At 71.1% G+C, this 55551-nt stretch carries 52 protein-coding genes (1 of these 52 only partly in view); 20 read left to right on the top strand and 32 right to left on the bottom strand.

Annotated features, from left to right (window positions below; all coding sequences use genetic code 11):
- The 10 genes from sctJ to ACFW16_RS19355 all read left to right on the top strand — a co-directional run.
- A protein-coding gene (gene sctJ / locus ACFW16_RS19400; RefSeq protein WP_380307972.1) for a type III secretion system inner membrane ring lipoprotein SctJ crosses the window boundary here: on the top strand, positions 1–514 show its 3' portion. The gene continues 251 nt to the left of window position 1, outside the view; 514 of the gene's 765 nt are visible here — the last part of the coding sequence; the start codon falls outside the window, past its left edge; it ends in the stop codon at positions 512–514.
- Positions 511–1134, top strand: a complete 624-nt coding sequence (locus ACFW16_RS19395; protein ID WP_380307970.1) for a SctK family type III secretion system sorting platform protein — start codon at positions 511–513, stop codon at positions 1132–1134. The genes sctJ and ACFW16_RS19395 overlap by 4 nt, the downstream gene beginning before the upstream one ends.
- Positions 1127–1738: a type III secretion system stator protein SctL gene (gene sctL, locus ACFW16_RS19390; protein ID WP_380307968.1), complete on the top strand. Its 612-nt coding sequence runs from the start codon at positions 1127–1129 to the stop codon at positions 1736–1738. The genes ACFW16_RS19395 and sctL overlap by 8 nt, the downstream gene beginning before the upstream one ends.
- Entirely contained in the window at positions 1735–3096 is a 1362-nt protein-coding gene (locus ACFW16_RS19385; protein WP_380307966.1) for a FliI/YscN family ATPase, read from the top strand. Before sctL ends, ACFW16_RS19385 begins: the two co-directional genes overlap by 4 nt.
- Positions 3093–3578 (top strand): YscO family type III secretion system apparatus protein, encoded by a 486-nt coding sequence (locus ACFW16_RS19380; protein ID WP_380307964.1) that lies wholly within the window; start codon positions 3093–3095, stop codon positions 3576–3578. The genes ACFW16_RS19385 and ACFW16_RS19380 overlap by 4 nt, the downstream gene beginning before the upstream one ends.
- On the top strand, positions 3575–4669 hold the full coding sequence (sctQ, locus tag ACFW16_RS19375; protein WP_380307962.1) for a type III secretion system cytoplasmic ring protein SctQ: 1095 nt from the start codon (positions 3575–3577) through the stop codon (positions 4667–4669). Before ACFW16_RS19380 ends, sctQ begins: the two co-directional genes overlap by 4 nt.
- Positions 4662–5318, top strand: coding sequence for a type III secretion system export apparatus subunit SctR (sctR, locus tag ACFW16_RS19370; protein WP_380307961.1), 657 nt, complete (start codon positions 4662–4664; stop codon positions 5316–5318). The genes sctQ and sctR overlap by 8 nt, the downstream gene beginning before the upstream one ends.
- A 372-nt stretch (positions 5319–5690) precedes the next feature.
- Entirely contained in the window at positions 5691–5990 is a 300-nt protein-coding gene (gene sctS, locus ACFW16_RS19365) for a type III secretion system export apparatus subunit SctS (protein ID WP_380307959.1), read from the top strand.
- A complete protein-coding gene (gene sctT / locus ACFW16_RS19360) occupies positions 5990–6793 on the top strand; it encodes a type III secretion system export apparatus subunit SctT (protein ID WP_380307957.1) in 804 nt (267 codons plus the stop codon). Before sctS ends, sctT begins: the two co-directional genes overlap by 1 nt.
- Positions 6790–7800, top strand: coding sequence for an EscU/YscU/HrcU family type III secretion system export apparatus switch protein (locus ACFW16_RS19355; protein WP_380307955.1), 1011 nt, complete (start codon positions 6790–6792; stop codon positions 7798–7800). The genes sctT and ACFW16_RS19355 overlap by 4 nt, the downstream gene beginning before the upstream one ends.
- A 7-nt stretch (positions 7801–7807) precedes the next feature.
- Here ACFW16_RS19355 and ACFW16_RS19350 read toward each other — a convergent pair whose 3' ends face one another.
- Complete coding sequence (locus ACFW16_RS19350) at positions 7808–8434, bottom strand: TetR/AcrR family transcriptional regulator (protein ID WP_380307953.1); 627 nt, start codon at positions 8432–8434, stop codon at positions 7808–7810.
- 282 nt (positions 8435–8716) lie between these two features.
- On the opposite strand from ACFW16_RS19350, the gene ACFW16_RS19345 reads away from it, so the two are divergent.
- Positions 8717–11881 (top strand): efflux RND transporter permease subunit, encoded by a 3165-nt coding sequence (locus tag ACFW16_RS19345; RefSeq protein WP_380307951.1) that lies wholly within the window; start codon positions 8717–8719, stop codon positions 11879–11881.
- Between the two features lie 16 nt (positions 11882–11897).
- The gene (locus tag ACFW16_RS19340) at positions 11898–13073 is read left to right on the top strand and encodes an efflux RND transporter periplasmic adaptor subunit (protein WP_380307949.1); all 1176 of its coding nucleotides are present in this window, start codon (positions 11898–11900) and stop codon (positions 13071–13073) included.
- Between the two features lie 118 nt (positions 13074–13191).
- On the opposite strand, the gene ACFW16_RS19335 is transcribed toward ACFW16_RS19340, so the two are convergent.
- The 3 genes from ACFW16_RS19335 to ACFW16_RS19325 are packed head-to-tail and all read right to left on the bottom strand — an operon-like array spanning position 13192 to position 16642.
- Positions 13192–14688 (bottom strand): FGGY-family carbohydrate kinase, encoded by a 1497-nt coding sequence (locus ACFW16_RS19335; RefSeq protein WP_380307948.1) that lies wholly within the window; start codon positions 14686–14688, stop codon positions 13192–13194.
- The gene (locus ACFW16_RS19330; protein ID WP_380307946.1) at positions 14685–15818 is read right to left on the bottom strand and encodes a M42 family metallopeptidase; all 1134 of its coding nucleotides are present in this window, start codon (positions 15816–15818) and stop codon (positions 14685–14687) included. The genes ACFW16_RS19335 and ACFW16_RS19330 overlap by 4 nt, the downstream gene beginning before the upstream one ends.
- 5 nt (positions 15819–15823) lie before the next feature.
- On the bottom strand, positions 15824–16642 hold the full coding sequence (locus tag ACFW16_RS19325; protein ID WP_380307944.1) for a BtpA/SgcQ family protein: 819 nt from the start codon (positions 16640–16642) through the stop codon (positions 15824–15826).
- Positions 16643–16864: 222 nt separating this feature from the next.
- On the opposite strand from ACFW16_RS19325, the gene ACFW16_RS19320 reads away from it, so the two are divergent.
- The 3 genes from ACFW16_RS19320 (at position 16865) to ACFW16_RS19310 (ending at position 20770) form a co-directional block, all read left to right on the top strand.
- Entirely contained in the window at positions 16865–18526 is a 1662-nt protein-coding gene (locus tag ACFW16_RS19320; protein WP_380307942.1) for a hypothetical protein, read from the top strand.
- Between the two features lie 229 nt (positions 18527–18755).
- Positions 18756–19880, top strand: coding sequence for a carbohydrate ABC transporter permease (locus ACFW16_RS19315; protein WP_380307940.1), 1125 nt, complete (start codon positions 18756–18758; stop codon positions 19878–19880).
- A complete protein-coding gene (locus ACFW16_RS19310) occupies positions 19877–20770 on the top strand; it encodes a carbohydrate ABC transporter permease (protein WP_380307937.1) in 894 nt (297 codons plus the stop codon). The genes ACFW16_RS19315 and ACFW16_RS19310 overlap by 4 nt, the downstream gene beginning before the upstream one ends.
- A gap of 27 nt (positions 20771–20797) precedes the next feature.
- Here ACFW16_RS19310 and ACFW16_RS19305 read toward each other — a convergent pair whose 3' ends face one another.
- The 7 genes from ACFW16_RS19305 to ACFW16_RS19275 are packed head-to-tail and all read right to left on the bottom strand — an operon-like array spanning position 20798 to position 28438.
- Positions 20798–21565 (bottom strand): SDR family oxidoreductase, encoded by a 768-nt coding sequence (locus ACFW16_RS19305; RefSeq protein ID WP_380307935.1) that lies wholly within the window; start codon positions 21563–21565, stop codon positions 20798–20800.
- 19 nt (positions 21566–21584) lie between these two features.
- Entirely contained in the window at positions 21585–23096 is a 1512-nt protein-coding gene (locus ACFW16_RS19300; RefSeq protein WP_380307933.1) for a sugar ABC transporter ATP-binding protein, read from the bottom strand.
- Positions 23096–24025, bottom strand: a complete 930-nt coding sequence (locus tag ACFW16_RS19295) for a sugar ABC transporter substrate-binding protein (RefSeq protein ID WP_380307931.1) — start codon at positions 24023–24025, stop codon at positions 23096–23098. The genes ACFW16_RS19300 and ACFW16_RS19295 overlap by 1 nt, the downstream gene beginning before the upstream one ends.
- Positions 24026–24072: 47 nt before the next feature.
- On the bottom strand, positions 24073–25053 hold the full coding sequence (locus tag ACFW16_RS19290) for an ABC transporter permease (protein WP_380307929.1): 981 nt from the start codon (positions 25051–25053) through the stop codon (positions 24073–24075).
- A 36-nt stretch (positions 25054–25089) separates the two neighbouring features.
- Positions 25090–26589 carry a glycerol kinase gene (locus ACFW16_RS19285; protein ID WP_380307927.1) on the bottom strand — a complete coding sequence of 500 codons (1500 nt, stop codon included), beginning with the start codon at positions 26587–26589 and terminating at the stop codon, positions 25090–25092.
- A 2-nt stretch (positions 26590–26591) separates the two neighbouring features.
- Positions 26592–27542 (bottom strand): transketolase family protein, encoded by a 951-nt coding sequence (locus tag ACFW16_RS19280; RefSeq protein ID WP_380307925.1) that lies wholly within the window; start codon positions 27540–27542, stop codon positions 26592–26594.
- Positions 27539–28438, bottom strand: a complete 900-nt coding sequence (locus ACFW16_RS19275; protein WP_380307923.1) for a transketolase — start codon at positions 28436–28438, stop codon at positions 27539–27541. The genes ACFW16_RS19280 and ACFW16_RS19275 overlap by 4 nt, the downstream gene beginning before the upstream one ends.
- Before the next feature lie 251 nt (positions 28439–28689).
- Here ACFW16_RS19275 and ACFW16_RS19270 point away from each other — a divergent pair, with 251 nt between their 5' ends.
- Complete coding sequence (locus tag ACFW16_RS19270) at positions 28690–29664, top strand: sugar-binding transcriptional regulator (RefSeq protein ID WP_380307921.1); 975 nt, start codon at positions 28690–28692, stop codon at positions 29662–29664.
- Positions 29665–29692: 28 nt separating this feature from the next.
- The gene (locus tag ACFW16_RS19265) at positions 29693–30475 is read left to right on the top strand and encodes an SDR family oxidoreductase (RefSeq protein WP_380307919.1); all 783 of its coding nucleotides are present in this window, start codon (positions 29693–29695) and stop codon (positions 30473–30475) included.
- Here the strand turns inward: ACFW16_RS19265 and ACFW16_RS19260 are convergent.
- Positions 30465–30710, bottom strand: coding sequence for a hypothetical protein (locus ACFW16_RS19260; RefSeq protein WP_380307917.1), 246 nt, complete (start codon positions 30708–30710; stop codon positions 30465–30467). The genes ACFW16_RS19265 and ACFW16_RS19260 overlap by 11 nt on opposite strands.
- Before the next feature lie 219 nt (positions 30711–30929).
- On the opposite strand from ACFW16_RS19260, the gene ACFW16_RS19255 reads away from it, so the two are divergent.
- A complete protein-coding gene (locus tag ACFW16_RS19255; RefSeq protein WP_380307915.1) occupies positions 30930–31298 on the top strand; it encodes a response regulator in 369 nt (122 codons plus the stop codon).
- A 5-nt stretch (positions 31299–31303) separates the two neighbouring features.
- Here ACFW16_RS19255 and ACFW16_RS19250 read toward each other — a convergent pair whose 3' ends face one another.
- From ACFW16_RS19250 to ACFW16_RS19230, 5 genes are all read right to left on the bottom strand, one after another.
- A complete protein-coding gene (locus tag ACFW16_RS19250) occupies positions 31304–32827 on the bottom strand; it encodes a SulP family inorganic anion transporter (protein ID WP_380307913.1) in 1524 nt (507 codons plus the stop codon).
- Between the two features lie 6 nt (positions 32828–32833).
- Positions 32834–33508, bottom strand: a complete 675-nt coding sequence (locus ACFW16_RS19245; protein WP_380307911.1) for a carbonic anhydrase — start codon at positions 33506–33508, stop codon at positions 32834–32836.
- Between the two features lie 91 nt (positions 33509–33599).
- Entirely contained in the window at positions 33600–34922 is a 1323-nt protein-coding gene (locus ACFW16_RS19240) for an ATP-binding protein (protein WP_380307909.1), read from the bottom strand.
- The gene (locus tag ACFW16_RS19235; RefSeq protein ID WP_380307907.1) at positions 34919–35668 is read right to left on the bottom strand and encodes a response regulator transcription factor; all 750 of its coding nucleotides are present in this window, start codon (positions 35666–35668) and stop codon (positions 34919–34921) included. Before ACFW16_RS19235 ends, ACFW16_RS19240 begins: the two co-directional genes overlap by 4 nt.
- Positions 35669–35972: 304 nt before the next feature.
- A complete protein-coding gene (locus ACFW16_RS19230; protein WP_380307905.1) occupies positions 35973–36881 on the bottom strand; it encodes a LysR family transcriptional regulator in 909 nt (302 codons plus the stop codon).
- Positions 36882–36982: 101 nt separating this feature from the next.
- On the opposite strand from ACFW16_RS19230, the gene ACFW16_RS19225 reads away from it, so the two are divergent.
- Positions 36983–37840 carry an SDR family NAD(P)-dependent oxidoreductase gene (locus tag ACFW16_RS19225; protein WP_380307903.1) on the top strand — a complete coding sequence of 286 codons (858 nt, stop codon included), beginning with the start codon at positions 36983–36985 and terminating at the stop codon, positions 37838–37840.
- Positions 37841–37924: 84 nt separating this feature from the next.
- On the opposite strand, the gene ACFW16_RS19220 is transcribed toward ACFW16_RS19225, so the two are convergent.
- From ACFW16_RS19220 to ACFW16_RS19205, 4 genes are read right to left on the bottom strand one after another with little or no spacing between them, the layout of a single operon-like run.
- A complete protein-coding gene (locus ACFW16_RS19220; RefSeq protein ID WP_380307901.1) occupies positions 37925–40168 on the bottom strand; it encodes a tagatose 1,6-diphosphate aldolase in 2244 nt (747 codons plus the stop codon).
- Positions 40165–41034, bottom strand: a complete 870-nt coding sequence (locus ACFW16_RS19215) for a carbohydrate ABC transporter permease (protein WP_380307899.1) — start codon at positions 41032–41034, stop codon at positions 40165–40167. Before ACFW16_RS19215 ends, ACFW16_RS19220 begins: the two co-directional genes overlap by 4 nt.
- On the bottom strand, positions 41031–41954 hold the full coding sequence (locus ACFW16_RS19210) for a carbohydrate ABC transporter permease (RefSeq protein ID WP_380307897.1): 924 nt from the start codon (positions 41952–41954) through the stop codon (positions 41031–41033). The genes ACFW16_RS19215 and ACFW16_RS19210 overlap by 4 nt, the downstream gene beginning before the upstream one ends.
- 11 nt (positions 41955–41965) lie before the next feature.
- Positions 41966–43282, bottom strand: a complete 1317-nt coding sequence (locus ACFW16_RS19205) for an ABC transporter substrate-binding protein (protein WP_380307895.1) — start codon at positions 43280–43282, stop codon at positions 41966–41968.
- Positions 43283–43420: 138 nt separating this feature from the next.
- Here ACFW16_RS19205 and ACFW16_RS19200 point away from each other — a divergent pair, with 138 nt between their 5' ends.
- Positions 43421–44218, top strand: a complete 798-nt coding sequence (locus ACFW16_RS19200) for a DeoR/GlpR family DNA-binding transcription regulator (protein WP_380307893.1) — start codon at positions 43421–43423, stop codon at positions 44216–44218.
- A gap of 3 nt (positions 44219–44221) precedes the next feature.
- Here the strand turns inward: ACFW16_RS19200 and ACFW16_RS19195 are convergent, their stop codons facing one another.
- From ACFW16_RS19195 to ACFW16_RS19145, 11 genes are all read right to left on the bottom strand, one after another.
- Positions 44222–44839 (bottom strand): phosphoribosyltransferase family protein, encoded by a 618-nt coding sequence (locus ACFW16_RS19195; RefSeq protein WP_380307891.1) that lies wholly within the window; start codon positions 44837–44839, stop codon positions 44222–44224.
- Positions 44836–45519: an energy-coupling factor transporter transmembrane component T family protein gene (locus tag ACFW16_RS19190; protein WP_380307889.1), complete on the bottom strand. Its 684-nt coding sequence runs from the start codon at positions 45517–45519 to the stop codon at positions 44836–44838. The genes ACFW16_RS19195 and ACFW16_RS19190 overlap by 4 nt, the downstream gene beginning before the upstream one ends.
- Complete coding sequence (locus tag ACFW16_RS19185; protein ID WP_380307887.1) at positions 45516–47042, bottom strand: ABC transporter ATP-binding protein; 1527 nt, start codon at positions 47040–47042, stop codon at positions 45516–45518. Before ACFW16_RS19185 ends, ACFW16_RS19190 begins: the two co-directional genes overlap by 4 nt.
- Positions 47043–47058: 16 nt before the next feature.
- Complete coding sequence (locus tag ACFW16_RS19180; protein WP_380307885.1) at positions 47059–47634, bottom strand: hypothetical protein; 576 nt, start codon at positions 47632–47634, stop codon at positions 47059–47061.
- A gap of 121 nt (positions 47635–47755) precedes the next feature.
- Positions 47756–48775 (bottom strand): ABC transporter ATP-binding protein, encoded by a 1020-nt coding sequence (locus ACFW16_RS19175; protein WP_380307883.1) that lies wholly within the window; start codon positions 48773–48775, stop codon positions 47756–47758.
- Position 48776: 1 nt separating this feature from the next.
- Entirely contained in the window at positions 48777–49790 is a 1014-nt protein-coding gene (locus tag ACFW16_RS19170; RefSeq protein ID WP_380307881.1) for an ABC transporter ATP-binding protein, read from the bottom strand.
- Positions 49790–50677, bottom strand: coding sequence for an ABC transporter permease (locus ACFW16_RS19165; RefSeq protein ID WP_380307879.1), 888 nt, complete (start codon positions 50675–50677; stop codon positions 49790–49792). Before ACFW16_RS19165 ends, ACFW16_RS19170 begins: the two co-directional genes overlap by 1 nt.
- A gap of 12 nt (positions 50678–50689) precedes the next feature.
- On the bottom strand, positions 50690–51640 hold the full coding sequence (locus ACFW16_RS19160; RefSeq protein WP_380307877.1) for an ABC transporter permease: 951 nt from the start codon (positions 51638–51640) through the stop codon (positions 50690–50692).
- A gap of 36 nt (positions 51641–51676) precedes the next feature.
- Positions 51677–53356 (bottom strand): peptide ABC transporter substrate-binding protein, encoded by a 1680-nt coding sequence (locus ACFW16_RS19155; protein ID WP_380307875.1) that lies wholly within the window; start codon positions 53354–53356, stop codon positions 51677–51679.
- A gap of 74 nt (positions 53357–53430) precedes the next feature.
- The gene (locus ACFW16_RS19150) at positions 53431–54759 is read right to left on the bottom strand and encodes an NAD(P)/FAD-dependent oxidoreductase (RefSeq protein ID WP_380307873.1); all 1329 of its coding nucleotides are present in this window, start codon (positions 54757–54759) and stop codon (positions 53431–53433) included.
- A complete protein-coding gene (locus ACFW16_RS19145) occupies positions 54759–55451 on the bottom strand; it encodes an SDR family NAD(P)-dependent oxidoreductase (RefSeq protein ID WP_380307871.1) in 693 nt (230 codons plus the stop codon). Before ACFW16_RS19145 ends, ACFW16_RS19150 begins: the two co-directional genes overlap by 1 nt.
- Positions 55452–55551: the final 100 nt, after the last annotated feature.

Here is a 55551-nt window from a genome sequence, read left to right as displayed (position 1 = left end):
CAAGATCCCGGACCTGTTCAAGGGCGAGGGGCTGGTCTCCTCGCCGGTGGAGGAGCAGGCGCGGCTGATCTATGCGCTGAGCCAGGAGCTGTCGAGCACGATCTCGGAGATCGACGGGGTCTATTCCGCCCGTGTCCACGTGGTGCTGCCGGACAGCGAGGGGCTGAAGGCGGCCGCCACCCCCTCCTCCGCCTCGGTGGTGATCCGCCATCGCGCCGATGTCGACCTGTCGAGGCTGACGCCCGAGATCAAGATGCTGGTGGCGAACGGCATCAAGGGCCTGCTGTACGAGAATGTCTCGGTCGTGTTCCTGCCGACCGCCCCGGAGGCGGCGACGCCGCCGATCACCGATCCGCTGACCAATGTCGCCGGCTTCTGGGTGCACCGTTCCAGCGCGCCCTGGCTGCAGGGGCTGCTGGCCCTGGTCGCCGCCGCCGCGGTCGCCGCTGCCGGCACCGTGGGCTGGCGGATCTGGCGCCGCCGCAACGGCGCCGCCCCGGCGGCGGCCGAATGAACGGCACGGCCGAGGAGAGGCTGGCCCTCCGGCGCTTCGACCGGGCGGTGGCGCTGTACGCCCATCCGGCGCAGCTGGGCCGCGCCTTTCCGGGCTTGACGGAAGCGGCGGCCCGGCGGCTGCTCGACACCCGCCGGATCCAGCCGCGCCTGTCGGCGCTGCTGCGTCGCCGCCTGGGCCTCGCACCCTGCGACGCCGCGGCCTGGCAGGGCGATGTCGCCCGCATCGCCGCCTTGGCCCCGGCCGATCTGGACCGTGCGATCAGGCATGCCGGCGCCGCGGCCCTGGCGCCGCGGCTGCGCACCATCGTCCTCGGCGCCGAGATCCGCCGCGTCACCGGCCTGATCGGCGCCGACGCCTACGGCTTCGGCCTCGGCCACAAGGGCCCCGCCCCGGTGCTGGCCGGGCTGGAGTCGAAGCCGGTCGAGGAGGCGATCGACCGGGCCGGCCTGCTGTGCCTCGCGGCCTGGTGCGGCGAGGCAGGCCCGGCCGTGGGCGAGCGGCTGCGCCTGCGGCTGGCGCCGGAGCGGTGGCCGGAAAGCGGGTCGCCGCCGGCCGAGTTCCCCCGCGCCGCCGCCCTGTTCGCGGCCGCGGCCCGGGCGGTGGCGCCCCATGGCTGAGCCCCTGCGCCCGGCCTTCCGCCGCGGCGGCCCGGTCCTGAAGGCCGAGGCGCTCGGCCAGTGGCGGGATGCGCGGCGCCACCTGGCCGAGGCCGAGGCCCATGCCGGGCGGCTGCGGGCCGAGGCCGACGCCGCCTTCGCCGCCGAGCGCGAGCGCGGCCGTGCCGAGGGGCTGGCCGCCGCCCGCGAGGAGGCCGCGGCGCTGGTGGCCGCGACCGGGCTGCAGATCGACCGCTATCTCGCCGGGCTGGACCAGACCCTGGCCGACCTGGTGCAGGAGACGATCGAGCGCATCCTGGGCCGCTTCGACCGGCGCGACCTGCTGCTGCAGGCGGTCGACCACGCGCTGCGCCAGGCCCGGCTGGACCACGCGGCGACGCTGCGGGTGGCGCCGGACATGGTCGAGGCGCTGCGCGGCCGGCTGGCCGACCCGGCGCTGGCCGATATCGGCCGCCGGGTGACGGTCGAATCCGACCCCGGCCTGGCCGCCGACACCTGCGTGTTGGTGACGAAGTACGGCCATGTCGAGCTGGGCATCGAGGCCCAGCTGCGCGCCCTGCGCGACGCGCTGCGCCGCGCCGGTCCGGGCGAGACGGCGGCATGAGCCCGGACGCCCTGCCCCGGCCGGTGCCCGGCCTGCAATTGCTGCGCGACCCGCTGCAGGCGCTGCGCCGGCGGCTGGAGGAGGCCGACCCGCGCCCTGTCAAGGGCCGGGTGGTGAAGGCGATCGGCGTCACCGTCCATGCCGAGATCAACGACGCGCGCCTGGGCGAGATCTGCGAGCTGCGCGACCCGCAGACCGGGCACAGCATCCTGGCCGAGGTGGTCGGGCTGGTCGACGGCGCCGCGGTGCTGACCCCGATCGGCAGCCTGCAGGGCCTGTCGACCCGGACCGAGGCGATCCCGACCGGCCGCGCCCTGCGGCTCGGCGTCGGCCCGGCCCTGCTGGGCCGGGTGCTGGACAGCCTGGGCCGGCCGCTGGACACCGCCGAGCGCGGGCCGCTCGACACCGACAGCACCTATCCGCTGCACGCCGAGGCGCCGCCGGCGCTGCTGCGGCCGCTGATCAGCCGGCCGATGCCGCTCGGCATCCGCGCCATCGACGGCCTCTTGACCTGCGGCGAGGGCCAGCGCATCGGCATCTACGGGTCGCCCGGCACCGGCAAGTCCTCGCTGCTGGCCCAGATCGTCAAGGGCGCCGAGGCCGACGCCATCGTCATCGGCCTGATCGGCGAGCGCGGCCGCGAGGTGCGCGAGTTCATCGACCGCCATCTGGGACCCGAGGCGCTGCGCCGGGCGGTGATCGTCACCGCCACCTCCGACCGGCCCGCGATCGAGCGCGTGAAAGCGGCCTTCGTCGCCACCGCCATCGCCGAGTATTTCCGCGACCGGGGGATGCGCGTCGCCCTCTTGATGGACAGCATCACCCGCTTCGCCCGCGCCGTGCGCGAGATCGGCCTGGCCGCCGGCGAGCCGCCGACCCGGCGCGGCTTCCCGCCCTCCTTCTTCGCCATGCTGCCGCGCCTCCTGGAACGCGCCGGGCCGGCGGCAACGGGCTCGATCACCGGCTTCTACACCGTGCTGGTCGAGGGTGACGCCGAGACCGACCCGATCGCCGACGAGACCCGCGGCCTGCTGGACGGGCACGTCGTGCTGTCCCAGGCCCTGGCCAGCGCCGGCCATTTCCCGGCGATCGACGTGCTGGCCAGCCGCAGCCGGGTGATGGAGGCGGTGATCGACGCCGGCCATCGCCGCGCCGCGGTGCAGCTGCGCCGGCTGATGGCCAAGCATGCCGATATCGAGCTGCTGCTGCAGGTCGGCGAGTACCGGGCCGGCGCCGACGCCCTGGCCGACGAGGCGGTGGCCAAGATCGGCGACATCCGGCGCTTCCTGCAGCAGGATTTCGAGGAGGCGACGCCCTTCGCCCAGACCCGCGAGCAGCTGGAGCGGCTGAGCCGATGAAGCCCGACGCCCTCGACAAGCTGCGCCGCCTGCGGCGCGACCGGGAGAAGCTGGCGGCCGAGAGCCTGGGCCGCGAACGCACCGCCCTGACCGCCGCCGAGGCGCGGCAGCAGCAGGCCGAGGCCGACCGCGCCGCCTATGAGGATCACCGCGCGGCGCAGGAGAGCCGGCTCTACGCCGCGGCGCTGGAGAGGCCGGCCGTGGTCGACGCGCTGGAGCGGCTGGGCGACCGGGTGTCGGAGCTCGCCGCCGGATCCCGGCGCCAGGACGCCGCCGTGCGGGATCGCCGGGCCGAGACCAGCCGGGCCGAGGCGGACACCGATGCGGCGCGCGAGGCCTGGCGGCAGCGGGGGCGGGACGCCGACCGGCTGGACCGTCTGGCCGAGCGCCGCGGCGTCGCCCGGCGCAAGGCCGCCGAGATCCGCGACGACGTCGCCGCCGAGGACGAGGCCAGCCTGATTCCATCCGGAGGCCGACCGTGACCGCCGCCGCGCCGCCGGCGTGGATCCTGGCGGCGGATCCGCTGGCCTCCGGTCCCGCCGCCCGCCCCTACGACCCGCCGCGGCTGACCCGCGGGCAGGCCGTCGACGCCAATGCCGTCGCCCGGCGCTGCACGCCCATGCCGGTCCGGATCGGCGGGCTGGAGATCGAGGCGCCGCTCGCGATCACCCCGGTGCTCGCCCCGTCCCCCACCCCGGCCAGCGCCGGCGGCACCGCGATCACCCTGCGCATCGGCTCCGGACGCCTGACGCTGCTGGTGCCGGCGCTGCTGGTCGAGCAGGCGCTGGCGGACATCGCCGGGCTGCCGGCCGCCGAGCTGGAGCCGGAGCTGGCGGCGCTGCTGCTGGAAGCCGCGGCATCCGACGTGCTGCCGGTGCTGGAAGCGGCAGCCGGAGAGCCGATCGCGATCGAGAGCGTCGGACCGGCGGCGGCGGCCGTCGCGCCCGCCTTCCGCTGCACCATCACCATCCGCCACGCCTTCGCCGAGACGGCGCTGCATCTCGCCGCCGACGACGCCGCCCGGCCGGCCCTGCGCCGCGTGATCGACGCCGCGCCGGCCCTGCCCGCGCCCTGCGCCGGCCTGCCGGTGCCGCTGGCCGTCCGCATCGGCGCGGTGCGCCTGAGCCTGGCCGAGCTCGGGGACCTCGCCCCCGGCGACGTCGTCTTTCCGGATGTCGCCTGCCCGCCCGGCGAGGCGCTGGTGGTCTATGGCGAAGGCTGGTCGCATGCGGCGAGGCACGACCGCGGCACGCTCACGGTCGCGGGGCCGCGGCGGCCCCTGGCCCTGCAGGATGGAGGAGGATGGATGGCGGATCCCGACAGCGGCGCCGCGACGCCGCCGGCGGAGCGGCTGGGCGAGCTCCCGGTGACGCTGGTGTTCGAATTGGGGCGCAGCGAGCTGCCGCTGGCCGCGGTGCAGGGCCTGGCCCCCGGCGCGGTCATCCCGCTCGGCCGCGACCCGGGCGAGGCGGTCGACATCGTCGCCAACGGGCGGCGCATCGGCCGCGGCGAGATCGTGCGGATCGAGGACGAGCTGGGCATTCGGGTGGTGCGGCTGTTCGGCGATGAATGAAGCGCAGCCCGACGTCCTGCCGCTTCTCGGCATCGTCACGCTGGTCGGGCTGGTGCCGTTCCTGGTCGTCACCCTCACCGCCTTCCTGAAGATCTCGGTGGTCATGCTGCTGCTGCGCAACGCGCTCGGCATCCAGCAGACGCCGCCGAACATGGTGCTGTACGGCATCGCCCTGATGCTGACGATCTACATCACCGGGCCGGTGATCGCCGAGGTCTACGCCCGGGTCAGCGACCCGGCGCTCAGGCTGCGCAGCATCCAGGACTGGCAGGCGGTGATGCAGTCGGCGATCGAGCCGGTGCGGGCCTATCTGATGCGCTTCACCGACCCGGCGGAGCGCGACTTCCTGCTGTCCGCCACCGCCCGGGTGTGGCCGCAGGAGGCGAGCGCCGCGGCGACACCGAACGACATGGTCATCCTGATCCCGTCCTTCGTCATCTCCGAGCTGACCCGGGCCTTCGAGATCGGCTTCCTGCTGTACCTGCCCTTCATCGTCATCGACCTGATCGTCTCGGCGATCCTGATGGCGATGGGCATGATGATGGTGTCGCCGCTGGCCATCTCGGTGCCGTTCAAGCTGTTCCTGTTCGTCATGGTCGACGGCTGGTCGCGCCTGCTGCACGGCCTGATCCTGAGCTACAGCAGCTGAGGCGGCGATGGAGCCCGGGCTTCCTCCTTTCCTGTCATTGCCGGGCTTGACCCACGGCTGTCCGGTTGAGGAAAAATCGCAACCGAAGCGTGTTTATCTTAGGTTATTATTCTATTTTATTGTCATCCTCGGGCTTGACCCGAGGATCCAGGGCTTTCAAAGCAGCTCTCGGTGGCCCCTGGATTGCCGGGTCAAGCCCGGCAATGACAATAAAAGTTTAGTTCTTCGCCTAGATCTGCAACCCGAAAAGCTTAACCGGACAGCCGTGGGCTTGACCCGGCAATCCAGAAGGTCTCGACATCCTCTGGATGCCCGGGTCGAGCCCGGGCATGACAACAGGGTGGGAGCCGCCATGCCGGAGGCGATGCGCCCATGAACCAGGCGGTGATCGCACATCTGCTGCAGGAGGCGCTGACCCTCACCCTGCTGCTGTCCTTGCCGGCGCTCGCCATCGCCGCCGCGGTCGGCCTCCTCGTCGGCCTGCTGCAGGCGGTGACGCAGATCCAGGACCAGACCCTGCCGATGGCGATCAAGGTGATCGCCGTCGTGCTGGCCCTGGTGCTGCTGGGCCCGATGCTGGCCAGCCCGCTGGTGCGCTACACCGACCGGATCTTCGCCGATTTCCCGGCGATCACCCGGGGCACGGTGCCGGCGGAACCCGGGCAGCGCTGATGATCGAATCGTTCCGGCTTCTGGCAGAGCTGGTCGGGCCCTACTTCACCGCCATCTCGGTCGCCATCGCCCGCGCCGTCGGGCTGGCCGCGGTGCTGCCGATCTTCTCCTGGCTCGGCCTCACCGGCCTCCTGCGCAACGCGGTGGTCATCGCCATCGCCCTGCCGATGGTGTCGCAGGTGACGTCCGAGCTGGCGGTGCTGACGCCGCTGCAGCCCGCCCAGGTGCTGATGCTGACGGCCAAGGAGGCGGTGATCGGCATCCTGCTGGGCCTGCTGTTCGGCCTGCCCTTCTGGGCGGCCGAGGCGGCGGGAGAGCTGATCGACATGCAGCGCGGCGTCAACGGCGCCTATCTGCTCGACCCCAACGCCTCGGGCCAGGCCTCGCCGGTCGGGACCCTGTTCGTCCTGGTGCTGCTGGCCCTGTTCTTCGCCGGCAACGGCTTCGGCGTGATGGCCGAGGCCCTCTACACCAGCTACGCCCTGTGGCCGGTCACCGAGCTGCTGCCGCCCTTCACCGGCGAGACGCCGACGCTGCTGCTGGGCCTGCTCGACCACGTGGTCCGGCTCGGCCTGCTGCTGGCCGTGCCGCTGGTGATCGTGATGCTGCTGGCCGACATCGCGCTGGCCGTGATCGGCCGCATGGCGCCGCAGCTCAACGTCTTCGACCTGTCGCTGTCGGTGAAGTCGGCGGCGCTGGTGCTGGTGCTGCCGATCTACGCCATCTTCCTGGTGCCGTATTTCAACGACAGCCTGGGCTCGATGCGCGGCGTGCTCGACCTCGCCCGGATGGTGCTGCCATGAGCCAGCAGACCAGCGAAGACAAGAGCCTCCCGGCCAGCGCCAAGAAGCTGGCGGACGCCCGGCGCAAGGGCCAGGTGGCGCACAGCCGCGACCTGGTCACGGTGGTCGCGCTGGTCGCCGGCCTCCTCTATCTCGGGGTCGAGGGCCCGGCGATCATGGAGGCGTTCCGCGCCATCCTGACCGAACCGATCGCCCTGACCGCCAAGCCGTTCGACCAGAGCTACACGATCATCCCGACCCTGCTGGCGCTGGCGGCCCGGATCGTCGCCCCGCTGGTGGCGGTCATCATCGTCGCCAGCGTCGTCGCCAATGTCGGCTTCCTGCGCGGCATCCCCTTCTCGCTCGACCCGCTGGTGCCGCGCGGCGACAAGATCAACCCGGTCGCCGGCTTCCAGCGGCTGTTCAGCCTGCGCAACCTGCTCGAATTCGTGAAGGCGGTGGTCAAGGCCTGCACCCTGATCGGGGTGATCGGGCTGCTCGCCCTCGGCGCCCTGCGCGCGGTGCTGGTGACGCCGCAATGCGGCCGCGACTGCATCGGCCTGGTGCTGGTGGCGACGCTGAAGCCGGTGCTGATCGGCATCATCGCGGTGCTGCTGGTCTTCGCCCTGATCGACATGGTGCTGCAGCGCTGGCTGTTCCAGCGCGACCAGCGGATGACCCGCAGCGAGATGAAACGCGAGCGCAAGGAGCAGGAGGGCGACCCGCACATCCGCAGCACCCGGCGGCAGCTGCATCGCGGCCTGGCCCGCGGCGAGGGCCGGTCCTCCGCGCCGACGCTGTTCGTCACCGACGGCGAGGTCACCGTCGGCATCCGCTTCGTCGCCGGCGAGACGGCGGTGCCGACGCTGGTCAGCAAGTCGTTCAAGGGCGGCATGGCCAACGTGCCGGTGGAGACGGCCCCCCTGCTGGCGCGGCAGCTGCACGCCGACGGCAAGATCGGCGAGGCCGTCCCGACCGAGCATTTCGACGCCCTGGCCCGCATCCTGCTGCGGCTCGGCGCGGTGTAGCCGAAGATCAGGGCGCCGCGGTCTCGCGCGGCAGGAAGGCGGCGATGATCGCCTCGGCCATGCGGATGAAGCGGGCGCTGGGCCCCTCGGCGCCGACGCTCTGCCGGCTCACCCGGGCGCCCTCCAGCAGCAGCCACAGCGTGTCCGCCAGCAGCTCCGCCTGTGTGGCGCCGGCGGCCCGGCACAGCCGCACCAGGCGGTCGCGCTGGGCCGTCTTGAAGTCCTCGATCACGCGCCGGGCGGGATGGCCGGGCTCGGTCAGCTCGACCGCGGCATTGACCATGTCGCAGCCGCGCGCGTCGGCGATCGCACATTCGGCCCCGGCCCGGACCCATTCATGCAGCTGCTCCGCCGGGTCGCCGGGATGCTTCTCCTCGAAGCGCGCCCAGATGGCGTCGGCCTCCCCGGCGAGACGCTGCAGGCATTCGACGATCAGGTCGTCCTTCGACCCGAAATGCCGGTACAGCGTCATCTTGTTGGTGCCGGCCGCCTCGGCGATGGCATCGACGCCGACGCCGCGATAGCCGTGCTTGTGAAACAGGTCGCGGGCCGTGCCGAGAATCCGGTCGCGCGGCCGCAGCTCGCAGCTGGGCCCGAACAGGCCCTCCAGCGCCGAGGGTGTGATCGTCGTCATAGCTCCTGAATTGCCCTTGACGGTATGATCGGTCTAGACCAATACTGTTACTTACCGGTAACACCCCAGCAGGATCAGGTCAAGATCCGACCCAGCCGGCGGGTGTTCGGGCCGAAGCTTCGCTTGACGACGGCCAGCCGGAACGATAATCAACCACAAAGTTAACTTAACCAAGGGGTTTAGCATGGCCTGGGGGTCGGCCTCGGCAATTTCCTGCGATGCGCGCGACGGCGGCGCGGTGCAGTGCCGTCTGCTCGGCCGGGCCGTGGAGTCGACCACGCCATGATCGGCTTCTTCATCCAACGCCCGATCTTCGCCTCGGCGATCGCGGTGATCATGGTGCTGGCCGGCGGCATCTCGTACTTCCTGCTGCCGGTCTCGCAATTCCCCGACATCACGCCGCCCCAGGTGGTGGTCAGCGCCACCTATCCCGGCGCCAGCGCCCAGGTGGTGGCCGACACCGTGACCACGCCGCTGGAGCAGCAGATCAACGGTGTCGAGGGCATGATGTACATGTCGTCGACCTCGTCGAACGACGGCACCGCGAACATCACCGTCACCTTCCAGGTCGGCTATCCGCTGAGCATCGCCGCGGTCGACGTGCAGAACCGGGTGTCGCAGGCGGCCTCGTCGCTGCCGGCGATCGTCAACCAGGGCGGCATCACGATCCAGAAGCAGAATCCGAACTTCGTCCTGATCGTCGACCTGACGTCGCCGGACGGGTCGGTCGACCCGGTGGAGCTGAGCAACTACGCCTATCTGCAGATCGTCGACCCGATCAAGCGCCTGCCCGGCGTCGGCAACGTCCAGATCTTCGGCGAGCGGCGCTATTCCATGCGCATCTGGCTGGACCCGGACAAGCTGGCCAATCTGGGCGTCACCGCGGTCGACGTGCAGAACGCCGTCGCCGAGCAGAACGTGCAGGTGGCGGCCGGCAAGATCGGCCAGTCGCCCGCCCCCGCGGGCACCGCCTTCGAGCTGCAGATCAACGCCACCGGACGACTGAGCGACCCGGCCCAGTTCGGCGACATCGTCGTCCGCGCCGACCCGGCGACCGGATCGGTGGTGCGGCTGCGCGACGTCGCCCGGATCGAGCTGGGGGCCCTGCAATACTCGTCCTCGGGCTATTTCGGCGGCCGGCCCGCGGTCGTCGTGGCGGTGTTCCAGCAGCCGGGGTCGAACGCGCTGGCGCTGCAGGAGGCCGTGCAGGCCAAGATGGAGGAGCTGAAGCAGCGCTTCCCCCAGGGCATCGAATACGGCATCCGCTACGACACCACCCGCTTCGTGTCGGCGGCGATGGAAGACGTGCTGAAGACGCTGCTCGAGGCGCTGGCGCTGGTCGTGCTGGTGGTCTTCGTCTTCCTGCAGAACTGGCGCACCACCCTGATCCCCGTCATCGCCATCCCGGTGTCGCTGATCGCGACCCTGGTGATCATGGACGGCATGGGCTTCTCGCTGAACATGCTGAGCCTGCTCGGCATGGTGCTCGCCATCGGGCTGGTGGTCGACGACGCGATCGTGGTGGTCGAGAACGTCGAACGCCAGCTCGAGGCCGGGCTGCCGCCCCTGGCGGCGACGCGCAAGGCGATGAGCGAGGTCACCGGCCCGATCATCGCCACCACCGCGGTGCTGATGGCGGTGTTCATCCCGGTCGCCTTCATCCCCGGCGTGTCCGGCCGCCTCTACAACCAGTTCGCGCTGACCGTCGCCATCTCCGTCGGCCTGTCGGCCTTCAACTCGCTGACGCTGAGCCCGGCCTTGAGCGCCGCGTTCCTGCGGCACCGGGCGCACACCCCCTTCTTCCTGTTCCGCTGGTTCAACGCCGGCTTCAACGCGCTGTCGCACGGCTATGCGGCGCTGGTGCGCTTCCTGATCCGCATCCGCTGGCTGGTCATGATCCTGTTCGTGGCCGGCCTCGGCCTGACCTACTGGGTGTCGACGCGACTGCCCTCGACCTTCCTGCCGGTCGAGGACCAGGGCTATTTCTTCGTCGTCATCCAGCTGCCCGACGGCGCGTCGCTGGAGCGCACCGAGGCGGTGGCGAAGAAGACCCGCGCCATCCTGGAGGCGACGCCGGGGATCGAGACGGTCGGCGAGATCGTCGGCCTGAACTTCCTGACCAGCGCCGCCCAGTCGAACTCCGCGGCCCAGTTCGCCATCCTGAAGCCGTGGTCCGAGCGCGGGCCGGACCAGAGCGCGTCGGCCCTGGCCCAGAAGGTGGGTGCGCAGCTGATGCAGATCCCCGATGCCTTCGCGCTGGCCTTCGACCCGCCGTCGATCCCGGGCATCAGCACCACGGGCGGCTTCGAATTCCAGGTCGAGGACCTGTCCGGCCAGGGCGTCGCCGCCCTGGACGCGGCGACCCAGGCGGTGCTGGCCGAGGCGCGGAAGCAGCCCGAGCTGGACCCGCACCAGATGTTCAGCACCTTCAGCACCACGACCCCGCAGTACAACTACGACCTGGACCGCAACAAGGCGAAGACGCTGGGGCTGAATCTGCCCGACGTGTTCAACACGCTGCAGATCTATCTGGGGTCGCTCTACGTCAACGACTTCAACCTGTTCGGCCGCACCTTCCGCGTCACCCTGCAGGCGGACAAGGACGCCCGCGGATCGGCGACCGACATCTCGCGCCTGTATGTCCGCAATTCGGAGGGCGGCATGGTGCCGCTGAGCACGCTGGGCGACCTGAAGCCGATCGCCGGGCCGGACACGGTGCCGCACTACAACAACTACAACTCGGCCAAGATCAACGGCGCCCCGGCCCCCGGCTACAGCTCGGGCCAGGCGATCGCGGCGATGGAGCGGGCGGCCGCCACGGCACTGCCGCGTGACTTCGGCTATGAATGGACCGGCATCACCTTCCAGGAGCTGCAGGCGGGATCGGTGGCGGCCCTGGTGTTCGGCCTCGCCCTCGTCTTCGTGTTCCTGATCCTGGCGGCCCAGTACGAAAGCTGGTCGATGCCGTTCATGGTGCTGCTGGCGGTGCCGCTGGCCCTGTTCGGGGCATTCGCGGCGCTGTGGGCCCGGCAGATGCAGATCGACGTCTACTCGCAGATCGGCCTGGTCATGCTGATCGGCCTGGCGGCCAAGAACGCCATCCTGATCGTGGAGTTCGCCAAGCGCCTGCGCGAGGAAGGCCACAGCATCGTCGAAGCGGCGGCGGAAGCCGGGCGGCTGCGTCTCCGGCCGATCCTGATGACGGCCTTCGCCTTCATCCTGGGCGTGGTGCCGCTGATGCTCGCCACCGGCGCCGGCGCCGCCAGCCGCCAGTCGATCGGCACCACCGTGTTCGGCGGCATGCTGGCCGCCACCGTCCTGACCCTGATCTTCGTTCCCGTGTTCTATGCCGTGATCGAGTCCTTCCGCGAACGCCGCGGCGACACGGACAGCCCCCATGTCACCGACGGCCATCGGCTGGAGCCGAAGGCCGGCCCGGCCGAATAGAGTGGAGAATCGCGCCATGCGCGTCCGTACCGTCGTCTTGGGATCGATCGTCGTGGCTGCCGCCGTCGTCGCCGGCCTGTACCAGACCGGCCGCCTCCCCCCGGCCCTGTTGGCGCTGGGCGGTGAAACGGCGCAGGCCGAAGCCGCGCCGGGCGGGCCGCCCCAAGCCATGCCGGTGCCGGTGGCTGCGGTGCTGAAGCGGTCGCTGCCGGTCTATCTCGACTATTCCGCGCGCACCGAATCGATCGCCGCCATCAGCCTGCAGGCCAAGGTGTCCGGCTATATCCAGGCGCAGCCGGCAGCCGACGGCAGCGACGTCAAGCAGGGCGACCTGCTGTACAAGATCGACCCCCGCGACTTCCAGGCCGCGCTGGACCAGGCCAACGCCCAGTTGCAGCGCGACCAGGCCAATATCGACTATCTGCGCTCGAACTACGACCGCGGCAGCGAGCTGAGCAAGAACGGCTGGCTGGACAAGGACACCTTCGACCAGCGCCAGAGCAATCTGAAGCAGGCCCAGGCCACCCTGGCCAGCGACCAGGCGGCGCAGCGCCAGGCCGAGCTGAACCTGGGCTACACCGAGATCCGGGCCCCCTTCGCCGGGCGGCTCGGCCGCAACCAGGCGGCGACGGGGACGCTGGTCAGCGTCGGCGGCAGCCCGGTCAACACCCTGGTGCAGCTCGACCCGATCTACGTCACCTTCAACCCCAGCGAGACCGAGCTGACCAAGATCCGGACCGCGCAGGCCGCGGGCAAGGTCGCGGTCGACGTGCTGCTGCCGGGCGAGACCGAGGCGAAGCACCAGGGCGAGCTGACCTTCCTGGACAACGCGGTCGACAACCAGACCGGGACGATCCTGGCCCGCGCCACCGTCCGCAACGGCGACTTCGCCCTGCTGCCCGGCCAGTATGTCCGCGTGCGCGTCCATCTGAAGCCGCAGCCGGATGCGCTGATGGTGCCGCAGGTGGCGGTCGCCGCCAGCCAGTTCGGCCGTTACGTTTATGTCGTCAGCAAGGACAACAGGGCGGAGCAGCGGCTGGTGACGCTGGGGGGGACGGACGGCGCCCTGGTCTCGGTCGAGAAGGGTCTGGCCGAGGGCGACCGCGTCATCACCGGCAACCTGCAGAAGATCTTCTTCCCCGGCATGCCGGTGCAGCCGCTGCCGCAGCAGCAGGCCAACGCCGGGTCGTAACGAGCGGCTGTCGCTCCGGACGTAGGTTGGGTTCGCCGGGGAACATTTCGCCGCCGGCGCGCGCGGGGGCCGATGACATGTTGGGTTCGCGGATCGCGAACCCAACCTACGGGAGCCCCTATCCGTCCAGCCGCCGCATCAGGTCCCGCGTCGCCGGGTACAGATCCTTGAACACGCCGAACTGCCGCCGGTAGAGCTCGGCCTGGGCGGGGTCGGGCGCGATCTCCGACGCGGTCGGGTTCCACGCCCGGATGTCGCCCGGTTCGACGTCGCCGACCGCGAGCGCGGCCAGGAAGGCGTCGCCGTAGCTGGCGCCGAAGGTCTTCTGCCGCAGGATCTGCGGAAGGCCGGAGATGTCGGAGGTCGCCTGCGACCACACCCGGTTCCTGGTGCCGCCGCCGACAGAGTACACCGCGCGCGGCACCTGCCCCGCCTCGCGGTAGGTTTCGACGATATGGGCGGTGCCGCAGGCGATGCCTTCGAACACCGCCCGGCAGATGTCGCCGCGGGTGTGGGTCAGGTTCAGGCCGAACAGCACGCCCTTGGCCTGCGGGTCGTGGATCGGCGTGCGCTCGCCGGAGAAATAGGGCAGCAGCACCAGCCCTCGCGCCCCGGGCGGCGACTGCTGCGCCTCCGCCACCAGCGCCGGGATCGCCGAGGCCGGGTCGAGCTCGCGCGCGAACTGGTCGCGGAACCAGTGGCTGAGCGTGCCGCTGGTGGCGAGGCCGGCCAGCGCCGCGTGCTGGCCGGGCATCAGCCAGGGCGCCCACCACAGCCGCGGGTCGCGCAGCCGGGTGTCGCCGAGCAGGATGGTGAAGATGGTCGACCCGTACATCACCATCATGTCGCCGCTGTCGAGCACGCCGACGCTGATCGCCTCCGCCGCCGCGTCGATGGTGCCGGCGATCACCGGCGTGCCCTCGGCCAGCCCGGTCTCCGCCGCCGCCTGCCGGGTGACAGTGCCGACGATGTCGGTGCTCCAGGCCAGGTCCGGCATCTGGCCGAGATCGACGATGCCCGGCGCCAGTTCATCGCTCCAGGCCAGCTCGTCGGCCAGGTAGAACGGGCTGGAGTTGGCCGCGGTGTAGTGGTCGATGACAAAGCGCCCGGTCAGCTTGTGCACCAGGAACGAGGTCGAGGTCAGGATCTTCGCCGTGCGGGCGAAGATCTCCGGCCGGTTGCGCTTCAGCCACAGGATCTTGGGGCCGACCGACTGCGAGGTCAGGGCGTTGCCGCAGCGCTCCAGCAGCACGTCCTCGCCGATCTGGGCGGTGAGGTCCGCGATCTCCTGATGGGCACGGGTGTCGACGCCGTACAGCACGCCGTTCATCAGCGGCTCGCCCGCCGCATCGACCGGCAGCATGCACGGGCCGATGGCGCTGGTGCCGACCGCCCGGATCGAGGAGGCCGGCACGCCGCTGTCGGCCAAGAGCTTGCGGCAGAGGAAGGTGACGTCGTCCCACCAATCCTCCTTCGGCCGATGCTCGGCCCAGCCCGGCTGCGGCACGATCAGCTTGTGCGGCCTGGCGGCCATGGCGGCGATGCTGCCATCCGCCGCCACCAGCACGCCCTTGGATTCGAAGGTCCCGATGTCGATGCCGAGGTAATAGGTCATGTCTCGTACCGGTCGCGGTCCAGGCTGAAGCTTTCGTCGATGCGGCCGATGCCGGCGGCCAGCAGGCGCGCCAGCCCGGCCAGGTCGGACAGGTCGCAGATCTCGAGCGAGGAATGGGTGCCGCGGGCCGGGTAGCCGAGATCGATCGCGGCCACGCCGGCATTGACCAGCTGCACATAGGAGGAATCGGTCAGCAGGCCGACATGCGCGCTCTTCTGCAGCGCGATGCCCGCGCCGCGGGCGGTCTCGCCGAACAGGGCAACCAGCGCCGGATGCGGGATGGTGCCGTTCAGCGTGCCGCGGCCATGGAAGCTGTACAGGCTCATCGCCGGGCCGCCGCCGAGGCGGACGTCGCCGCGCTGCGCCATGTCCGGCGTGTCGGTGGCGAGGATGATGTCGAGCTGGATGGCGATGTCCGGCGCCAGCACCTGCGCCGCCGTGACCGCGCCGCGGAGGTTGAACTCCTCCTGCACCGAGAACACCAGATGCACGGTCGGGCGCCGCTGTGCCGCCAGCAGCGCCCGGGCGACCTCGACGATCACGGCGCAGCCGGCCCGGTCGTCCACCGCGGTGCCGGCGATGCGGTCGCCCGCCAGATCGACCACCTTCGGCGCGTAGACCACGGGCGTGCCGATGTCGATGCCGGCGGCCAGCACCGCAGCGGCGCTGTCGAAGCCGGCGTCGATGTAGATCTCGGGATAAGGCAGGACCCGGTACTTCTCCTCCTGCGAGGTGGCGTGGTGGCTCTTGTTGGCGATCACCCCCGGCACGTCCCGGCCGGCGCCGACGCAGAACACCACCGGCTGCGAGGCCAACGCCTTCTCCGGCACCCCGCCCAGCCGCTCCACCCGCACCAGCCCGCCGGGCTCGATCTTGCGGACGATCAGGCCCAGCTGGTCCATATGGGCGAACAGCATCACGCTCGGCCCCGCGACCGTGCCCTCGACGGTCGCGATCAGGTTGCCGAGCCGGTCGGAGCGCGAGGCGATACCGAGGCCGGAGAGCAGCCCGGCGAGATGCCGGCGCACCCGCCCCTCATGGCCGCTGAGGCCGGGGATCAGCATCAGCTCAGACACCAGCCCGCGCAGGCGCTGCTTGGCCGGGTCGGTGCCCGGCAGGTCCGTCGCCATCGCCGTCAGCCCTTCCGCGCCGCCCGGGCCAGGCGCATGAACTCCGCCGCCCGCTCGGGGTCCACCGCGTTCCAGGTGTGGCCGTCGACCTTGAGCGAGGAGCCGACGATGCAGCCGTCCGCCACCCGCAGCACGTCGGCGACGGTCTCGTGCTTGACCCCGGTGTTGGCCAGGACCGGGGTGTGGGGCAGCGCCTGCTTCACCGCCTCGAGATCCGACATCGCCGCGGCCTCGCCGGTGATCGTGCCGGAGACCAGGACGGCGTCCGGGATGCTGGAGAACACCGCGCTGCGCGCCCGGTCGGCCAGGTCGCGGCGGTCGAGCGACCAGGCGAATTCGGCGGAGATGTTGTACAGCATGGCGAGGTCGCCGCGGCCGAGCCGGTTGCGATAGCGCATCGCCGCGCCGGCATCCGGGTTCCACGGCCCCATATCCGAGGCGTAGGTGCCGGTCATGATCTCGCGGATGAAGGCGGCGCCGGTGGCGGCCGCCAGCGCGACCGAGCCGGCCGGGTCCCACAGCACGTTGACGCCGAACGGCACCGTGATCTCCGGCCGCAGCCGGCCGATCAGATAGGCCATGGTCGCGGTCGAGGCGGTATCGACCTCGAACTCGTAGGGCCGGTCGTTCTCGTTGCCGAACATCACGGCGTCGAAGCCGGCCGCCTGCAGCGCCTGCAGGTCCCGCCGGGCACCGTCGAGCAGCCCGTCGAGACCGGCCGCCGAGTCGTAGAGCGGCGCGCCCGGCAGGGCCCCGAAATGCACCATGGCGATCACCGGCTTCGTGTCGCCGAACACCCGCTGGAAATTGCCTGTAGCGCCCATTCGCGCGCGTCCCTTCCCTGCTCCGAGTGGCGTAGAACGGCTCCCCGGCCGCTCCCTTGCGCCCCCATTGAGGCCGCATCATACTCAGGATCGCCTTCGGCACCCGCCGAAATCGCATCCTTGGTCGTCATGTCGTGAAACGTTTCACGATGGCGGTTCGAGGGATAACGGTTCGGGACGGCCGAGGGCGACAAAAACGATAATGCCACAGGGAGATTCGCGGTGAAGCTACAGGACTACGACCGCCTCGTCGGGGCGCAGGCCAGCCGGCGCACGGTTCTGAAGGGTGCGGCCGGGCTCGGCGCCGCCCTGGGTACGACGGGCCTGTTCGGCCCCCTCTCCTCCACCGCGCTGGCGCAGAACGACCTGCGCGCCCAGATCCTGCAGATCCCGGGCGTCGGCAAGGGATCGCCCACCGACGCCGACTGGCAGAAGGTCGGCGAGCTGTGCCTCGGCCCGACCAAGGCGCTGGTCAAGGAAGGCGAGTTCAACGGCGTCCAGCTGACCTTCATGGGGCTGAACAACCAGAATCTGCACAACCTGCTGTTCCGCGGCTTCCTGAAGCCTTGGGAGGCCTATACCGGCGCCAGGATCACCTGGATCGACCTGGCCCAGGCCGACTACAACCCGCGGCTGCAGCAGGCGATCGCCACCGGCACGGTCGATTTCGACATCGTCGAGATGGGCGCCCCGTTCGAGGGCGACGTCTGCGGCAAGGGCCTGGCCTCGGAGATGCCCGACTGGGTCAAGGCCCAGATCGAGATGGACGACTATGTCGGCTACCTCAAGGCCCCGGTCGGCACCTGGGAGGGCAAGACCTACCGGATCTCGATCGACGGCGACTGCCACACCTTCAACTACCGCACCGACGTCTTCTCCGACGCCGACCTGGCCAAGGCCTGGAAGGACGGTGGCGGCCAGGGCGAATGGGGCGTGCCGAAGACCTGGCAGCAGGTCCAGGCGGCGACCAAGTTCCTGAAGGGCAAGCAGGTCGGCGGCCAGGACGCCTATGGCTATCTCGACGCGCCCAAGGCCTGGGGCGGCTTCGGCTTCTATTTCCTGGGCAGCCGCGCCTCGGCCTATGCCAAGCACCCGAACGACAAGGCCTGGCTGTTCGACATCGACACCATGAAGCCGCGGATCAACAATCCGGCCTGGGTGCGGGCGATCCAGGACGTGATCGACGCCCTGCCGTCGGAGCCGGCGGACCAGCTCGGCGCCGATCCCAACACCACCGCCTTCCAGCAGTTCCTGGCCGGGACCGGGTCGATGGTGGCGTGGTGGGGCGATGTCGGGTCGAACGCCAAGACCAGCGATTCCTCGGTCATCGGCGACGTCTGCAGCTTCAGCATCCTGCCGGGCTCGGACGATGTCTATAACGCCAAGACCGGGGCCTGGGACAAGCTGCCGGGCGGCCCGAACTATGCGCCGAACATGGCCTATCTGGGCTGGGGCGTCTACGTCATGGCCCGCGTCGACAGCGATGCCGTCAAGCACAAAGCGGCCTGGAGCGCCGCGGCCCATCTCGGCGGCAAGGACCTGTCGCTGTGGACCTCGGCCTACCCGTCCGGCTTCCAGCCGTACCGGAACAGCCACTTCCAGATCCCGGAATGGGTCGCCGCCGGCTATGACGAGGCCTTCATCACCTCCTACCTGAAGGCCAACGCGGACTCCTACAACCACCCGAACGCGGCGATCGAGCCGCGCATCCCCGGCATCTTCCAGTACTACAGCGTGGCCGAGGACGAGCTGGCCAAGGTCTTCGCCGGCCAGGGCACCGCCCAGTCCGGCGCCGACGCCATCGCCGCAGCCTGGGAGAAGATCACCGACCAGATCGGCCGGGACAAGCAGATCGCCCTGTACAAGGCATCGCTCGGGCTGTGAGACCCGGCGTAATTCAACCCTTCCCCGGGCCGCTTGTTTCCTTACCCCCCACCCCCCCGGGGGTGGGGGTTAGGGGGAGGGGGTTCGCGCCGCCGGGCCGGGAACCCACAAAGCGTCAGCCCGGAGGCGACGGCTCTCTTCGATCGACAGCCCCCTCCCCCTACCCCCCTCCCGCGGGGGGAGGGGGGACACTGTCTATCTGCCCTTCCGCAGCTATCCCCGGATCAGCATGAGCGAAGCGGAGATCGGCGCCCTCGCCGGCGATCACAGCATCAAGCCCGTCTCGTCGCACATCCCGGCCGGCCGCAAGGTCGCGGGGCGGTGGCTGGTCCGGGTCGCCACGCTCCTGCTCGCGGCGATGCTGCTGCTGCAGGTGCTGGATTCGGCCGAAGTGGTCGCCATCGGCTTCGAGACCTGGCGCCCCCTGCTCTACACCTATCTGGCCTGGGCGGTGGCGCTCGGCGCCGGCCAGGTGATGATCCGGGGCGAGGCCGGGCACCGGGCGCTGTTCCTGCTGCCGGCGGTGCTGTTCACCGTGTCGATGGTGATCTTCCCGACCCTTTTCGGGCTCTACATCGCCTTCACCGACTGGAACCTCAGCTCCTTCGCCGGCCGGCAGCTCAACGGCCTCGACAACCTCCGCACCCTGTGGGCCGATCCATATTACTGGAACGCGCTCGGCAACATGGTCTGGTACGTGCTGGCCGTGCTGGTGCAATACGCCATAGCCTTCGGCCTGGCGCTGCTGCTGAACGCCGAGATCCGGGCCCGCAAGTTCTTCCGCGTCGCCTTCCTGATGCCGTTCATGCTGAGCCCGGTCGCGGTCAGCTGGATGATCGGCAAGTCGATCATGGAATACCGCTTCGGCCCGGCGGCGTCGCTGGCCCGGTTCCTGGGCTGGGAGAACCCGGCCTTCTTCGCCTCGCCCTGGATGGCGCGGCTCAGCATCATGGCGATGGACGGCTGGGTCTCGATCCCCTTCATCATGATCCTGCTGCTGGCCGGGCTGCAGGCCATACCAAACGACATCCTGGAGGCGGCGCGGATCGACGGCGCCAAGGCCTGGCAGTCCTTCTGGAAGATCACCTTCCCGCTGATGCTGCCGGTCAGCGTCACCGCGGTGATCCTTCGGATCATCTTCGAGCTGAAGCTGGCCGACATCGTCATCAACGTCACGGCGGGCGGGCCCGGCGGCGCCACCGACACGGTGTCGAGCTTCATCTATCGCGAGTACCGGGACCGGTCGAATGTCGGCTACGGCACCATGCTGGCGCAGGTCTATTTCATCATGATCATCGTCTTCGTGACCGGCCTCTTGAGCCTGGTCAGCCGCTGGATGCGGCGGCTGACATGACCCGCGGGGCGACCTGGCGCGCCAAGCGCATCTCCGGCCGCACGCTGCTCTACGCCGTGGCGCTGCTGTGGGCCTTCATCTCGCTGTTCCCGATCTACTGGACGGTGACGACCTCGTTCAAGACCGCGGTCGACGTCACCCAGGGGCATCTTATTCCGTGGATCGACTACCAGCCGGACTGGCGCGGCTGGCGCTCGCTGGGCCTGTCGCCGGACACGATCGGCGCCACCTCGACGGTGCGCGAGGAGTTCCTGCTGCGCTTCGAGAACAGCATCGTGGCCTCGGTCGGCGCCTCGCTGCTGGCGGTCGCCATCGGCTCGCTCGCCGCCTACGGCCTCAGCCGCTTCCGCTACAAGTTCGGCCCCTGGCGGAACAAGGACATCTCGTTCTGGTTCCTGTCGCAGCTGATCCTGCCGCCGGTGGTTTTGGCGATGCCGTTCCTGGTGCTGTACAAGGAGCTGGCGCTACTGGACACCCGGATCGGGCTGATCCTGGTCTATGCGCTGATGGTGCTGCCGATCGTGATCTGGATCATGCGCGACCAGTTCGCCACCATCCCGATCGAGCTGGAGGAGGCGGCGCGGGTCGACGGCGCGACGGTGTGGCAGGCCTTCCTGCGCATCGTGCTGCCGCTGGCCCTGCCCGGCATGGTGGCGGCCTTCATCCTGTCGGTCGTGCTGTGCTGGAACGAGTATTTCTTCGCCGCGCTGCTGACCAGCACCGACGCCAAGACCCTGCCGGTGATGGTGGCCAGCCAGACCGGGTCGCAGGGCATCAACTGGTGGTCGATGGCGGCGCTGTCGACCGCGGCGATCGCGCCGCTCGCGGTCATCGGCATCTTCCTCGAGCGCTACATCATCCGCGGCCTGACCGCGGGCGCGGTGAAATAGGGAGGGCAGCCAGCCCTCCCCCCACCCTCACCAGCAGACGAAGCCGCCGTCGACGATCAGGTCGACGCCGGTGCAGAAGGACGAGGCGGCGCTGGCCAGGAACACGGCCGGGCCTACCAGCTCGTCCACCGACGCCATCCGGCCCATCGGCGTGTCGCGCTCGAAGATCTTGCGCTGCTCGGCCACCTCGGGCCGCAGGTTCATCGGTGTCAGCGTGTAGCCGGGGCTGATCGCGTTCACCCGCAGGCCGCGATCGGCCCATTCCATCGCCAGGCTCTTGGTCAGGTGGATCACCCCGGCCTTGGAGGTGTTGTAATGCGCCTGCAGCAGGCCGCGATTGACGATCGAGCCCGACATCGAGGCGATGTTGACGATCGAGCCCCGGCCGCGCGGCAGCATCACCCGGGCCTCGGCCTGGGCCGACAGGAACACCCCGGTCAGGTTGACATCGATGGTGCGCTGCCACTGCGCCTCCGGCAGGTCCTCCGCCGCCGTCGCGTTGGCGATCCCGGCGCAGTTCACCGCGACCGCGAGTTCGCCGAGCTGGGCCTCGACCGCGTCGACCGCCGCCGCAAGATCGGCGGCCCGGGTCACGTCGCCGGTCAGGGTCAGCGCCCGGCGGCCCAGCGCCCGGATGCGACCGGTGGTGTCGGCGAGACCGGCCTCCGACGCCGACAGGTCGAACAGGGCGACATCGGCGCCGGCCTCGGCCAGGCCGACGGCGATGCGCTGGCCGATGCCGCTGCCGGCGCCGGTGACGAAGGCGATCTGATCATCGAGCCGGAAGATCTGCACGGTCGGATATTCCCTTGAATCAGCGGGTTGCGAGTTCCATCACCGCGACGCGGCTGGCCTGGTCGCGGTCGAGAATGCCCTGGTTGCGGCCGCGGGCCAGCACCATGATCCGGTGCGACAGGCCCAGCACCTCGTCGAGGTCGGAGCTGACCACCACCACCGCCATGCCGGAGGCGGCGAGGCCCGCGATCACGTCGTAGATCGCGGCGCGGGCGCCGACATCGATGCCGCGCGTCGGCTCGTCCAGGATGAACACCTTGGGGTCGCGCGCGATCCATTTCGCGATCACGACCTTCTGCTGGTTGCCGCCCGAGAGATTCCCGGCGCGCTGCCCCGGCGTGCCCTTCACCCCCATCCGGGCGATCAGGTCGGCGGCGAAGCCGCGCACCCGGGCCGGGCTGATCCAGCCGCCGGGGGCGATGCGGTCGAAATTGGCATAGGCGATGTTGTCGGCGATCGAGTGGTCCAGCACCACGCCCTGCAGCTTGCGGTCCTCCGGCACCAGCATGACCCCGGCCCGGATCGCGTCGGACGGGCCGCGCAGGTCGACCGGCCGTCCGTCCACCGTCACCCGGCCCGACGCCACGGGATCGGCGCCGACGACGCCGCGCACCAGCTCGGTCCGCCCGGCGCCGACGATGCCGGCGATGCCGAACACCTCGCCCGCCCGCACGGTGAAGCTGACGTCGCGGAAGCCGCCGTCGGCGGCGGTGAGGCTGGAGACCTCGAGCCGCGCCTGCGGCTCAGGCACCGAGACGGACGGGAACATCCGGTCGACGCTGCGGCCGACCATCTGCTCGACCAGCGTCTTCACCGGCACCTGCGCCGTGTCATGGGTGGCGACGAGGCGGCCGTCACGCAGCACCGCGACCCGGTCGGCGATGCGGGCGATCTCGTCCAGCCGGTGACTGATATAGATGAAGGAGACGCCGTCGCGCTTCAGCCGCTCGATCTGCTGGAACAGCCGCTCCGTCTCCTCCCCGCCCAGCGCCGCGGTCGGCTCGTCCAGGATCAGCAGGCGGGAGTTCAGGGTCAGGGCCTTGGCGATCTCGACCTGCTGCTGCGCCGCCACCCTGAGCTCGCGCACCAGCTTCGTCGGGGCGATGTCGAGGCCCAGGCGCTGCAGCTGCTCGCCGGCGCGGCGGTTCATCTCCGCCCGGTCGATCCGGCCGCCTTTGGTCGGCAGCCGGCCGACGAACACGTTCTCCGCGATCGTCAGGTCCGGCAGCAGCTTCATCTCCTGGTGGATCAGGCCGATGCCGGCGGCGATCGCGTCCCCCGGCCGCGTCGGAGCATAGGGTTCGCCCTGCCAGGTCATGTGGCCCGTGCTGGGCGGCACCAGGCCGGAGATGACCGAGGACAGGGTGGACTTGCCGGCGCCGTTCTCGCCCAGGAGCGCCAGCACCTCGCCCGGACGGATGTCGAGGTCGACATCCTGCAGCACGGTGATGCCGCCATAGGCCTTGCCGATGCCGCGGATGGAGAGCCCCTTGGGGCTCTCCGCCACGGCGGCGCGAACGGCGCCCGCCATCAGGGGTGCTTCTCGATGAAGCCGGCGACGTTGTCCTTGGTCGTCAGCGTCGCCGCCTGCAGCTGCTCGGCCGGGACGGTCTTGCCGTCCGCCAGCTCCAGCGCCGACTGCAGCGCCAGCCGGCCCATCTGCTGGGTGGTCTGGGTCATGGTCGCGTCCAGCGTGCCGGCCTGCACCGCCTTCAGCCCGGCGACGTCGCCGTCGAAGCCGAAGATCCAGGTCTTGTGGTCGAGATTGGCGACCTTCACCGCCTGGGCGGCGCCCAGCGCCAGCGCGTCGGCCCGGCCGAAGAACACCGAGATGTCGGGGTCGCGCTGCAGCATGTCCTGGGCGATGTTGAAGCCCTCGTCCTGCATCCACATGGTGCTGGCCTGCTTGGCCACGACCTTGAGGTCCGGGCACTTGGCCAGCGCCTCGGTGAAGCCCTTGTCGCGGTCCTGCTCCGGCGTCGTGCCGAGCTGGCCCTGGACGATGGCGACATTGCCCTTGCCGCCGGTGACCTTGCAGACGTATTCGCCGAGCGTGCGGGCCGCGGCGACGCTGTCGGTGGCGATGAAGGTGTCGCCCGGCGCGTCGGCCGGGTTGCGGTCCACGGCCACGACCGGGATGCCGGCGGCCTTGGCTGCCTTCACCGGGACGCTGGCGGCGGTGGCGCCGGCCGGGATGTAGATCAGCGCGTCGATCTGCTGGGTGATCAGGTCCTGGATCTGGCTGACCTGGGTGGCGGAATCGCCCTTGGCGTCGACGGTGACGACCTTGATCCCCTGTTCCTTGGCCGAGGCCTCGACCGACTGCTTGATCTGGTTGAAGAAGTCGGCCTGCAGGTTGGCGACGGCCAGGCCGATCACCTTGTCCTTGGCCCAGGCCGGGGAGCCGAGGGCGGTGCCGGCCAGCAGCGCCAGCGCGGCGATGGCGATACGGGTCTTCATGGGTCGATCCTCTCCTGTTGCGACGGCGTTGCCGTCTTTGTGCACGGTCAGCGGTTGCGCCGGCCGAGGGTGTCGAAGGTGACGGCGGCGGCGATCACGAGGCCGATCACCACCTGCTGCACGAAGGGCGAGACGCCGAGCAGGTTCAGCCCGTTGCGCAGAACGCCGATGATCAGGACGCCGACCACCGTGCCGCCGATGCTGCCGACGCCGCCCGACAGGCTGGCGCCGCCGATCACGACCGCGGCGATGGTGTCGAGCTCGTAGCCGAGGCCGGCGCTGGGCTGCGAGGAATCGAGCCGCGAGGCCAGCGCCATGCCGGCGATGCCGGCCAGCGCCCCGGCCGCGGCATAGACCGCGATCGTCACCCGGCCGACATGGATGCCGGCCAGGCGCGCCACCTCGCGGCTGCCGCCGATGGCGTAGAGGTTGCGGCCGCTGGGCCGGAAGGTCAGGTACAGCCAGCTGACCACGACCAGCACCAGGAACAGCGCCACGGTCAGCGACAGGAAGCCGAAGTTGCGCACGGTGGCGAGCGCGGTGAACCAGTCGGGATAGCCGACGATCTGGGTGCCGTCGGTCAGGATATTCGCCAGGCCGCGGGCCACCGACATCATCGTCAGCGTGGCGATGAAGGCGGGCAGCCGGGCGATCGTGATCAGAAGGCCGGAGGCCAGGCCGCAGACCGCGCCGGCGCCGATGCCGAGCAGGATGGCCAGCGCCATCGGCAGCTCCATGTCGCGCGCCAGCCAGCCCATCACCATCATAGACAGCGCCAGGACCGAGCCGACCGACAGGTCGATGCCGCCGATCACGATCACCGCCGTCATGCCGATGGCGAGGATGCCGAGGACGGTGACCTGGTCGAGCACGTTGAGGCCGTTGCGGACCGACAGGAAATGGTCGGAGGCGAAGGAGAAGATCACGCACAAGAGGATCAGGCCGATCAGCGGGCCCTGGGCGCCGCTGGTCAGGCTGATCCGCGGCAGGATCGTCCTGGTGGCCGGTCGGTCGATGCGCGCTTCCATTCCCTACATCCTTTTCGTGTCACCAGGCGGGGCAGATCAGCGCCCCGCCGCCTCCGGCGGTACCGTGCTCCCGGCCGCCTCCGGCGGCAGGCCCGAGGCGCGCCGCACCGCCCGCCGCCAGCCGTCCCGCTCGGCCCGGCGCCGATCGGCCGGCATCGCCGGGGCGAAGCCGTCGCGGGCGCGGGGCAGCGCCGCGAGGCCGTCCCAGTCCCAGATCCCGGCGCCGAGCCCGGCCAGATGCGCCGCGCCGAGCGCCGAGAGCTCGGCCGTGTCCGACCGCAGCACCTCGCAGCCGGCGAGGTCGGCCAGGGCCTGCATCAGCACCGGGTTGCGGGTCGGCCCGCCATCGACATGCAGCGCCCGGACCTGGCCGACGCTGCGGTCGATCGCCTCGACCACGTCGGCGATCTGGTGCGGGATCGATTCCAGCGCCGCGCGGGCGATGGCAGGCCGGCCGCTGCCGAGGGTGAAGCCGGCCAGCAGGCCGACCGCGTTGAGGTCCCACCACGGCGCGCCCAGCCCGTTGAAGCCGGGCACCAGGTAGACGCCGTCGCTCGAGGCCTCCGCCGCAAGGTCCGCCAACTCCTGCGTCGACAGGCCCAGCAGCTCGGCCGCCCAGCGCAAGGTCGACCCGGCCGAGCGGATATTGCCTTCCGCAGCCAGCGCCGGGCCGTCGACCGACCAGGCGATGGTCAGGCACAGGCCGGGGTCCAGCGCCTCGGCCCGGTCGATCAGCCCCATGACGGAGGAGCCGGTGCCCATCGTCGCCTTGATCTGGCCCGGGGCGAAGGCGCCATGGGCGAACAGCGCCGCATGGGAATCGCCGAGCACGGCCGCCACCGGCACGCCGTCCGGCAGCGGGTCGAGGCCGCGGACGGACGGGAACGGGCCGGTCGAGGACACCACGCGCGGCAGCGCCGCCTCCGGCACGCCGAACAAGGCCATCAGGTCGGGGTCCCAGGCGGCGCGGCGGACATCCAGCAGCTGGGTGCGCGAGGCGTTGCCGGCCTCGGTCACCGCCTCGCCGCCGAAGCGGCTGAGCAGCCAGGCATCGACCGTGCCGAGGCAGATCGCGCCGGATTTCGCCCGGACGCGGTCCGGGTCGAGCCTGTCGAGCAGCCACTTCGCCTTGGCGGCCGAGAACATCGGGTCGAGCGGCAGGCCGCTGCGCTCGCGCGCCAGCCGCTCGGCGTCGGGCGAGCGCAGCGCCTCGCACAGCGCGCCGGTGCGCTGGTCCTGCCAGCTGATCAGCGGCGACAGCGCCTCGCCCGTGCGGCGATCCCACATCAGCAGGGATTCGCGCTGGGTGCTGAAGCCGACCGCCGCGACCGAGCGGGGATCCCGCCCCTGCAGGCAGGCGGCCACGGCCGCGCGCACGCTGCCCCAGATCGCCATCGGGTCCTGCTCGACCCAGCCCGGCTTGGGATGCGTCTCGCCCAGTGGCGCGGAACCCCGCGCGACCACCGCACCCGCGGCATCGACCAGCAGCGCCTTGGTGGAGCTGGTGCCCTGGTCGATGGCGAGGACGAACGGCATGGTCAGGCCACCAGCTCGCGGGCGGCGGCGGCGATGCCGGCCGCATTGAGCCCGAAATGGTCGAGCAGGAAGGCGGCGCTGCCGGTCGGGGCGAAGCCGGTGACGCCGAGGATGCGCATCGGCACCGGCCGGCCCTGCACCACGACCTCGGCCACGGCGCCGCCCAGCCCGCCCTGCACCACCGCCTCCTCGACGGTGACGATGCGGCCGGTCTCGGCCGCAGCGCGCAGCAGCGGCTCTGGGTCGAGCGGCTTGAGGGTGGCGACGTTCAGCACACGGGCCTCAACCCCCTGCGCGGCCAGAAGCTCCGCCGCCTCCAGCGCCCGCGACACCATGGTCCCGGTCGCCACCAGCGTGACGTCGCCGCCGGCGCGCAGCTGCTGCGTCGCGCCGCCGTCGAAGCTGGCACCCGCCGGCGTCACCTCGGGCACCGGGAACCGGCCAATGCGCAGGAACACCGGGCGGCCGGCATCGGCGGCCCAGCGCACCGCCGCGCGGGTCTGGGCCGGGTCGGCCGGCACCATCACCGTCAGCTCGGCGATCGCCCGGGTCCAGGCCAGATCCTCGATCGAATGATGGGTCGGCCCCAGCTCGCCATAGGCCATGCCCGGGCTCATGCCGCACAGCACGATCGGGTATTGGCTGTAGGCCGCGTCGGCCTTGATCTGCTCCAGCGCCCGGCCGGTCAGGAAGGGCGAGGCGGCGCAGACGAAGGGCAAGAAGCCGCCATTGGCCAGGCCGGCGGCGACCCCGACCATGGCCTGCTCGGCGATGCCGACATTGACCAGCCGGTCGGGGAACTCGGCGGCGAAGCCGGTCAGGTTGCTGGACCCGACGGAGTCGTTGCACACCGCGACGATGCGCCGGTCGGTCCGCGCCAGCTCGGTCAGGGTCTCGGCGAAGGCCTTGCGGCAGTCGAAGGTGCCGGCCTTGGCGACGACATCGGCACTCATCGCGCGACCTCCGCCAGAGGTGCAACCTCCGCCAGGGCCTGCTCGATCTGCGCCGGCGACGGCACCTTGTGGTGCCATTCCACGCGGTCTTCCATGAAGGACACGCCCTTCCCCTTGATCGTGCGGGCGATGACGCAGCGCGGCCTGCCGGCCGGCGCGGCGGTGAAGGCGGCCCACAGCGCGGCGTGGTCGTGGCCGTCCAGTTCGACCGTCTCCCAGCCGAAGGCGCGCCACTTATCGGCCAGCGGCTCCAGCCGGTTGGTGTCCTCGGTGCGGGCGCCCTGCTGCAGCCGGTTGCGGTCGACGATGGCGGTCAGGTTGTCCAGGCCGCGATGGCCGGCGGACATCGCCGCCTCCCAGTTGCTGCCCTCCTGCAGCTCGCCGTCGCCGAGCACGACGAAGGTCCGCCAGGGGTTCCCGGACAGCCGCGCCGCGATGGCGCTGCCGACGCCGATCGGCAGGCCGTGGCCGAGCGGGCCGGTGTTCGCCTCCACCCCCGGCACCTTGCGCCGGTTCGGGTGGCCGTTCAGCACCGAGAGCGGCGCCATGAAGCTGCCGAGCAGATCTGCCGGGATGAAGCCGCGCAGCGCCAGCGTGCTGTAGAGCGCGGCGGCGCAATGGCCCTTACTGAGGATGAAGCGGTCGCGGTCGGGCCGCGCCGGTTCGGCGGGATCGAGGTCGAGCACGCCGAAGAACAGCGTCGCCAGGATGTCGGTCACCGACAGGTCGCCGCCGACATGGCCGAGGCCGGCCTGCCCGATCATGCGCAGCACGGAGGCGCGGATCTCCGCCGCCGCCCCGGCCAGGAGGCGCGCCCGCTCGGCCCCGTCCGCCGCGGCGATGCGCGCCGGGTCGGGGACCAGGTCGAGGACGAATGGGGGCTTGGGATCGAGCACCGCTCCTCCGGATTGAATAATTATTCATACTCAGATTTAAATTCATGCTATCGGTGAGTCGAAACTGCGTCAAGCCGCTCGATCCGACCGCTCGCTCAAATACGAAAATAGGAGGAGATTCGTCGACAGGATTGGCGAAGGCGCGCAGCTTTCGCTTGACCCGGCCGCGTCCGGCGTCTGAATAATCAGCCTGTGATGCATAAATTTTCTAATCAGCCGAACCGGCGCCAGACGATCGAGGCCGCCTGCCGATGAGCCGCATCAACGAGCTTCGCCTGATCACCCGGGTGGCGCAGATGTACTATGTCGACCGGCTGAAGCAGTCCGACATCTCGCAGCGGCTGCACATCTCGCAGGCCACGATCTCGCGCCTGCTGAAGCGGGCCGAGGACGAGTCGATCATCCGCATCACCATCAACGCGCCGCGCGGCACCTATGTCGACCTGGAGACGGGGCTGCGCGACCGCTTCGGCCTGGCCGAGGCGATCGTCGCCGAATGCGGCGAGGACCGCGAGGACTCGATCCTGGCCGGCATCGGCGACGCCGCGGCGCATTTCCTGGAGACGACGCTGGACCCGGGTGAGGTGATCGGCATCTCGTCCTGGAGCGCGTCGCTGCTGCGCATGGTCGACGCCATCAACCCGCTGAAGCGGGTGGCGGCCGAGCGGGTGGTGCAGATGCTGGGCGGCATGGGCAACCCCGCCGTGCAGGGCCACGCCACCCATCTGACCACACGCCTGGCCCAGCTGACCGGGTCGCAGCCCCAACTGCTGCCCGCCCCCGGCGTCGCCGGATCGGCCTCGGCCAAGCGCGCGCTGCTGGCCGACCCCTATGTCCGGGCGACGATCGAGCAGTGGCGGCGCATCACCCTGGCGCTGGTCGGCATCGGCGCGGTCGAGCCGTCGAAGATGCTGGCCAACAGCGGCAACGTCTTCACCGGCGAGGAGCTGGAGGCGGTGGGCCGGGCCGGCGGCGTCGGCGACATCTGCCTGCGCTTCTTCGGCGCCTATGGCGCCCCGGTCCAGACGCCGCTGGACGAGCGGGTGATCTCGATGTCGCTCGACGAGATCGGCACCATCCCGCGCATCGTCGGCGTCGCCGGCGGCGCCCGCAAGGTGGCGGCGATCCGCGGCGCCCTCCTCGGCCGCCACATCAACATCCTGATCACCGACCGCTTCACGGCGGAGAAGCTGCTGGCCCAGTCCGACGGCGACTTCGCCCGCTGAACGCAAAGACATATCCGGGAGAGACCCCATGCCCCGCTTCACCGACAAGACCGTCGTCATCACCGGCGCCAGCCGCGGCATCGGCGCCGCGATCGCCCGCCGCTTCGCCGCCGAGGGCGCCTCCGTGCTGCTGGCCGCCAACGAGCCGAGCGTCGCCGACGCCGCGGCGCGGATCGAGGCCGAAGGCGGCCGCACCGCGTCCTTCGTCGCCGACGTCACCGACCCGGCCCAGGTCGCGGCGCTCTACGACGAGGCGGAGCGGCGCTTCGGCAAGATCGACATCTCGATCCAGAACGCCGGCGTCATCACCATCGCCCGGATCGAGGACATGACCGAGGCGGAATGGGACAAGGTGCTGGCGGTCAACACCAAGGGCGTGTTCCTGTGCTGCCAGGAGGCGATCCGCCGGATCCGCAAGCACGGTCGTGGCGGTCGGCTGATCAACACCGCCTCCGGCCAGGCGCGCCAGGGCTTCGTCTTCACGCCGCACTACGCCGCCTCGAAGTTCGGCGTGGTCGGCGTGACCCAGAGCCTGGCCAAGGAGGTGGCGAAGGAGGGCATCACCGTGAACGCCTTCTGCCCCGGCATCATCGACACCGACATGTGGGCCTACAACGACGCCGCCTGGGGCAAGCTGCTGGGCGACTACAAGCCGGGCGAGCTGATGGCGGAATGGGTCCGCGGCATCCCGATGGGCCGCGCCGGCAGCGGCGAGGACGTGGCCGGGCTGGTGGCCTTCCTGGCCAGCGACGACGCCGCCTACATCACCGGCCAGACCATCAATGTCGATGGCGGCCTGATCATGTCGTGACGGGCGGAGGGCCGGGCTCCGGCTCGTCCTCCTCCGGCGCCAGCAGCTCGACGAGGGCGGCGACCCGGCCGCCCGGCAGCGGCCGGCCGTCGCCGATCATCGCCTCGTCGCTGCTGACCCAGGCCCAGGCCTGGACCAGCTCCTCCCGGGTCGCGCCGGTGCGGATGACATCGGCCACCAGCGTCTCGTCGACCGGACCGAGGATCCCCGCGACATCCTCTGCGCTCAAGGTCATCGCCGTGCTCCCATGCGGCTCATGAGGCTGTAGGGGAAACCCTCGACGTTTTCCCTCGGTTCCGACCGGGCAGCGGTTTCAATCACATCTCCGGCCAGTCATCCTCTCTCGATCCGGCGTCCCCGCCTGTGGATAGATTTCCATTCACCCCCTGTTAATGAAGGAAGAAGGTCCTCGCGGCCGTCCGGTGCGCGAGGACCCAAGGTGAGAGGAGGTGACATGGAGAGCCGTGAGCCCCCGCCCCGGGTCCTGATCGTCGAGGACGACACCTGGATCGCGGCGATGCTCGAGAGCATCGTGCTGTCCGCCGGGCTCGAGGTGGTCGGCCCGGTCAGCACGCTGCGCGAGGCGGTCCGGATCGCCAGCTCGGAGCGGCTGGACGCAGCGCTCCTGGACATCGGCCTCGGCCGCACGGAGGTCTATGCCGCCGCCGACGTGCTCGAGGAGCGCAACATCCCTTTCGCCTTCGTCACCGGCCGGTCGGAGGCGGAGATCGAGCCGCTGCATCGCGGCCGCCCGGTGTGGACCAAGCCGCTCCTGCAGCAGCAGATCGCCCGGGGGCTGAAGGACCTCATCGCGCGCCGATGAGGTCCTCAGGCTCTGAGCGCCGCCGCCAGGCGCTGCCCGTGCGGCAGGGCGGGCGGCTCGTGCAGCTCGACCCGCGCGCCCGAGGCGGTGCGGCGTTCCGCCCAGTCGGCGAGCATCTCCATGCTGGTGTGGTCGATCTGGGCCAGCCCGCCGGCATCGAGCCGCACGGTCGCGCCTGGCGGCAGCGCCTCCAGCGCGCGCAGCAGGGCCGGCAGCTGCAGGAAGGTGGCCGCCCCCTCCAGCCGCAGCTCGGCCTCGCCCGAGGGCAGGTCGCGGCGCCGGATCTTCAGCGGCATGCGGCGCAGATGCGGCAGCACCTCCAACAGCGACAGCGCCAGCCCGACCAGGACGCCGGTCAGCAGGTCGGTCGCCACCACCATGACCACGGTCGCCGCCCAGATCGCCGCCGGCAGCACGCCGTGCCGGTGCAGCAGCTCGCGCACATGCTTCAGGCTGACCAGCCGCCAGCCGGTGACCACCAGAACGCCGGCCAGCGACGCCATCGGCACCTCGCGCAACAGCCAGGGCAGCAGGGCGACGGCGGCGAGGATCCAGGCGCCGTGCAGGATCGTCGACAGCCGGGTGGCGGCGCCGGCCTGGACATTGGCCGAGCTGCGCACGATCACGCCGGTCATCGGCAGGGCGCCGGCCAGGCCGCAGAGCAGGTTGCCGACGCCCTGGGCCGACAGCTCGCGGTCGTAGTTCGTGCGCACGCCGTCATGCATCCGGTCGACCGCGGCGGCCGACAGCAGCGTCTCGGCGCTGGCGATCACCGCGATGACCAACGCCGCGGCCAGGATGCCGCTTTCGCCCAGGCGCGACAGGTCGGCCATGGTCGGCACTGAAATGCTGGCCAGGATCGCGTCGGGCACGTCCACGCGCTGGACCGGCAGCGCCAGGACCACGGCCAGGGCCGTTCCGGCGACGACGCCGACCAGGGCGCCGGGGACGAGGCGGAGCGACCGCGGCCGCAGCCTCTCCCACAGCACCATCGCCAGGATGGTGGCGCCGCCGGCCAGCACCGCCGCGGTGCCGGCGGACCATTGCAGCGGCACGAGGCCGGCCAGGGCCGCCGGGATCGCCGCCAGGTTCTGCAGACCGTCCGGCAGCGGCGCGCGGCCGAACAGCACCTGCAGCTGCGCCGCCACGATCAGCACGCCGATGCCGGCCAGCATGCCGTGCACCACGGCGGGGGAGATGGCGCGGAACCACTTGCCCAGGCGCAGCACGCCGGCGCCGAGCTGCAGCAGCCCGGCCAGCACCAGGATCGGGCCGAGCATGGCGAGACCGAAATCCTGCACCAGCTGGAAGACGATCACCGCGAGACCGGCGGCCGGGCCGCTGACCTGCAGCGGCGATCCGGCGAGCAGGCCGACGACGAGGCCGCCGATGATGCCGGTCACCAGCCCCTTCTCCGCCGGCACGCCGGAGGCGACGGCGATGCCCATGCAGAGCGGCAGGGCGACGAGGAAGACCACGATCGAGGCCGGCAGGTCGCGGGCCAGCGAGGACGGGAGGACCCTTGCCATGGCCGCCTACTCCGCCGCCAGGCGCGGCATCGGCGGCAGCGCCACCGGCAGGCCGCCGGCATCGTCGATCCGGCCGAAGCGGCCGGTAGCGCCGTCATAGGCCAGGATCTCGCCGGACCCGAGCTCGAAGAACCAGCCGTGCAGGCGCAGCTGGCCGCGGGCGACCTTGGCCGCGACCGAGGGGTGGGTGCGCAGGTGGTTCAGCTGCGCCACCACGTTCTCCAGCGCCAGCGCCCGCAGCGTCTCGTGCTCGTCGCGGCCCGGCGGATAGGCCTCGCACACCACCCGGTGGGCGGCATGGCTGTGGCGCAGCCAGGCGGCGACGTTCGGCATGTCCCGCAGCGCCTCGGGATGCAGGAGCCCCTTCATCGCGCCGCAGTCGGAATGGCCGCAGACCACGATGTCGCGGACGCCGAGCGCCACCACCGCGTATTCGATCGCCGAGGACACGCCGCCATTGGCCTGGGAGAAGGGCGGCACGATGTTGCCGGCGTTGCGGCAGCAGAAGATCTGGCCCGGGCCGCTCTGGGTGATCAGCTCCGGCACCACCCGGGAATCGGCGCAGGAGATCACCAGCGCCTGGGGCTGCTGGCCATCGGTCGCGAGTTTTTGATAGAGCGGCTGCTGCTGCGGGAACACTTCGGCGCGGAACCGCGCCATTCCGGTGAACAGGTCATCCATCCCTGGCCTCCTGTGCTTGGGCGAGAGGTCACGGATGAATAGGATGGGAAGCCTAGATTTCGCATGTGCGAACGGTTCGTGACAAAGTGTTTCAGCGCCTTGGCAGCGTCACCTCCGCGGTCAGGCCGCCGCCCGGACGGTTGACCAGGGAGAACCGGCCGCCTTCGCGCTCCACCACCTGCACGGCAATGGCCAGGCCGAGCCCGACGCCGCCGGTGGCGCGGCTGCGCGAGCCTTCGATGCGCTGGAAAGGCTGCAGCACTCGGGCCAGATCCGTTTCGGGGATGCCCGGCCCGTCATCGGAGACGGCGACCGTGATTTCGGTCTCGCTGCAACGCAGCACGACCCGCGCCGAGCCGCCATAGATCACCGCATTGTCGATCAGGTTGGCGAAGGCGCGCTTCAGCGCCAGCGGCCGGGCGTGCAGCACGGCCCGGTCCGGCCCCTGATAGGCGACGTCCTGCCCGGCATCGGCGGCAGCGTCGACCAGCGTGGTCAGCAGTGCCGCGAGGTCGACCGCGCGCGGCGGCTCCGGGTCGGTGTCGCCCTTGAGATAAGCCAGCACCGAGCCGACCATCTGCTCCATCTCGTCGAGATCGGCCTGCATCTCGGCCTGCAGCGGGTGAGCCCCCAGCAGGTCGGTGCGCAGCCGCAGCCGGCCGATCGGGGTGCGCAGGTCGTGCGACACGGCGGCCAGGGCCTGGGTCTGGTCGGCGATCAGCCGGGCCAGCCGGTCCTGCATGGCGTTGAGGGCCCGAGCCAGCCGCCGCACCTCCATCGGCCCCTCGACCGCGACCGGGACCGGCCGGCCGCGACCGATCGCATCCGCCGCCCGAACCAGCTGGCGCAACGGCGCCCCGAGCGCGCGGACCAGGAGCGGCGCCGCGATCAGCAGGCAGCTGGCCAGCAGCGCAGTGGACAGCAGGCTGCGCAGGATGTCGGGCAGGCCATGCTGCAGCCGGGTCACGTCGAAGCCGAGAATGGTGCCGTCGGCGAGGCGCAGCTCGCCCCGGACGCGATGCGGTTCCCCCTCCCCGCCGCCACGATCCAAGATCAGTCCGCGCCCGGCCAGGCCGGAATCCCGCTTCTGAAGGCGTGCTTCCAGGTCGCGCAGCCAGGGCGACGCGACGCCTCCCTCGGCGCCGGCCGAATGCCGCGACCAGCTCAGGGCAAGGTCGGCGGTGGACAGCGCCTCGGCCAATTGCGGCCGCTGCTCGGGCGGCACGCTGGACAGCGCCCGCTCGCCGATGGCGAGCCGCTCGGCCAGATGGTCGGCATGGATGTTGCCCGCCTTATAGCGCTCGGCCAGCTCCTGCAGCACCGCGGCGCCGACGAACTGCAGCAGCACGGCGGCGAGGACGAGCAGGGTGAGGCGGCCGAGCAGGCCGCGCGGCCAGACGACGCGGCGGATCACCGGTGCTCCACATCCACCGTGAACATGTAGCCGACACCGCGGATGGTGCGGATCAGGGCGCCCTCCGGGCCGCAGGATCCGAGCTTGCGGCGCAGCCGGCTGACCAGCACGTCGACGCTGCGGTCGGACGGGCTGCCGAGGCGGGAGCGCGACAGCTCCAGGAGGCGCTCGCGCCCGATCACGCGCTGCGGATGCTCCAGGAAGCTGACCAGCAGGTCGTGCTCCGCGCCCGACAGCTCGACCTCCGCCCCGCCGGGATCGGTCAGCCGCCGCCGGCGCCGGTCGAGCGCCCATCCGGCGAAGCGCAGCATCTCCCGATTGGAGCGGCCGGGGAACGGCTCCAGCGCCGTGCCCCGGCGCAACGCCGCGCGCACCCGCGCCAGCAGCTCGCGCCGGCCGAAGGGCTTGCTGATGTAGTCGTCGGCCCCGACCTCGAGCCCGACCACGCGGTCCATCTCCTCGCCGCGGGCGCTGACCATGATGATCGGCACCGGGCTCCGGGCCCGGAAGGCGCGGCAGAGGTCGAGCCCGTCGGCGCCGGGCAGCATGACGTCGAGGATCAGCAGGTCGACCGGCGCCACCTCGATCGAATCCCACATCTCGCGGCCGTCGCCGACGCCGGTGGCGCGCAGCCCGTTCTCGCGCAGGATGCGCACGATCAGGGAGCGGGTGCCGGGATCGTCCTCAACCACGAGCACATGATCCGATCGCAGGGGGGCGGAACGCAGGGAACTGGACTCGTTCATCGCGGATCCAAGGGTCCTTCGACAGCGGAAACCGGAACGCGTCCTCCCCGTCGACCGGCAAGCGCCGGCCGTCGCCGACCGCATGCGATCGGCGAGATTTTCGTTAAAATAATCGACAATGATCCAGAAGATTCACAAAGCATAGTCCGATCGGCGATAGAAGATCTATTCGGATATCTCAACGGAAATAAGGTCGCAGCCGCGCAGAGACAAAGGAAAAACTCCAAACTATTCATGATATTTCAACCCGGAAGCGTAACGATGACACGAGGCGAAGCGGCACGGCCCGCCGTCCTGGTGCGTATCAGCGCCCGGGGCGGAGCACGGCGCGGGCCACGTCGATGAAGGCGCGCAGCTTCGGCTGGTCCTGGGCCCGCCGCGGGAAGTACAGGAACAGGCCCGGCGTGCGCGGCAGGAACGGCTGCAGCACCTGCTCGAGCTGGCCGGAGGCGAGCTCGGCTGCGACGGCGATGTCGGGCACGTAGGAGAGGCCGAGCCCGGCCCGGGCGAAGGCGAACAGCAGCCCGCCATCGTTGACGATCAGGCTGCCCGGCGGGTCGACGGTGAGGGCACGGCCGTCGCGCTCGAACTCCCAGCGATAGATCGCGCCGGAGGTGGGGAAGCGGTAGCGGATCGCCTCGTGCCGGATCAGATCCTCGGGCCGCTCGGGCCGGCCGCGGGCGTCGAGATAGGCGGGGCTGCCGACCACCGACCAGGCAATGTCGCGGGTCAGCCGCACCGCCACCATGTCGCGCTCGACATATTCGCCGATGCGGATGCCGGCGTCGTAGCCGCGGGCGGTCAGGTCGACCGTGGCGTCGTCGACCGCGATCTCGACCGCGATCCGCGGATGGCTGCGCCGCAGCGCCGCCACCACCGGCTCGACCACCAGCGGCACGGCCATTTGTGGCACGGTCAGACGCAGCAGGCCCGTCGGCTCCGTCCCCATCGCCGCGGCCGCCTCGATCGCGGCGGCGATCTCCGCCGTCGCCGGCCCGACCCGCGCCAGCAACGCGGCGCCGGCCTCGGTCAGGCCCACCCGCCGCGTGGTGCGGACGAAGAGGAGCGTCCCCAGCCGGGCCTCCAGCGCCTTCACCGCCTGGCTGACCGCCGCCGGCGACACGCCCAGCCGCGCCGCCGCCCCGGTGAATCCGCCGGCCTCGGCCACGGCGAGGAAGGCGGACAGGCCGGTGAAGGGATCGGGCGGAGACATGCGTCGATTATAAATTCGAACTTAAAAGCTTACAAAGTCAGCGCCGATTTTTCGAGATAATCGCAACCGGTAGCCTCCCCTGCACAACTAGGGAGGCGACCATGGAGAACCACTTCGATCCGACGGCATTGCCGCGCCGCACCGTCCTGGCCGGCGCGATCGTCGCCGGCGGGGTCGCGCTTCCGGGCGCGGCATCGGCCGCCGAGGCGCCGGGTGTGCTGGCCGGCAAGGTGGCGATCGTCACCGGCGGCACCTCCGGCATCGGCGCCACCACCGTGGCCGCCCTGGCGAAGGCCGGAGCCAAGGTCGCGTTCAACGGCCGGCGCGAGGCGCTGGGCAAGGACGTCGAGGCGCGCATCCGCTGGGAAGGCGGCGACGTCGTCTACACCCGCGCCGATGTCCGCGATGCGGCGCAGATGGAGCGCTTCGTCGCCGAGACGGTGGCGCGCTGGGGCCGGCTGGATATCGCCTTCAACAATGCCGGCATCGACCTGCCGCCGGCGCCGATCGCCGACACCGACATCGCCGGCTTCGACGACCAGGTCGCGACCAACCTCCGCGGCGTCTTCGTGGCGATGAAATACGAGCTGCCGCATCTGGCACGGGCCAGGGGCGCGATGATCAACATGGCGTCGATCGGCGGCCGCCACGCCTTCCCGAACATCGTTGCCTATGGCGCCACCAAGGCCGCGGTGATCCACATGACCCGCGCCGCGGCCCAGGAATACGGCCGCGACGTGCGCATCAACGCCCTGGCCCCCGGCGCCATCGAGACGCCGATGCTGGAGCGGGTGCGGCGAGACTGGAAGGTGACGACCGAGCAGTTGGTCGCGCCCTATCCGATGCGCCGGGCCGGCACGCCCGAGGAGGTCGCGGCCGTGGTGGTGTTCCTGGCCAGCGCCGCCGCCTCCTATGTCAGCGGCCACGTCATCGGCATCGACGGCGGCGATCTGGCGTGAGGCAGAGCGGTGGTCGCCCTTTTGAGTCCCCCCTCCCGCAAGGGGAGGGGGGACTAAGAAAAAAACCCGGTTCAGTCTCTGCCCTCAATTCTGCCAACCCGCATACCAGAACTCCGGATACGCCTGGGCGATCGCCGCCGGCTCCAGCGCCGGGACGTAGGGCCGGCCGTGCTTGCGGGTGATGGCGGCGAGCTCGGCCAGGCGGCCGGCCGCGTCCTTCTGCGCCGCCGCCTTCTTCGCCGGGTCGTGGGTCGAGGCGGCGTCGCGCCAGATCGAGCGGCCGGCGAGGAAGCCCGAGGCGCCGGCCTTGCAGGCGATCTCCACCTGGGTGCGGAAATCGGCATAGCCGACGCCGGCCGACAGGATCACCCAGGGCACCGAGATGCCGCCATCGAGCCGCCGGCAGGCGTCGAGCGCCGCGGCCCTGCCCTCCTCCGTGCTCACATCGCCCGGGAACTCGACCTTCAGCATGTCGACGCCGTAGCCGTTCGCCTCATGCGCCGAGGCGACGATGCCTTCGATCCGCTTCGCCTTCCAGGCGGCGCTGGACGGGTCCTCGCCCGGCAGCGGATACCAGATCGGCTCCACCACCAGCGGCAGCGACAGGCTGGCGCATTCGGCGACGAGATCGCGCACCACCTGGCGCTGATGGTCGGCCACCGCGCTCTCTGGCCGGTAGAACCACAGCAGCTTGCAGGTGTCGACGCCCATCGCCTTCATCTTGCGGGTGCCCCAGCCGGCGCGGAACCGGGTCTCGCGCGCCGCGGCGGCGCCGTTGTAGCCCTCGTCCTCGATGCTGGCCATCAGCCCGACCGAGCCCGGCAGGGCGCGCGATGCCAGCGCCGGCGCCAGGCCGTAGCGCGGGTCGAGCAGGAAGGCGCTGACCTCGGGCGACAACGCCCGCACCAGCTCGATCTTGGCCGCGATCGTCATGGCGTAGTCGACCGTGTCGGGGTCCGGCGCCAGCAGCTCCTGGAAATCCGACAGGTGGTCGAGCGCGCAGATCACGAAGAAGCCGTCGGCCGAGGTGACGCGCTGCAGGCTGCGGATCTTGCCGGGGTCGCGGGCGGCGGGCAGGGAAACCATCGTTGAGTCCTCTTCTACGGATGTCAGGGTGGACAGGATCCCGGGCGGCTGGCCGAGCATGAGCAGGCAGCCGGCCAGGAAGGTGTCGCCGAGGCCGATCGTGGCCGCGGGGCGTTCGATGTAGGGGGCGGCGCAGGCGACCATGGCCCAGCCGTCGCGGTGGTCCCAGACCGGGAAGGGCAGCGGGGGAAATACGGCGCCGGGCGGGATGCCGTCCGGATTGGCCGGGACGCCGGCCGCGGCGCGGGTGGCGGCCAGCAGGCAGCCGGCCATCAGCGCCTCCAGCTCCGCCATCGGATCGCCGCGGGTCGCCGCCAGCGCCCAGCCATCGGCATGGATGCAGACGCGGGTGAGGCCGAAACGGTCGCCGAGGGCGCGGGCCTTGGCGCCGGGATCGCCGGGGCCGGGCGACAGCGCCTCCAGCTCCGACAGGCTGAGGCCGAAGGAGGTGGCGTGCGGCGTCAGCCCCGCGACCACCCGGTCGCGCAGCGCCGCGCGCGGATAGTCGCCGAGCTCGTGATGGATCAGCCCGAGCCCGGCCGCCCGCCAGCCATCGGCGAGGTCGGTGGCGGAGCGGATGGCGGCGTCGACCGCCTCCGGCGGCAGGCCGTTGAAGCCGGACAGGATCCCCGCCCCGGCCTCCGGTGCGAGGCCGATGCTGGCGCGCCAAAAGTCCGGGTCGTGGTCCAGCGCCTCGTCGGCGAAGCGCACGATGGTGCGGGAGGAGCGCCGCGGCATCGCCGGCCCGACCGGGGTGCCGGCGGTGAACTCGAAGATGACATGCGCCGGCTTGCCGCCGCCGCCCGGCCGTGCCTCGTGGGCGGAAACGATGCGATCGCCCTCCGCCAGCCGCACTCCGGGATGCAGCAGGCCCAGCTGGGCCGGGGTGCGATCGCCGAGGGCCAGCAGCGCCGGCGCGCCCAAGAGGGCCAGCGCCTGCGCCGCCTGGGCGCCGGTGCCGCCGAGGCCGGGGGCGGAGGTCAGATGCCGGTCGATCCAGGCGGGCCCGTCCGGCCAGTCGACCAGGATCTCGCCGCCGATCCCCTCCGCGGCGCGGTGCAGCAGCTGCGCCGCCAGCATTGCGGCGGGGGAGCCGGGTTCGGCGGCCAGCACCGGCCAGGCCCGGTGCAGCGGGATACAGGCGTCGATGCAGGTGGTCAGGCCGCACAGGGTCGGCGGGGCCGTGGCGGCGAGGTGCGGCAGCCGGACGGAGAGGTCGCGATAGCGCTGCTCCCACCTCATTCCTTGACCGCCCCCTGGGTCAGCCCGGCGATGATGTGGCGCTGGAAGGTCAGCACCAGCAGCACCAGCGGCACGGTCACCACCACCGAGGCGGCGGCGATGTCGCCCCAGGGCACGTAGTAGAGGTTGGTGAAGTTGGCGATGCCGACCGGCACCGTCTGCGTGCCGATGTCGGAGGTGAAGGCCAGCGCGAACATGAACTCGTTCCACGCCGCGATGAAACCGAGGAGGCCGGTGGTCACCACCCCGGGCAGCGACATCGGCAGGGTGACGCGGAACAGGATGGTCAGCGGCCCGGCGCCATCCATCCGCGCGGCATCGTCGATCTCGCGCGGGATGCTGTGGAAGTAGCCGAACAGCACCCAGATCACGAGCGGCAGGCCGAGCGCGACATAGACCACGACCAGCACCGTGTAGGTGTCGAGCAGGTCCATCGACGCGGCGAGCAGGTACAGCGGCGCGACGATCGCGATCTGCGGGAACATCGAGATCGACAGGATCAGCCCGAGGATGCCGAAGCGGCCCTTGATGTCGAGCCGCGCCAGGGCGAAGGCGGCCAGCGCGCCGAGCACCAGGCAGAAGAGGGTCGTCGCCCCGGCCACGATCACCGAGTTCAGCAGGTAGAGCTGGAACTGCTTGACCGTGAAGATGTTGACGAAATGCGCGAGCGTGGCCGGGATCGGCAGCCAGCTCGGCGTCTCGGCCACCAGCGCCTTGTCCTCCTGCAGCGAGGTCGAGAGCTGCCACAGGAACGGCCCGGCCGACCAGGCGACGATGAACAGGGCGCCGGCATGCAGCAGCACGCCGCGCCAGAGCCAGACCGGCAGGCCGAGCAGCCGGCCGCGCATGGCGGAGAGCGGCGTCATCGCTCGGTCTCCCGCAGCTTGCGGATCAGCACGGCGCCGAACACCCCGGCGATCAGCACCTCGGTCGCGAACATCGCCGCGGCCATGGCCGAGCCGTAGCCGAACTGCAGCGTCGAGAAGAGCGTCTTGTAGGTCAGGGTCGACAGCGTCTCGGTCGAATCCGCGGGGCCGCCGCCGGTCAGCACATAGACCAGGTCGAAGATGCGGAAGGCGTCGAGCGCCCGGAACATCGCCGCGATCAGCAGCGTCGGCATCAGGAGCGGCAGCCGCACCCGCCAGAAGGTCGCCCACGGGCCGGCGCCGTCGACCAGCGCCGCCTCGGACAGCGAGCGCGGGATCGTCTGCAGCCCGGCCAGCAGCAGGAGCGCCATGAACGGCGTGGTCTTCCAGACGTCGGCGATGATGATGGTCAGCAGCGCCGTGTCGGTCGACCCGTACCAGTTGATGTTCTGGTCGGTCAGCCCGGTGGCGCGCAGCAGGTAATTGACGATGCCGTTCTGGCCGTCGAACAGCCAGCCGAACATCTTCGAGGTGACGACGGTCGGGATCGCCCAGGGGATCAGCATCGCCGCCCGCACCAGGCCGCGGCCGATGAACCATTCGTAGAGGATCAGCGCCATGCCGAGGCCGAGCACGGTCTCCGCCAGGGTCGAGGCGACGGTGAACTCGACCGTGTGCGCCCAGGCGTTCCAGAAGGTCGGGTCGGCGATCAGGTCCCGGTAGTTGCTCAGGCCGAGGAAGGCGTCGTCGGGCGCGGCCAGCGAGGTGTCGCGCAGCGACAGCCACAGGCCGAGCCCGACGGGATAGACCGAGACCGCGGCCAGGGCCCCCGCCGCCGGCAGCAGCAGGAGCAGGGCCGGGACCCGGACCGGCCCGAGGCGTCCCGGGCCGGCGATGCGATGCGCGAGGGAGCCGGTCATCGCCATGCCGGTCAGACCCCGACGATGGCGTCGATCCGGGACCGGGCAGCCTCCAGCGCGCCCTTGACGTCGCCGCCGGCCAGCGCCTTCGACACCTCCGACTGCAGCACCAGCGAGACCTGCGGGTATTTCGGCGTCACCGGCCGCGGCGTGGCGCCGAGGAACACCGGCTTCAGCTGCGCCATGAAGGGCTGGGCCTTGGCCAGCTCCGGATGGTCGAACACCGCCTGCCGGGTCGGCGCCAGGCCGAGCTGCAGGGCGAAGCGCAGCTGGGTGTCGGGCGAGGACATCCAGCGCACGAAGTCGAGCGCCGCCTCCTTGTGTTTGGACGAGGCGTTGACGCCGTACTGGTAGCCGCCGAGCGAGGCGGCGCTGGACTTGCCGGGGAAATGCGGCAGCGGGGCGACGCCGACCTTGCCGACGACGCTGGATTCGCCGGCATCCTGCGAGATGCCGTAGACATAGGACCAGTTGCGCAGGAATACCGCCTGGCCCGCGGTGAAGGGCCGGCGCGACGGCTCCTCGTCCCAGCTCAGGAGGTCGGGCGGGCTGATCTTGTGGGTGGCGATGGTGTCGTGCATGAACTGCACCGCTTCCACCGCCGCCGGGTCGGCGATGCGCACGGTCCTGCCGTCGGCGTCGAGGATGGCGCCGCCGTTCGAGCCGGTGAAGGAGACGAGGTCGCAGACCAGCACCTCGGCCTGCTTGCCCTGCCACAGGAAGCCCAGCCTGGCCTGGCCGGCGCCGGTGATCTTCTGGGCCGTCTCGACCAGCTCGGGCCAGGTCTCCGGCACCTTGGCGCCGGCGGCCTCCAGCAGGTCGCGCCGGTAGTACAGCATGCCGGAATCGACGAACCAGGGCAGCGCCACCAGCTTGCCCTGCCATTTGCAGCCGGCGACCAGACCGGGAAAATAGGCGCCGATCTCACTGGCGTCGATATGCTCGTCGAGCGGCAGCGACCAGCCGGCGGCGGCGAATTCGGCGATCCAGATGATGTCCTGGGTGAACACGTCCGGCGCGCCGTTGCGGCGGGCCAGCTGCTGCACCAGCGCCTGGTGCACCTCGGTCGAGGCGCTGGGCGGCGGCAGCTCGCGATAGGTCACATGGACCTTGTCCTGCGACGCGTTGTAGGCGTCGACCAGCTGCGCGATCGTCTCCTTGCCGAAGAACTTGGCGCTGGCGAAGGTGATCTCGGTCGCCGCGCGGGCCGGCCGCGACCGGCCCAGGATCGGGGCCGCGGCCCCTGCCCCCAGCGCCACCCCGGACAGCTTCAGAAGATCACGCCGGAACAGACCGCCGGACTGCGTCCGGCCAGGGATCTTGGTCATTCCTCCCTCCCATTGATGGAAACGGGAATCTGGCGCTGTTTTGTGCGTGTTTGTGCGCCTATTTCGATATAGGGCCGCAACCATCTGGCAGAGTCAAGCGAGTTGTCTTAGAGTTTGTGCGGTTTTCTGCGAGGAATCATGACGTCAATCGACCAGGCCGCCGATGCGGCCCTGCCCGCCCGGCGGCGCAACGAGCTGCTGCGCCTGGCCCGGACCCGGGGCCAGGTGACCGTGGCGGAGCTGACGGGCCTGTTCGCGGTCTCGGCGGACACGATCCGGCGCGACCTCGATTTCCTGGAGGCCCGCGGCCTCTTGACCCGGACCCATGGCGGCGCCGTGCCGGTCGACGGGCTGGTCGGGCGCGACGCGCCCTACGTCCAGCGCATGAATGTGCAGATCGACGCGAAACGGCGCATCGCGCGGGCCGCCGCCAGCCTGATCGGCGACGGCGAGACGCTGATCGTCAATGGCGGGTCGACCACGCGGCTGTTCGCGGCCGAGCTCATGGGCCGGAGGAACCTGACCATCGTCACCAACAATCTCGAGCTGCCGCTGGCCGTGCCGGCGCAGGCGGTGCGCGACGTCTATGTCCTCGGCGGCCAGTTCCGGCGGGAATCGCATGTCACCATGGGCCCGCTCGGCTTCGCCGGCGCCGGCGGCATCACCGCCGACACGGCGGTGCTCGGGGTCGGCGGCCTGTCGGCCTCAGCCGGCCTCTCGACCACGCTGCTGGAGGATGCCGGGCTGATCGCCGCGATGATGGCGGCGGCGCGCCGGACGATCATCCTGGCCGACGCCAGCAAGTTCGGCCACGCCTCCTTCGCCCATATCGCGCCGCTGGACCGGGCGCATGTGCTGGTGACCGACCAGCCGCCGCCCCAGGACATCGCCGAGCTGCTGGAGCGCGCCCAGGTCGACGTGGTGGTGGCGGGGTGAGGCTTACAGCGTCCCGGGGATCGGCTCCCAGCCCTGCGCGCCCGGGCGGAACTGGGGGATGTGGCCGAGCGCCGTGACCAGGGCGGCGTCGGCGCCCAGCACCGGCTCCCAGTCATGCGCCTCGGTCAGGATCACGCCGATGCCGGCGACCTCGGCGCCGGCGGCGCGCACCAGCGCCAGCGACCCGGCCAGGCTGGAGCCGGTCGCCACCACGTCGTCCACCACCACGACCCGCTTCCCGGCCAGGAGCGGCACCGCGGCGCGGTCCAGCAGCAGCCGCTGCTCGCCCTTGGAGGTGATCGAGGTGATGCTCTGCACCAGCGCGTCGCCGAGATGGATCTTGGGCGACTTCTGCAGGATGACGTAGCGGTCGAGGCCGAGATGACGGCTGACCTCGATCGCGACCGGGATGCCGAGGGTGGCGGCGCCGACGACGACATCCGGCTTCAGGGGAGCCAGCCGTTCCGCCAAAGCGCGGCCGATATGGGCGCCGAAGGCGACGCCGGCATCGATCACCATCAGCAGCGAGATGGCGAAATCCGGCTTGATCGGCACGATCGGCAGATCGACGGGCAGCCCCGCCACATCGACGCGCCAGGTCGGCATGGTCTGCTCCGTCACGTCCTGTGCTCTCCGTTCCCGGCGGCCGGCAGCCGCTCCTCCACCAGCACCCCGACCCGGCGCCAGCTCGTGCGCCGCACCGCCGGGTCGAAGCCGTAGACCGACAGCGAGGTCGCGATCGCCTGGGCCATGCGGATGCTCTGCACCAGCAGCGGCACGCCGCGGGCCAGACCATAGCGCAGCCGGGTCCACAGCGGCACGTCGTCCAGCTCCATGCCGCGGGCGCGCTGGGCCTCGCCGATGCGCTCGAACTCGTCGCGCAGCATCGGGATCAGGCCGAAGATCAGGGCCAACACCAGCGTCGCCATGGAAGGCAGGCGCAGCGCGCTGGCCGCGGCCAGGATCGAGCCGGGGCTCGACGTTTCCATGACGAAGAAGAAGGCGCCGGTCGTCGCCACCAGACGCGCCGCCATGCGCAGCGCCGTGGCCGCGGCCTCGGCCGGCGGCGCACCCTGCAGCCAGAGATTGAGCAGCCAGGTGGCGAAGACCAGGGCGAACAGGATCGCGGCGCCCTTCAGATAGCCACGCAGACCCGGCAGCCGCAGCGCCAGCAGCACGGCCAGGACGGTGGCCATCAGCAGCAGCGCCGGCAGCGGCGTGCCGACGATCCAGGCGGCGGCGGTGACGGCGGCGGCCGCCAGCAGCTTGAGGAAGAAGTTCAGCCGCAGCAGCAGGCTCATGCCACCGCCTCCGCCGGCGCGGGCAGCGGCGCCGGCCAGCCCAGCGCGACGAAGGCGGCGGAGCGCCAGCCGGCCTCCGGCGGCCCGTCATGGCGGATCCTGCCGCCATCCATGACCAGCAGCCGGTCGGCCACGTCGTCGACCAGATCGAGGTCATGCGAGACCAGCAGCGCGGCGCCGCCGCGGCCGCGCAGATCGTCGAGGAAGCGGTCGAGCAGCGCCCGGCCGGCGAGGTCCCGCGCCAGCAGCGGTTCGTCGAGGATCACCAGCTCCGCCTCCGCCGCCGCGGCGCAGGCCAGGCCCAGCACCGCCTGCTCGCGCGCCGACAGGGCGAAGGGGCTGTCCCCGGCCCGGCGGTCGAGGCCGAAGCGCATCAGCGCCGCCTGCGCCTTGGCGCGGACATCGGCAGCGCCGACCGCGCGCGGATTCCCGGAAACGGCGAAGGCGGCTTCGTCCAGCACGGTCAGGTTGAACAGGATGCGCCGGACGTTCTGCGGCACGTGGGCGATGCGGCGGGCGCGCCGGGCGACGGTCCAGCCGCCGGCGTCCTCGCCACCCAGCACGATGCGCCCGGCCGTGAGCGGCGACAGGCCCAGGATCGACTGGAACAGCGTGGTCTTGCCGGTTCCGTTCGGCCCGATCAGCCCGGCCACCTCGCCGGCACGGACGGCCAGGTCGACGCCGTCCAGCACCGGCCGGCCGTCGCCGCGGCGCAGGCGGCTGACCAGGCCGGTGGCCTCGACCAGGGTCCGGCCGGTCCCGGCGCCCCGGCGGCGGCTTCCGGCCCGGCGCCGCAGCGGCAGCAGCCCGTGGTCGAGCCACAGCCGGTCGTCGGCCGCGGCCTCGGCGATCGGCCGGGGCGTGCCCGCGGCGCCATCCTTCTGCAGCAGCACGGCATCGGCGACCGTGGCCAGCGCGCCGGCATCCTGTTCCGCCGCCAGCAGCATGGGCAGATCCCGGCCGAGCCGGCCGAGCAGCCCGGCCAGGCGCTGCCGCGCCGCGGGATCGAGGCCGGTGGTCGGCTCGTCCAGCACCAGCAGCTCCGGCCCCGTCGCCAGCGCCGCGGCCAGGGCGACCATGCGCCGCTCGCCGCCGGACAGGGTCAGCACCCGGCGGCCGAGCAGCGGCTCGATCGACAGGGCCGAGACCAGCTGCAGCACCCGGTTCCGCACCCGCAGGGCCGGCAGGCCGCGGCTTTCCAGCGGGAAGGCGATCAGGTCCTCGACCCCGAGGTCCCAGAGCTGGTCGTCGAGGTTCTGGAACACGATACCGACGCGGCGGAACAGCTCGGTCCGCGGCAGGCCGCCCAACTCGGCCCCGCCGAGGCGGACGGAGCCGGCCAGGAGCGGCGGCCGGGACAGCTTCGGGATCACCCCGGCGGCGGCGGCCAGCAGCGTCGACTTGCCGGAGCCGTTGGCGCCGCACAGCAGCAGGCGCCCGCCGGGTTCGATCCGGAACGAGGTGGGCAGGATGGCGGGCTTCGCCGGGGCGAAGCCCACGCTCAGCGCTTCGATCTCGAGCACGGTCCGGCGCGGATCCTCAGAACCGGGTGATGCCGGCGGTCAGGCCCGACCCGGCCAGGATCTTCAGCGCCGGCTTCACCAGCAGCGGCGTGCCGATGATCATCGGCACGATGTCCGACAGGCCAAGATACAGCAGCCCCCACCAGAACGGGAAGATGCCGAGGAAGGCCAGGCTGGCCGCCACCGCGGCCACCATCGCCAAGCCGACGACGAGGCAGGTGGCGGCGATCTTCGCCAGGCCCGCGGTGTCGATCGGCTTGCGGGCCGGGTCGAACAGCAGGCCGGGCACGGCGCCGGTCAGCCCGACCATGATGCCGTCGACGATCAGCGTGTGGGCCGGGATGAAGGTGCCGGCCAGCAGCGACCAGACCAGCGACCCGACATAGCCGCAGATGAAGCCGCTGCGGAACCCGAACAGGATGCCGACCAGCGGCGGCAGGAAGGCGAAGATGCGCCACTGGATGACGCCGGGCACCAGCTGGATCGGGTTGGCGTAGCACCACAGGACGCCGGTGGCGACGCCGGCGACCAGCGCCAGCACGATCGGAAACAGGATGTTGCGTTCGGTCTTGACGGTGGTGATGTCGGTCATGGCGGGACCTCGCTTTCGTCTCAAATTCGAAGCAAGGCCTGTGCCAGCCGCAAAGAGGCCGGGAACGGCCGGATCCGTCCTCCGGCCCGGCATCCGGCGGGGCACGCTGCACAAATTCTGGTCAGCCGGCGCAGGCGACCGTCGGGCGCAGCGGCGAGGCCAGGGCCAGCTCGGGCCGGATGCAGGCGCTGAGATGGCCGTCGCCGACTGCCTGCAGCGGCGGCGGGATCTCGGCGCAGGCCGGCAGGGCGTAGCGGCAGCGGGTGCGGAAGGCGCAGCCGGAGGGTGGCGACAGCGGGCTGGGCAGCTCGCCCTTCAAGAGGATGCGCGGGCGGCGCAGCGTCGGGTCCGGGATCGGCGCGGCCGACAGCAGCGCCTCGGTGTAGGGGTGGCGCGGCGTCCCGAACAGCGCCCGGGCCGGGGCGATCTCGACGATCCGGCCGAGATACATCACCGCCACCCGGTCGCAGATCTGGCCGACCACCGCCAGGTCATGGCTGATGAACAGGATGGTCAGGTCCAGCCGGCGCTTCACCTCCATCAGGAGGTTGATGATCTGGGCCTGGACCGAGACGTCGAGGGCGGAGACCGGCTCGTCCGCCACCAGCAGCCGCGGCTCGGTCACCAGCGCCCGGGCGATGCCGATGCGCTGGCGCTGGCCGCCGGAGAATTCGTGCGGGAAGCGCTCGGCATGGCCGGCGGACAGGCCGACCGTCTCCAGCGCCGCCGCCACCCTCGCGGCCCGCTCCGCCGGGGGCGCGGCCTTCTGCACCCGGAGCGGCATGGCGACGATGCGGCCGACGGTCATGCGCGGGTTCAGCGACGCCGCCGGGTCCTGGAACAGGAACTGCAGCCGTGGCCGGATCGGCTTCAGCTGCCGGCGTCCGAGATCAGTGATGTCGGTGCCCTCGAACAGCACCCGCCCGCCGGTCGGCCGCATCAGCCGCAAGAGGGTGCGGCCCAGCGTGCTCTTGCCCGAGCCGGATTCGCCGACCAGGCCCAGCACCTCGCCCTGCCGCACGGTGAAGGAGACGCGGTCGACCGCGCGGACCTGCAGCAGTTCGCGCCCGAACAGCGAGCCGCCGACCGCGAAGGACTTGCTGAGCTCCTGCAGCTCGAGGATGGGAGGCGGTGTCGTCATGTCACGCCCCTGCCTCGATCTCGCGCCACCGAAGGCAGCGCACCACCCGGCCATCGGCCTCCTCCAGCGCCGGCACCGCGGCGTCGCAGGCACCCGGGCGGGCATGACCGCAGCGCGGGTGGAAGGAGCAGCCGGGCGGCAGGCGGCCGGGGTCCGGGACGCCTCCGGGAATGGCCGGCAGGACCCCGCCGCCGAAATCCAGCCGATCGATCCGCGGCACCGAGCGCAGCAGCCCCTGGGTGTAGGGCATGCGCGGCCGCTGCAGCAGCCCGACGGCGTCGCCGCGCTCGACGATCCGTCCGGCATACATGACCATGACGCTGTCCGCGATCTCGGCCACCACGCCGAGATTGTGGGTGACGAAGACGATCGCCATACCGGTCTTGGCCTGCAGCGACTTCAAGAGGTCGATGATCCCGGCCTGGACGGTGACGTCGAGCGCCGTGGTCGGCTCGTCGGCGATCAGCAGGCTGGGGTCGCAGGCCAGCGCCATGGCGATCATGACGCGCTGGCGCATGCCGCCCGACAGGTGGTGCGGCCAGGCGGCCAGGCGCCGCCGCGGCTCCGGGATGCCGACCAGCTCCAGCAGCTCCTCGGCCCGGGCCAGGGCTTCCCGCCGGCCGAGGCCGCGGTGGAAGGTCACCGCCTCGGCGATCTGGTCGCCGATCCGGTGCACCGGGTTCAGCGAGGTCATCGGCTCCTGGAAGATCATCGCGATCTCGTCGCCGCGCACCGCGCGCATCGCCTCGGCGTCGAGCTGCAGCAGGTCGCGGCTGCGGCCGTCGCGCCCGGTGAAGCGGACCGACCCGGCGATGGTGCAGCGCGGCGCCGGCGGCAGCAGCCGCAGCACGGCCAGGCTGGTGACGCTCTTGCCCGAGCCGGATTCGCCGACCAGCGCCAGCGTCTCGCCGCGGCGGACGGAGAAGGAGACGTCGTTGACCACCGTCACCGCCCCGCCTTCGCCGCGGAAGGTGACGGCGAGGTCCTGGACCTCGAGGATCGGGGCGTCCGTCATCACGACTCCAGCCGGGCGTCCAGCGCGTCGCGCAGCCCGTCGCCGATGAAGTTGAAGCTGGTCACCGCCAGGGTGATGGCGAAGCCCGGCACCAGGGCCAGCCAGGGCGCCGAGGTCAGGTACTGCTGGGCGTTGTTCAGCATGTTGCCCCAGCTCGCCGTCGGCGGCTGGATGCCGTAGCCGAGGAAGCTGATATAGGCCTCCATCAGGATGGCCCGGGCGACGGTCAGGGTGGCGGCGACCACGATCGGGCCGACGGCATTGCGCAGCAGCTCGTCGACCATGATGCGGGCGTCGGACGCGCCCATCATCTCCGCCGCCAGGGTGAAGTCGCGCTCGCGCAGGGTACGGATCTGGCTTTCGACCACGCGCGCCACCTCCATCCAGCTGGTCGCGGCGATGATCAGGGTGATCATGATGGGATCGGGCTTCAGCAGCGCCGCCAGCGTCAGCAGCAGGAAGACGGCGGGGAAGCACAGCATGGCGTCGACCAGCCGCATCAGCACCGCCCCGACCGCCCGGCCGTAATAGCCGGCCACCACGCCGATCGCCGAGCCGATGATCGTGCTGATCACCATCGCCGCGAAGGCGACGGAGAGGGAGATGCGGCCGGCCATCAGCAGCCGGGCGCAGAGGTCGCGGCCCAGCGGGTCGGTGCCGAACAGGTGCCACCCGGTCAGGGGCGGCGCGAAGCGGGCGCGCATGTCGATGCGCAAATCGTCGAAGGGCAGCAGCCACGGCCCGGCGACGCAGGCCAGCACCAAGAGCAGGATGCAGGCGACGCCGAACATCGCCAGCCGGTGCCGGCGGAAGCGGCGCCAGCCGCGGTTCCCGGTGCTGCGGGCGGTCTCGGCGGCGGCGGTGGGATCGGCGGCGGCCAGGGTCATCGTCCCCTCCCCTCAGTCGAGCCGGATGCGCGGGTCGGCGACCGCGCAGAGGATGTCGGCCAGCAGGTTGCCGAGCAGCACCAGCAGAGCCGAGACCATCAGGATCCCCATCACCACCGGGTAGTCGCGGTAGCCGAGGGAATCGAGGAACAGCCGGCCCATGCCCGGCCAGGTGAACACCGTCTCGGTCACCAGCGCGCCGCCCAGCAGAGTCGGCAGCTCCAGCCCCGCCAGGGTGATCATCGGCAGCAGCGCGTTGCGCAGCGCGTGGCGGATCAGCACCCGCTTCTCCGGCAGGCCCTTGGCGCGGGCGGTGCGGATGTAGTCCTGGTTGATCACGTCGATCATCGAGGCGCGCATGTACCGGCTCCAGATCGCCACCTCGACCAGCGCCAGCACCAGGGCGGGCGCGATCAGGTGGTGCAGGAAATCCAGCAGCGACCCGTCGCCGACCGTGTACATGTTGCCGGCCGGCAGCCATTGCAGGCGCACCGAGAAGACGTAGATCACGACCAGGCCGAACCAGAAGGTCGGGATCGACAGGGCGACCATGGCGCCGACCGTCGCCAGCATGTCGGCGAAGGAGTAGCGCCGGACCGCGCCCATCACGCCGATCCAGACGCCGAGCAGCACCGCGATCAGGATCGCCGTCGCCATCAGCTCGAGCGTGGCGAACAGGTGCGAGCCGATGACGTCCAGCACCGGCGACTGGTCGCGGTAGGACCGCCCCCAGTCGCCGGTCAGCAGCCGGCTGGCCCATTCCCAGTATTGCAGCGGCAGGGAGCGGTCGAGGCCCATCTCATGGGCGATCTCGGCCAGCCGCGCCTGCGTCATGCCCGGGACCAGGGCGAATTGCGACAGCGGGCCGCCCGGGGTCAGGTGCAGCACGGCGAAGCCGATCATCGACACGAGCCAGAGCAGCAGCAGGCTCTGCAGCGCGCGGCCGAACAGGAATTGCGCCATGGTCGGGCCTCCTCTGTCTCCGGGCGGCCGGCTCCCTCAGCTCGCCCAGTACCAGGTGCGGGCGTTCCAGCAGTTCTCCGGGACGTTGACGTTGGAGGTGAAGCCGGTCAGCCCCTTCTTCACGCCCTGGACCATGGCGTATTGGAAGATCGGCAGGTAAGGCAGGTCGCGGCGCGTGATCTCCTGCATCTTCAGATAGGCTTCCTTGCGCTTGGCGATATCGACCGTCGCGGCGCCTTCGGCCAGAAGACGATCGACATCCGCGCTCTCGTACTGCGTCGTGTTCTGGCCGCCCCCGCCCTTGGCGCCGATCGCGCGGCTGGAGAAATAGTCGGTCGCATCCGGGTCGGGGCCGATCATGAAGGCGATGCCGACCATCGCCGTCTCGAACTTCGACGCCATCCAGTAGTCGCCCCACATCACCGCCGGCGGCAGGTTGTTGATGGTCATCTTGACGCCGATGTCGAGCCAGTTCTGCTGCAGCAGCTGCTGCGCCTGCTCGCGGACGTGATTGCCGGCGGTGGTCGAGTTGACGAATTCGAGCCGCACGCCGTTCTTCTCGCGGATGCCGTCGCCGCCCGGGGCCCAGCCGGCCGTGTCCAGGATCTGCTTCGCCTTGTCGGGATCGTAGCTCTGCTTCGGCAGATCCGGGTTGTGGGCCCAGGATTCCTTCGGCAGGTAGGATTCCGAGGGCGTGGGCAAGCCGTAGTAGATGCTGTCGATGATGCTCTGCTTGTCCATCCCGTAATAGAGGGCCTCGCGCACCGCCGGGTCCTGGAACACCGGCAGCCCCAGGTTGAAGGCGATGTTCTCGATGGTCGCCCGCGCCACCGGCATGACGTCGCGCTCCGCCAGGCCTTTGGCCTCCTCGTAGTGGTCGGCGGTGATGCCCTGCAGGCCGATATAGTCGATGTCGCCGGTGTTGAACTGGGTGTAGAGGACGGTCAGGTCCGGGATGTACTTGATGACCAGCCGTTCCAGATGCGGGCCGTCCAGGTGGTATCCCTCATGCGCGGCCAGGGCGATGTGGTCGCCCGGCACCCGCTCGACCCATTTGAACGGCCCGGTGCCGACCGGCTTGGTGGCGAAGGCCGAAGCGTTGGGGTCGGCCTCCTTCTCCAGCAGATGCTTCGGCACGATAAAGGTCCAGGACAGGATCGCCTGATAGGGGGCGTAGGGCTTCTCCAGCCGCCAGGTCAGCTCGGTCGGGCTCACCACCTTGAGGTCGCGGACCAGCTCGTGCCCCGCCCGTCGGCCGGCGCGGAACTTCGGGTTGTTGATCAGATCGATGCTGAACTTGACGTCCTCGGCCGTGAACGGCGTGCCGTCATGCCACTTGACGTTGTCGCGCAGCTTGATGCGCCAGGTCAGCCCGTCGGCCGAGAGCCCGCCGTTCTCCACGGTCGGCACCTCGGCCGCCAGATCGGGGACGAAATTGCCCTGCGGATCGACCTGCCACAACGGGCTGAACAGGTTGGCATAGACGCCGTCATCGACCTCGATGTGCAGCATCAGCGGGTTGAACACCGTCGGCTCCTGCGACAGGCCGACGATGGCTTGACCGGTCGGCTTGGCCGGTGGCCCGGCGGCCCGTGCGGCCTTGACCCAGCCCTGGCCGGGGCCGAGCCAGACCGCCGTGCCGGCGGCGAGCCCCGCGGCCAGCAGGCGGCGGCGCGAAGTCTGGGCGAATGGTAGATTCTTGCGTTCGTCGGTCATGGTGAAGCTCCCCTATTCGTTGCCTCCAAGGCCCGGCGGGGGCGGGTCTGCGCCCGTCTCCCCGCCAAGCCGTCTCACACCCCGGCCATAGGCCGGGGTCTCGATCCGTCACTGAAGCGCGAGAAGCGGAAATCCTTCGGGTCGACGATCGGGCGGGCGCCGGTGGCGAGATCGGCGGCCAGATGCCCGGCGCCGGGGCCGATGCCGAAGCCGTGGCCGGAGAATCCCGTCGCCACGACGAGGCCCGGCACCGCCTCAACCGTCGAAATCACCGGCACCGCGTCGGGCGTGACGTCGATCAGCCCGGCCCATTCCTGCACCACCTGCGCCCCGGCGAAGGCCGGGAACTGCTTGGCGAGATCGATCATGGCCTGGCGGTTGGCCTGGCGGTCCGGCGCGGGGTCCAGCACCCGCGCCTTCTCATAGGGCGAGGGCCGGTCCAGCGGCACCGGCGCCGCTTCCCGCCATTCCTGCAGGAACCGGTCGTCGAGGCGGAGCTTCAGCGACGACCATTCCATGCGCAGCGCCGGCAGGAAGTCGTTGAAGAAGCGGAAGCTGTCCGGCACCAGCGGCGCGATGTTGGAGTTGCCGTTGGCGATGGTGTAGCCGCCGTCATGGCGCTTGCGCAGCGCGAACTCCTTCGACCACATCGCCGTCTCCGGTGCCCCCTCCAACGGCGCCGTCCGCTGCACGCTGGCCCGGACCTTGAGCTGCGGCAGCCGGAGGCCGAGATCCTTCAGGAAGCGCCGCGACCAGGCGCCGCCGGCCACGATCACCGTGTCGCAGGCGATGCGGCCGCGTTCCGTGACCACGCCGGCGATGCGCCCGCCGGCCCGGTCGACGCCGCGCACGGCGCAGTCGGTCAGGATCGCGGCGCCGGCCCGCCGCGCGGCGCGGGCGATGGCGGGGGCGGCGCGCTGCGGCTCCGCCCGCCCGTCGGAGGCGGAGTACAGCGCCGCCTTCCAGCGGCCGCCGGCGCCGGGCATCAGCCGGTCGAACTCGGCCGGCGTGATCAGCCGGGCATCGAGCTGGTAGGGCCGCGCATGCTCCAGCCAGGCCTCGTATTCGGCGATCTCCTGGTCGGTCTCGACCGCGAACAGGATGCCGCTCTGGCGGAAGCCGGTCTCGGCCTCCACCGTCTGGTTCATGCTCTCCCACAGCCGCATGCTCTCGATGATCAGCGGGATCTCCCGCGGATCGCGCCGGGTCTTGCGGCACCAGCCCCAGTTGCGGCTCGACTGCTCGCCGGCGATGTGTCCCTTCTCGCACAGCGCCACCGAGACGCCGCGCTGCGCCAGGGCCAAAGCGGCGCTGGTGCCGATGATGCCGCCGCCGACGACGACCACGTCGGCCCGCTGCGGCAGGGCACCATCCGGCTCGACGCTGTCGACCTGCGGCCCCATCACCAGTTCTCCTCCAGGGTCGAGTTGATCGGGATCTCGGCGATGCTCGCCGTGTCCGGCAGGTCCAGCAGGAAGGCGACGATCCGCGCCACGTCCTGCGGCTGGGTCATGCCTTCCGGTGGCCGGTTGGTGAGCTCCGCGGCCATGTCGGTGGCGACGAAGCCTGGGCAGACCGCGGTGGCGCGCACGCCCTCGTTCCAGCCGGCATGGCGGATGGCATGGGTCATCGCCAGCGCCGCGAACTTGCTGACGGCGTAGAGGCCGGAGGTCGCCGATTTCACCCGCTTGCCCGACAGCGAGGCGATGGTGACGACGCGGCCATGGCCGGAGGCGACGAGATGCGGCCAGGCGGCCCGCACCAGCCGCAGCGGCGACTTGACGTTGACCTGGATCAGGTCGTCCAGGTCGGCGTCGTCGGCCGCGATCACCGTCTTCGGGATCATGATGCCGGCATTGGCGATGACGGCATCGATGCGGCCGAACCGCGCGGCCGTGGCCTCGACCCAGAGCCGCTCGGAGGCTGGATCGCGGGCGTCGAAGCGGTGGACCAGGGCGCCTTCGGGAGGGGCCAGCCGCGCCGGGTCGCGGGCGCCGAGGCTGAGCCGCCAGCCGGCGCGGGCCAAAGCTGTCGCGATCTCGGCGCCGATGCCACGGCCGGCGCCGGAGATCATGGCGACGCGGGCGTCAGTCATGGCGGCCTCCGTCAGTGCCGGCGGTCAGACACTCCCGTCCCTCAGCCAAAGCCAAACGAGTCCCCCCTCCCCTCGCGGGAGGGGGATAGGGGGAGGGGGT

The sequence above is a fragment of the Inquilinus sp. NPDC058860 genome (assembly GCF_042743185.1).
In the GTDB taxonomy this organism is placed as follows: domain Bacteria; phylum Pseudomonadota; class Alphaproteobacteria; order DSM-16000; family Inquilinaceae; genus Inquilinus.
This window is presented reverse-complemented; position numbering and strand designations above follow the sequence as displayed.

Bases quoted from the DNA above. Each gene is read 5' to 3' on its own strand.
- ACFW16_RS19395 (WP_380307970.1), top strand. From the start codon at position 511: ATGAACGGCACGGCCGAGGAGAGGCTGGCCCTCCGGCGCTTCGACCGG.
- sctL (WP_380307968.1), top strand. From the start codon at position 1,127: ATGGCTGAGCCCCTGCGCCCGGCCTTCCGCCGCGGCGGCCCGGTCCTG.
- ACFW16_RS19385 (WP_380307966.1), top strand. From the start codon at position 1,735: ATGAGCCCGGACGCCCTGCCCCGGCCGGTGCCCGGCCTGCAATTGCTG.
- ACFW16_RS19380 (WP_380307964.1), top strand. From the start codon at position 3,093: ATGAAGCCCGACGCCCTCGACAAGCTGCGCCGCCTGCGGCGCGACCGG.
- sctR (WP_380307961.1), top strand. From the start codon at position 4,662: ATGAATGAAGCGCAGCCCGACGTCCTGCCGCTTCTCGGCATCGTCACG.
- sctS (WP_380307959.1), top strand. From the start codon at position 5,691: ATGAACCAGGCGGTGATCGCACATCTGCTGCAGGAGGCGCTGACCCTC.
- sctT (WP_380307957.1), top strand. From the start codon at position 5,990: ATGATCGAATCGTTCCGGCTTCTGGCAGAGCTGGTCGGGCCCTACTTC.
- ACFW16_RS19355 (WP_380307955.1), top strand. From the start codon at position 6,790: ATGAGCCAGCAGACCAGCGAAGACAAGAGCCTCCCGGCCAGCGCCAAG.
- ACFW16_RS19350 (WP_380307953.1), bottom strand. From the start codon at position 8,434: ATGACGACGATCACACCCTCGGCGCTGGAGGGCCTGTTCGGGCCCAGC.
- ACFW16_RS19345 (WP_380307951.1), top strand. From the start codon at position 8,717: ATGATCGGCTTCTTCATCCAACGCCCGATCTTCGCCTCGGCGATCGCG.
- ACFW16_RS19340 (WP_380307949.1), top strand. From the start codon at position 11,898: ATGCGCGTCCGTACCGTCGTCTTGGGATCGATCGTCGTGGCTGCCGCC.
- ACFW16_RS19335 (WP_380307948.1), bottom strand. From the start codon at position 14,688: ATGACCTATTACCTCGGCATCGACATCGGGACCTTCGAATCCAAGGGC.
- ACFW16_RS19330 (WP_380307946.1), bottom strand. From the start codon at position 15,818: ATGGCGACGGACCTGCCGGGCACCGACCCGGCCAAGCAGCGCCTGCGC.
- ACFW16_RS19325 (WP_380307944.1), bottom strand. From the start codon at position 16,642: ATGGGCGCTACAGGCAATTTCCAGCGGGTGTTCGGCGACACGAAGCCG.
- ACFW16_RS19315 (WP_380307940.1), top strand. From the start codon at position 18,756: ATGAGCGAAGCGGAGATCGGCGCCCTCGCCGGCGATCACAGCATCAAG.
- ACFW16_RS19310 (WP_380307937.1), top strand. From the start codon at position 19,877: ATGACCCGCGGGGCGACCTGGCGCGCCAAGCGCATCTCCGGCCGCACG.
- ACFW16_RS19300 (WP_380307933.1), bottom strand. From the start codon at position 23,096: ATGGCGGGCGCCGTTCGCGCCGCCGTGGCGGAGAGCCCCAAGGGGCTC.
- ACFW16_RS19295 (WP_380307931.1), bottom strand. From the start codon at position 24,025: ATGAAGACCCGTATCGCCATCGCCGCGCTGGCGCTGCTGGCCGGCACC.
- ACFW16_RS19290 (WP_380307929.1), bottom strand. From the start codon at position 25,053: ATGGAAGCGCGCATCGACCGACCGGCCACCAGGACGATCCTGCCGCGG.
- ACFW16_RS19285 (WP_380307927.1), bottom strand. From the start codon at position 26,589: ATGCCGTTCGTCCTCGCCATCGACCAGGGCACCAGCTCCACCAAGGCG.
- ACFW16_RS19280 (WP_380307925.1), bottom strand. From the start codon at position 27,542: ATGAGTGCCGATGTCGTCGCCAAGGCCGGCACCTTCGACTGCCGCAAG.
- ACFW16_RS19270 (WP_380307921.1), top strand. From the start codon at position 28,690: ATGAGCCGCATCAACGAGCTTCGCCTGATCACCCGGGTGGCGCAGATG.
- ACFW16_RS19265 (WP_380307919.1), top strand. From the start codon at position 29,693: ATGCCCCGCTTCACCGACAAGACCGTCGTCATCACCGGCGCCAGCCGC.
- ACFW16_RS19260 (WP_380307917.1), bottom strand. From the start codon at position 30,710: ATGACCTTGAGCGCAGAGGATGTCGCGGGGATCCTCGGTCCGGTCGAC.
- ACFW16_RS19255 (WP_380307915.1), top strand. From the start codon at position 30,930: ATGGAGAGCCGTGAGCCCCCGCCCCGGGTCCTGATCGTCGAGGACGAC.
- ACFW16_RS19250 (WP_380307913.1), bottom strand. From the start codon at position 32,827: ATGGCAAGGGTCCTCCCGTCCTCGCTGGCCCGCGACCTGCCGGCCTCG.
- ACFW16_RS19245 (WP_380307911.1), bottom strand. From the start codon at position 33,508: ATGGATGACCTGTTCACCGGAATGGCGCGGTTCCGCGCCGAAGTGTTC.
- ACFW16_RS19235 (WP_380307907.1), bottom strand. From the start codon at position 35,668: ATGAACGAGTCCAGTTCCCTGCGTTCCGCCCCCCTGCGATCGGATCAT.
- ACFW16_RS19230 (WP_380307905.1), bottom strand. From the start codon at position 36,881: ATGTCTCCGCCCGATCCCTTCACCGGCCTGTCCGCCTTCCTCGCCGTG.
- ACFW16_RS19225 (WP_380307903.1), top strand. From the start codon at position 36,983: ATGGAGAACCACTTCGATCCGACGGCATTGCCGCGCCGCACCGTCCTG.
- ACFW16_RS19220 (WP_380307901.1), bottom strand. From the start codon at position 40,168: ATGAGGTGGGAGCAGCGCTATCGCGACCTCTCCGTCCGGCTGCCGCAC.
- ACFW16_RS19215 (WP_380307899.1), bottom strand. From the start codon at position 41,034: ATGACGCCGCTCTCCGCCATGCGCGGCCGGCTGCTCGGCCTGCCGGTC.
- ACFW16_RS19210 (WP_380307897.1), bottom strand. From the start codon at position 41,954: ATGACCGGCTCCCTCGCGCATCGCATCGCCGGCCCGGGACGCCTCGGG.
- ACFW16_RS19205 (WP_380307895.1), bottom strand. From the start codon at position 43,282: ATGACCAAGATCCCTGGCCGGACGCAGTCCGGCGGTCTGTTCCGGCGT.
- ACFW16_RS19200 (WP_380307893.1), top strand. From the start codon at position 43,421: ATGACGTCAATCGACCAGGCCGCCGATGCGGCCCTGCCCGCCCGGCGG.
- ACFW16_RS19190 (WP_380307889.1), bottom strand. From the start codon at position 45,519: ATGAGCCTGCTGCTGCGGCTGAACTTCTTCCTCAAGCTGCTGGCGGCC.
- ACFW16_RS19180 (WP_380307885.1), bottom strand. From the start codon at position 47,634: ATGACCGACATCACCACCGTCAAGACCGAACGCAACATCCTGTTTCCG.
- ACFW16_RS19175 (WP_380307883.1), bottom strand. From the start codon at position 48,775: ATGACGACACCGCCTCCCATCCTCGAGCTGCAGGAGCTCAGCAAGTCC.
- ACFW16_RS19170 (WP_380307881.1), bottom strand. From the start codon at position 49,790: ATGACGGACGCCCCGATCCTCGAGGTCCAGGACCTCGCCGTCACCTTC.
- ACFW16_RS19165 (WP_380307879.1), bottom strand. From the start codon at position 50,677: ATGACCCTGGCCGCCGCCGATCCCACCGCCGCCGCCGAGACCGCCCGC.
- ACFW16_RS19160 (WP_380307877.1), bottom strand. From the start codon at position 51,640: ATGGCGCAATTCCTGTTCGGCCGCGCGCTGCAGAGCCTGCTGCTGCTC.
- ACFW16_RS19155 (WP_380307875.1), bottom strand. From the start codon at position 53,356: ATGACCGACGAACGCAAGAATCTACCATTCGCCCAGACTTCGCGCCGC.
- ACFW16_RS19150 (WP_380307873.1), bottom strand. From the start codon at position 54,759: ATGGGGCCGCAGGTCGACAGCGTCGAGCCGGATGGTGCCCTGCCGCAG.
- ACFW16_RS19145 (WP_380307871.1), bottom strand. From the start codon at position 55,451: ATGACTGACGCCCGCGTCGCCATGATCTCCGGCGCCGGCCGTGGCATC.